Origin of the sequence: Caldalkalibacillus salinus (assembly GCF_016745835.1) — a bacterium.
In the GTDB taxonomy this organism is placed as follows: Bacteria; Bacillota; Bacilli; order Caldalkalibacillales; family JCM-10596; genus Caldalkalibacillus_A; species Caldalkalibacillus_A salinus.
Map to the genome: position 1 here is coordinate 1 of NZ_JAERVL010000018.1, position 57,671 is coordinate 57,671.

The 57,671-nt window shown below is 43.3% G+C and carries 52 protein-coding genes and 1 other RNA gene (1 of these 53 running past the window's edge); 14 read left to right on the forward strand and 39 right to left on the reverse strand.

Going from position 1 to position 57,671, the window contains the following annotated elements:
* Positions 1 to 166: 166 nt before the first annotated feature.
* From JKM87_RS11615 to JKM87_RS17925, 8 genes are all read right to left on the reverse strand, one after another.
* Positions 167 to 352, reverse strand: a complete 186-nt coding sequence (locus JKM87_RS11615; protein WP_202080540.1) for a hypothetical protein — start codon at positions 350 to 352, stop codon at positions 167 to 169.
* 29 nt (positions 353 to 381) lie between these two features.
* Positions 382 to 801, reverse strand: a complete 420-nt coding sequence (locus tag JKM87_RS11620) for a hypothetical protein (RefSeq protein ID WP_202080541.1) — start codon at positions 799 to 801, stop codon at positions 382 to 384.
* On the reverse strand, positions 794 to 1,480 hold the full coding sequence (locus JKM87_RS11625) for a hypothetical protein (RefSeq protein ID WP_202080542.1): 687 nt from the start codon (positions 1,478 to 1,480) through the stop codon (positions 794 to 796). The genes JKM87_RS11620 and JKM87_RS11625 overlap by 8 nt, the downstream gene beginning before the upstream one ends.
* A 312-nt stretch (positions 1,481 to 1,792) precedes the next feature.
* Positions 1,793 to 2,575, reverse strand: a complete 783-nt coding sequence (locus tag JKM87_RS11630; protein ID WP_202080543.1) for a hypothetical protein — start codon at positions 2,573 to 2,575, stop codon at positions 1,793 to 1,795.
* A 429-nt stretch (positions 2,576 to 3,004) separates the two neighbouring features.
* Positions 3,005 to 3,145, reverse strand: coding sequence for a hypothetical protein (locus JKM87_RS11635; RefSeq protein WP_202080544.1), 141 nt, complete (start codon positions 3,143 to 3,145; stop codon positions 3,005 to 3,007).
* Between the two features lie 45 nt (positions 3,146 to 3,190).
* Positions 3,191 to 3,790 carry a hypothetical protein gene (locus JKM87_RS11640; protein ID WP_202080545.1) on the reverse strand — a complete coding sequence of 200 codons (600 nt, stop codon included), beginning with the start codon at positions 3,788 to 3,790 and terminating at the stop codon, positions 3,191 to 3,193.
* Positions 3,790 to 7,980, reverse strand: coding sequence for a transglutaminase domain-containing protein (locus JKM87_RS11645; protein WP_202080546.1), 4,191 nt, complete (start codon positions 7,978 to 7,980; stop codon positions 3,790 to 3,792). Before JKM87_RS11645 ends, JKM87_RS11640 begins: the two co-directional genes overlap by 1 nt.
* Complete coding sequence (locus JKM87_RS17925) at positions 7,973 to 12,700, reverse strand: VWA domain-containing protein (protein ID WP_202080547.1); 4,728 nt, start codon at positions 12,698 to 12,700, stop codon at positions 7,973 to 7,975. Before JKM87_RS17925 ends, JKM87_RS11645 begins: the two co-directional genes overlap by 8 nt.
* Positions 12,701 to 13,056: 356 nt before the next feature.
* Here JKM87_RS17925 and JKM87_RS11655 point away from each other — a divergent pair, with 356 nt between their 5' ends.
* The 5 genes from JKM87_RS11655 (at position 13,057) to JKM87_RS11670 (ending at position 15,353) form a co-directional block, all read left to right on the forward strand.
* Positions 13,057 to 13,734, forward strand: coding sequence for an N-acetylmuramoyl-L-alanine amidase family protein (locus JKM87_RS11655; protein WP_202080548.1), 678 nt, complete (start codon positions 13,057 to 13,059; stop codon positions 13,732 to 13,734).
* A 111-nt stretch (positions 13,735 to 13,845) separates the two neighbouring features.
* Positions 13,846 to 13,968: a hypothetical protein gene (locus tag JKM87_RS18095; RefSeq protein ID WP_272899210.1), complete on the forward strand. Its 123-nt coding sequence runs from the start codon at positions 13,846 to 13,848 to the stop codon at positions 13,966 to 13,968.
* A 323-nt stretch (positions 13,969 to 14,291) separates the two neighbouring features.
* Complete coding sequence (locus tag JKM87_RS11660) at positions 14,292 to 14,909, forward strand: sigma-70 family RNA polymerase sigma factor (protein WP_202080549.1); 618 nt, start codon at positions 14,292 to 14,294, stop codon at positions 14,907 to 14,909.
* Positions 14,909 to 15,082, forward strand: a complete 174-nt coding sequence (locus JKM87_RS11665; RefSeq protein ID WP_202080550.1) for a YvrJ family protein — start codon at positions 14,909 to 14,911, stop codon at positions 15,080 to 15,082. Before JKM87_RS11660 ends, JKM87_RS11665 begins: the two co-directional genes overlap by 1 nt.
* Positions 15,054 to 15,353, forward strand: a complete 300-nt coding sequence (locus JKM87_RS11670; protein ID WP_202080551.1) for a helix-turn-helix domain-containing protein — start codon at positions 15,054 to 15,056, stop codon at positions 15,351 to 15,353. The genes JKM87_RS11665 and JKM87_RS11670 overlap by 29 nt, the downstream gene beginning before the upstream one ends.
* A gap of 8 nt (positions 15,354 to 15,361) precedes the next feature.
* On the opposite strand, the gene JKM87_RS11675 is transcribed toward JKM87_RS11670, so the two are convergent.
* The 12 genes from JKM87_RS11675 to JKM87_RS11730 all read right to left on the reverse strand — a co-directional run bounded on the left by JKM87_RS11675 (position 15,362) and on the right by JKM87_RS11730 (position 27,451).
* The gene (locus tag JKM87_RS11675; RefSeq protein ID WP_202080552.1) at positions 15,362 to 17,215 is read right to left on the reverse strand and encodes a PAS domain S-box protein; all 1,854 of its coding nucleotides are present in this window, start codon (positions 17,213 to 17,215) and stop codon (positions 15,362 to 15,364) included.
* A 185-nt stretch (positions 17,216 to 17,400) separates the two neighbouring features.
* Positions 17,401 to 19,056, reverse strand: a complete 1,656-nt coding sequence (locus JKM87_RS11680) for a coproporphyrinogen III oxidase (RefSeq protein ID WP_236838783.1) — start codon at positions 19,054 to 19,056, stop codon at positions 17,401 to 17,403.
* 210 nt (positions 19,057 to 19,266) lie between these two features.
* The gene (locus JKM87_RS11685; protein WP_202080553.1) at positions 19,267 to 19,701 is read right to left on the reverse strand and encodes a host-nuclease inhibitor Gam family protein; all 435 of its coding nucleotides are present in this window, start codon (positions 19,699 to 19,701) and stop codon (positions 19,267 to 19,269) included.
* Between the two features lie 224 nt (positions 19,702 to 19,925).
* Complete coding sequence (gene nadE, locus JKM87_RS11690; RefSeq protein ID WP_202080554.1) at positions 19,926 to 20,756, reverse strand: ammonia-dependent NAD(+) synthetase; 831 nt, start codon at positions 20,754 to 20,756, stop codon at positions 19,926 to 19,928.
* A gap of 64 nt (positions 20,757 to 20,820) precedes the next feature.
* On the reverse strand, positions 20,821 to 21,384 hold the full coding sequence (locus tag JKM87_RS11695; RefSeq protein ID WP_202080555.1) for a cysteine hydrolase family protein: 564 nt from the start codon (positions 21,382 to 21,384) through the stop codon (positions 20,821 to 20,823).
* Between the two features lie 109 nt (positions 21,385 to 21,493).
* Positions 21,494 to 22,102: a DUF3298 and DUF4163 domain-containing protein gene (locus tag JKM87_RS11700; protein WP_202080556.1), complete on the reverse strand. Its 609-nt coding sequence runs from the start codon at positions 22,100 to 22,102 to the stop codon at positions 21,494 to 21,496.
* Between the two features lie 112 nt (positions 22,103 to 22,214).
* Positions 22,215 to 23,003, reverse strand: coding sequence for an SDR family oxidoreductase (locus JKM87_RS11705; protein ID WP_202080557.1), 789 nt, complete (start codon positions 23,001 to 23,003; stop codon positions 22,215 to 22,217).
* Between the two features lie 27 nt (positions 23,004 to 23,030).
* The gene (locus JKM87_RS11710; RefSeq protein WP_202080558.1) at positions 23,031 to 23,606 is read right to left on the reverse strand and encodes a GNAT family N-acetyltransferase; all 576 of its coding nucleotides are present in this window, start codon (positions 23,604 to 23,606) and stop codon (positions 23,031 to 23,033) included.
* Positions 23,607 to 23,853: 247 nt separating this feature from the next.
* Positions 23,854 to 24,621: an NRDE family protein gene (locus JKM87_RS11715; protein WP_202080559.1), complete on the reverse strand. Its 768-nt coding sequence runs from the start codon at positions 24,619 to 24,621 to the stop codon at positions 23,854 to 23,856.
* A 265-nt stretch (positions 24,622 to 24,886) separates the two neighbouring features.
* Complete coding sequence (locus tag JKM87_RS11720) at positions 24,887 to 26,119, reverse strand: dicarboxylate/amino acid:cation symporter (RefSeq protein WP_202080560.1); 1,233 nt, start codon at positions 26,117 to 26,119, stop codon at positions 24,887 to 24,889.
* A 332-nt stretch (positions 26,120 to 26,451) separates the two neighbouring features.
* Positions 26,452 to 26,913 carry an ArsI/CadI family heavy metal resistance metalloenzyme gene (locus tag JKM87_RS11725; protein WP_202080561.1) on the reverse strand — a complete coding sequence of 154 codons (462 nt, stop codon included), beginning with the start codon at positions 26,911 to 26,913 and terminating at the stop codon, positions 26,452 to 26,454.
* A 175-nt stretch (positions 26,914 to 27,088) separates the two neighbouring features.
* Positions 27,089 to 27,451, reverse strand: a complete 363-nt coding sequence (locus tag JKM87_RS11730; RefSeq protein ID WP_202080562.1) for an ArsR/SmtB family transcription factor — start codon at positions 27,449 to 27,451, stop codon at positions 27,089 to 27,091.
* A 204-nt stretch (positions 27,452 to 27,655) separates the two neighbouring features.
* Between JKM87_RS11730 and ssrS the strand changes: the two genes are divergently transcribed.
* A non-coding RNA gene (gene ssrS / locus JKM87_RS11735) (6S RNA) lies at positions 27,656 to 27,834 on the forward strand.
* 234 nt (positions 27,835 to 28,068) lie between these two features.
* Here the strand turns inward: ssrS and JKM87_RS11740 are convergent.
* The 6 genes from JKM87_RS11740 to JKM87_RS11765 form a co-directional block, all read right to left on the reverse strand.
* Positions 28,069 to 30,036: an AMP-binding protein gene (locus tag JKM87_RS11740; protein ID WP_336885171.1), complete on the reverse strand. Its 1,968-nt coding sequence runs from the start codon at positions 30,034 to 30,036 to the stop codon at positions 28,069 to 28,071.
* Positions 30,037 to 30,130: 94 nt separating this feature from the next.
* Positions 30,131 to 30,886 carry a type I methionyl aminopeptidase gene (gene map / locus JKM87_RS11745; RefSeq protein WP_202080641.1) on the reverse strand — a complete coding sequence of 252 codons (756 nt, stop codon included), beginning with the start codon at positions 30,884 to 30,886 and terminating at the stop codon, positions 30,131 to 30,133.
* A gap of 151 nt (positions 30,887 to 31,037) precedes the next feature.
* Positions 31,038 to 31,322: a hypothetical protein gene (locus tag JKM87_RS11750; RefSeq protein ID WP_202080564.1), complete on the reverse strand. Its 285-nt coding sequence runs from the start codon at positions 31,320 to 31,322 to the stop codon at positions 31,038 to 31,040.
* Between the two features lie 119 nt (positions 31,323 to 31,441).
* Entirely contained in the window at positions 31,442 to 31,963 is a 522-nt protein-coding gene (mug, locus tag JKM87_RS11755; RefSeq protein WP_202080565.1) for a G/U mismatch-specific DNA glycosylase, read from the reverse strand.
* Between the two features lie 17 nt (positions 31,964 to 31,980).
* Complete coding sequence (locus tag JKM87_RS11760; RefSeq protein ID WP_202080642.1) at positions 31,981 to 32,832, reverse strand: DUF72 domain-containing protein; 852 nt, start codon at positions 32,830 to 32,832, stop codon at positions 31,981 to 31,983.
* Positions 32,833 to 32,950: 118 nt separating this feature from the next.
* Positions 32,951 to 33,355, reverse strand: coding sequence for a secondary thiamine-phosphate synthase enzyme YjbQ (locus tag JKM87_RS11765; protein WP_202080566.1), 405 nt, complete (start codon positions 33,353 to 33,355; stop codon positions 32,951 to 32,953).
* A gap of 101 nt (positions 33,356 to 33,456) precedes the next feature.
* Between JKM87_RS11765 and JKM87_RS11770 the strand changes: the two genes are divergently transcribed.
* Both JKM87_RS11770 and JKM87_RS11775 read left to right on the forward strand, forming a co-directional pair.
* The gene (locus tag JKM87_RS11770; protein WP_202080567.1) at positions 33,457 to 34,353 is read left to right on the forward strand and encodes an ATP-binding protein; all 897 of its coding nucleotides are present in this window, start codon (positions 33,457 to 33,459) and stop codon (positions 34,351 to 34,353) included.
* A gap of 4 nt (positions 34,354 to 34,357) precedes the next feature.
* On the forward strand, positions 34,358 to 36,283 hold the full coding sequence (locus JKM87_RS11775) for a nitric oxide reductase activation protein NorD (protein WP_202080568.1): 1,926 nt from the start codon (positions 34,358 to 34,360) through the stop codon (positions 36,281 to 36,283).
* A 268-nt stretch (positions 36,284 to 36,551) separates the two neighbouring features.
* Here the strand turns inward: JKM87_RS11775 and JKM87_RS11780 are convergent, their stop codons facing one another.
* The 4 genes from JKM87_RS11780 to deoD all read right to left on the reverse strand — a co-directional run bounded on the left by JKM87_RS11780 (position 36,552) and on the right by deoD (position 40,005).
* On the reverse strand, positions 36,552 to 36,968 hold the full coding sequence (locus JKM87_RS11780; RefSeq protein WP_236838786.1) for a DUF4870 domain-containing protein: 417 nt from the start codon (positions 36,966 to 36,968) through the stop codon (positions 36,552 to 36,554).
* A gap of 192 nt (positions 36,969 to 37,160) precedes the next feature.
* Positions 37,161 to 37,616: a FixH family protein gene (locus JKM87_RS11785; protein WP_202080569.1), complete on the reverse strand. Its 456-nt coding sequence runs from the start codon at positions 37,614 to 37,616 to the stop codon at positions 37,161 to 37,163.
* 21 nt (positions 37,617 to 37,637) lie between these two features.
* Positions 37,638 to 38,981: a PepSY-associated TM helix domain-containing protein gene (locus tag JKM87_RS11790; protein ID WP_202080570.1), complete on the reverse strand. Its 1,344-nt coding sequence runs from the start codon at positions 38,979 to 38,981 to the stop codon at positions 37,638 to 37,640.
* A gap of 319 nt (positions 38,982 to 39,300) precedes the next feature.
* Entirely contained in the window at positions 39,301 to 40,005 is a 705-nt protein-coding gene (gene deoD / locus JKM87_RS11795) for a purine-nucleoside phosphorylase (protein ID WP_202080571.1), read from the reverse strand.
* A 291-nt stretch (positions 40,006 to 40,296) separates the two neighbouring features.
* On the opposite strand from deoD, the gene JKM87_RS11800 reads away from it, so the two are divergent.
* Positions 40,297 to 40,836, forward strand: a complete 540-nt coding sequence (locus tag JKM87_RS11800) for a hypothetical protein (protein WP_202080572.1) — start codon at positions 40,297 to 40,299, stop codon at positions 40,834 to 40,836.
* Between the two features lie 221 nt (positions 40,837 to 41,057).
* Positions 41,058 to 42,632 carry an FAD-dependent oxidoreductase gene (locus tag JKM87_RS11805; protein ID WP_202080573.1) on the forward strand — a complete coding sequence of 525 codons (1,575 nt, stop codon included), beginning with the start codon at positions 41,058 to 41,060 and terminating at the stop codon, positions 42,630 to 42,632.
* A gap of 163 nt (positions 42,633 to 42,795) precedes the next feature.
* Here the strand turns inward: JKM87_RS11805 and arfA are convergent, their stop codons facing one another.
* From arfA to JKM87_RS11835, 6 genes are all read right to left on the reverse strand, one after another.
* Entirely contained in the window at positions 42,796 to 44,304 is a 1,509-nt protein-coding gene (arfA, locus tag JKM87_RS11810) for an arabinosylfuranosidase ArfA (RefSeq protein WP_202080574.1), read from the reverse strand.
* Between the two features lie 111 nt (positions 44,305 to 44,415).
* Positions 44,416 to 45,282 (reverse strand): carbohydrate ABC transporter permease, encoded by an 867-nt coding sequence (locus JKM87_RS11815; RefSeq protein ID WP_202080575.1) that lies wholly within the window; start codon positions 45,280 to 45,282, stop codon positions 44,416 to 44,418.
* 17 nt (positions 45,283 to 45,299) lie between these two features.
* Positions 45,300 to 46,232 (reverse strand): carbohydrate ABC transporter permease, encoded by a 933-nt coding sequence (locus tag JKM87_RS11820; RefSeq protein ID WP_202080576.1) that lies wholly within the window; start codon positions 46,230 to 46,232, stop codon positions 45,300 to 45,302.
* A gap of 93 nt (positions 46,233 to 46,325) precedes the next feature.
* Positions 46,326 to 47,696 carry an ABC transporter substrate-binding protein gene (locus JKM87_RS11825; RefSeq protein ID WP_202080577.1) on the reverse strand — a complete coding sequence of 457 codons (1,371 nt, stop codon included), beginning with the start codon at positions 47,694 to 47,696 and terminating at the stop codon, positions 46,326 to 46,328.
* A 130-nt stretch (positions 47,697 to 47,826) separates the two neighbouring features.
* Positions 47,827 to 49,314: an alpha-N-arabinofuranosidase gene (locus tag JKM87_RS11830; RefSeq protein WP_202080578.1), complete on the reverse strand. Its 1,488-nt coding sequence runs from the start codon at positions 49,312 to 49,314 to the stop codon at positions 47,827 to 47,829.
* A 330-nt stretch (positions 49,315 to 49,644) separates the two neighbouring features.
* Positions 49,645 to 50,412: a nuclease-related domain-containing protein gene (locus JKM87_RS11835; protein WP_202080579.1), complete on the reverse strand. Its 768-nt coding sequence runs from the start codon at positions 50,410 to 50,412 to the stop codon at positions 49,645 to 49,647.
* Positions 50,413 to 50,609: 197 nt separating this feature from the next.
* On the opposite strand from JKM87_RS11835, the gene JKM87_RS11840 reads away from it, so the two are divergent.
* Complete coding sequence (locus JKM87_RS11840; protein ID WP_336885172.1) at positions 50,610 to 51,125, forward strand: sigma-70 family RNA polymerase sigma factor; 516 nt, start codon at positions 50,610 to 50,612, stop codon at positions 51,123 to 51,125.
* Positions 51,118 to 52,464, forward strand: a complete 1,347-nt coding sequence (locus JKM87_RS11845; protein WP_202080581.1) for a DUF4179 domain-containing protein — start codon at positions 51,118 to 51,120, stop codon at positions 52,462 to 52,464. The genes JKM87_RS11840 and JKM87_RS11845 overlap by 8 nt, the downstream gene beginning before the upstream one ends.
* 149 nt (positions 52,465 to 52,613) lie before the next feature.
* Here the strand turns inward: JKM87_RS11845 and msrA are convergent, their stop codons facing one another.
* From msrA to JKM87_RS11860, 3 genes are all read right to left on the reverse strand, one after another.
* Positions 52,614 to 53,582 carry a peptide-methionine (S)-S-oxide reductase MsrA gene (gene msrA, locus JKM87_RS11850; protein WP_202080582.1) on the reverse strand — a complete coding sequence of 323 codons (969 nt, stop codon included), beginning with the start codon at positions 53,580 to 53,582 and terminating at the stop codon, positions 52,614 to 52,616.
* Between the two features lie 191 nt (positions 53,583 to 53,773).
* Positions 53,774 to 54,337, reverse strand: coding sequence for a bifunctional transcriptional activator/DNA repair enzyme AdaA (locus JKM87_RS11855; protein ID WP_202080583.1), 564 nt, complete (start codon positions 54,335 to 54,337; stop codon positions 53,774 to 53,776).
* On the reverse strand, positions 54,312 to 55,604 hold the full coding sequence (locus JKM87_RS11860; RefSeq protein WP_202080584.1) for an amino acid permease: 1,293 nt from the start codon (positions 55,602 to 55,604) through the stop codon (positions 54,312 to 54,314). Before JKM87_RS11860 ends, JKM87_RS11855 begins: the two co-directional genes overlap by 26 nt.
* Positions 55,605 to 55,970: 366 nt before the next feature.
* Between JKM87_RS11860 and JKM87_RS11865 the strand changes: the two genes are divergently transcribed.
* Both JKM87_RS11865 and JKM87_RS11870 read left to right on the forward strand, forming a co-directional pair.
* On the forward strand, positions 55,971 to 57,614 hold the full coding sequence (locus tag JKM87_RS11865) for a PhoX family protein (RefSeq protein ID WP_419761858.1): 1,644 nt from the start codon (positions 55,971 to 55,973) through the stop codon (positions 57,612 to 57,614).
* A 44-nt stretch (positions 57,615 to 57,658) separates the two neighbouring features.
* Positions 57,659 to 57,671, forward strand: partial view of a twin-arginine translocase TatA/TatE family subunit gene (locus tag JKM87_RS11870; RefSeq protein WP_202080586.1) — the 5' end (the start) only. It continues 191 nt past the right edge of the window; 13 of the gene's 204 nt are visible here — the first part of the coding sequence; the start codon lies at positions 57,659 to 57,661; the stop codon falls past the right edge of the window.

Sequence of the window (57,671 nt, forward strand, 5' to 3'; positions counted from 1 at the left end):
TGCTCGTAGCTGTATCCTGGCGCACTTACTCGGTCAATCACTCCTTGGTCATCACCTACCGTTCCATTTGGAAGTTCGCTTAATTCTGAAAAGAAATACACCTAAAGTGAACAACCTAACGTGTTCGCTTTAGGTGCATCATATAAGTTCTAAAGTGTAGCTCGTTTTAAAATCCCAATATACCACTTTTCTCGTGCCATACTTTTTCTAACTCATCTCCCTTTACCTCTTTTTGCCAGTATCCTCTATCAATGTATGTGAACCCATTCTCTTTACAGTAATCTCTATCACCATGAGAGATAATAATTTTATCTTTGAACTTATCGACTGCAACTTCTTTTCCTTTATACAAAGCTTTTGACCTTATTACATATACATCATCTAGCTCTTCAAGATCGACTCAAAAATATGACTTTTTTCTTTCCATATTTTTTCTAATTCTTCTTTTAAGACTTCTTTTTCCCAAACACCAGGCTCAATAAAAGAAAAATTATATTTTTTTCCAAATTGATTTTCTCCTTGAAAAATTACATATTTTCCATTCTCAGTTACTCTTGATACTCCAACCTCTTTTCCTTTGTAAACAGCTTTATAAAATAAATAATAAATCTTGTCTATTTCCTCAACTTTCACTGTTTTTAAATAGTACGTTTCCCCTAGATGCTTTTTTTCAATAAATCCAATATTAATATCTTGTGGATCAGATGAAAATAAATTTACTATCCCTTCTAAAACAGCATACGAGGATTTATAGATTTTATTTTTGTATATAGCGTATTCACCATTTCCTAATTCATACATGATTAATCCCCTTAAAAGTTTTTATTAATTTTTTTTCAGAGTTATAGAAGGCTACAAGCACTTTATGACCTGTTCTAGTAAATTCATATATCTCGGTACCTGCTACTAATTCTCTTTCAAAACCTTCTACATACATAAATTCTGGTACAACAAAATTGTCGCTTAAAGTTGTGCCATTACCAGTATATGGACGACCATCAACATGTAATAGAACTCTTTCTCTAGTCTTATCATTAAGCTTATTTAAAATATTTTCAATCCTTTGTTTATCAACTTGCTTGTTACCGCCAATTGGGATATTTATTTTTGAAATATCGACAGCAGGAAATCTTATAGCCCCTACTGAATAGTCACTGTAATTATAGGCTTTTTGCCCATACTCCTCTACAGTTTTATAATGTAAAGCTAAACCATCAATGATTTCTTCAGGTGTATCAAGGTGTTTTACATCTTGGGCTCTTGTAATAAAGCCCCGTATGTTATATGTTCCACTAAAATAATGTTCGAAGTCACTTGGCTTGATCACCTTTTGCATGATTGTAGTTGGTTCAGGAAACTCTGCATCCAATCTTATTCGAATAATCTTTTCTAGTTCTGTATCTGTAAGCTTGTCAATACTTGTTCTGCGTATTCGGTTAAAGTCTTCAAGAGAAATATTATGTTTTCTTAATATTATCAAGAGTTTCTTGAAATGATTCTTTGAGATGTGCTGAACGGTGTGCCCCTGCTTCCACCGCCTCTATAAAGTTGTCTACCTGACTTGGACCATTAACTCTTAATCTCTCAAGTTCAGATGGACTCTTCTATCAAACAGCTGGTGTATGTTTTCAGGACTGAAGCCTTTTTCTTGGATGTATCGTTTTACCCACGTTGCCTCTGTACGGTTAATGATACCATAACGAGCGTAGTCATTTGGGTCTATATGTCTGTTGGCAGCTCTTCTTTGGTTTACACTTAATGTCTATCTAAAGCCTTCGGCTTGGGCTTTAACTTATTCTTCCCACTCCTGCTCGTAGCTGTACCCTGGGGTACTTACTCGGTCAATCACACCTTGGACATCACCCACCACAATATTCGGATTGACCCATAACTGTCCTTGATGGAAATTGTAGGCAACCATATCTTCATGTATCTCAAACGCTGTTTTCACTCCCTCTGTTAAGTACACGAACCAGTGGTATTTTGGTGGAACAAGCGAATAAAGTAAATTATTTTCTAGCCCTTCTTTTGAATTAGATTTTACTTCGTCTAAGATATCGAGCCCTGATCTCTCAGAGATAAGGCACTTCGCTTCTGCTAGTTGGATCATTCGTAGCTGTTGGGCTAAGTATTTCTCTTGCGATTCTATAACTTCTTCCGTTTTAATAAACTCATCATCTGTTTCTAAATACGGTACGACATACTGGCCTTGTTCTGGCATGGTGTGTGTGTGAATTTTATTTTGATGTATGTTTATAAATAAAGTTTGGGGTCTAATGATTCCTTCAAATTTTTTTGCACAATTTCCTTCAATGACTACACAACGAAAATGCGAAGAATCGTATTGAAGTTGGAAGGAATCTACTGAAGTTATATCGTTATACGTGTATTTAGTGATTATACTAGGATACTCTTTCTGTTCTTTTTCTCTAAGATCTTTGTATTCATACAATTTATACTCGAAAAATTTCTCATCCTGTACCAACTCTTTAAAATCTACAGCCATTTGCAGACACTCTTGCACACGCTTTACGTCATAGTGACATACAGAACTAACAGCATATTTTTCTAGCATTTTGTAAGCCTCCTTACTTGATTTGCCAATGAATAATGTTGATTTGATAACCTTCCTTCTTAAATGCTTTGATTAGTTTATCTCCTAATCTCGGGTCGTAATAATCATCTGGGAAGATATACAATTTTCATCACTGTTTGATTCTCGCCCTGTTTACCTTTCCTATATGTACGCCATACTGTCCGTTTTCCCTGCTGAACGCACTCGCTTAGCTTCTCTTTCAGGTGATCTGCTCCGCATACGCTCATTCCTTCAGATTCGGGAAAGCTTTGCTGCAAGGTAAATGCGCTATCATCAAACAGTGGCTCAAACGATTCAGCCCTTCGAGCTATAATTGAGAAGTATATCATCCAAAAAAACAGCCAAAGAAGAACACTTGAACCAGGCTCTTCTTTGGCTTGATCTTTAGCTTAAGCCTTCGGCTTTAACTTACTCTTCCCACTCTTGCTCGTAGCTGTACCCTGGCGCACTTACTCGGTCAATCACACCTTGGACATCACCCACCACAATATTCGGGTTGACCCATAGCTGTCCTTGATGGAAATCGTAGGCAAACATATCTTCATGCATCTCAAATACTGTTTCCACACCCTCTGTTAAGTACACGAACCAGTGTTATTTTGGTGGGACAGCTGAGTATAGAAAACTACCTTCTAAATCATCTATTGTATCTGATGGTACTTCTTCTATAATATCTCCTACAGAACGCTGAGCAATATGACACTTCACTTCAGTTAATTGAATCATTCTGAGCTGTTGGGCTAGGAACTTTTCTTGTGATTCAATGACTTCTTCCGTTTTAACTTGCTTATTATTCGTTCCTAGGTTAGGAACGAAATATTCTCCTTCTTCCGGCATTGTGAAGGTTCGGATTCTATTATGAAAAATTCTGATAAATAATGTATTTAGGTTTAGTTTTTTTTCAATTTTTTTTACAAAGTTTCCTCCTATAGTTGCACAATAGAAATGCGAGGGATTATACTTCAATTGAAAAGAATCTACTGAACTTATGTCTTCATATTTGTACTTTGCCGTCATATCCGGATATTCATTTAGTTCTTTCTCTCTTAAATCACTGTATTCATACAGTTTGTACTCAAATAACATTTCGTCCTGTACCAACTCTTTAAAATCCACAGCTAATTGTAAGCATTCATCTACGCTTTTTTGTTTTTCGTAATAACAAATACTAGATACTGAATAGTCTTCTACCATTACTTATACCTCCAATGAATAATGTTGATTTGATAACCTTCCTTCTTAAATGCTTTGATTAGTTTATCTCCTAATCTCGGGTCGTAATAATCATCTGTGAAGATATAGGTGAAAACAACTTGTTTGTCTTTATATTTATCTACTGCAATACCTAATCTACGAATGTCTTTTAGAACACCCTCTTCAAAGTAAGCTGTGTCCTTCAAATGTCTATTAAATGACCCTTCGGCATAGTTTCTTGATTCAAATAATATTAGGTTCTGGTTGTCAACTCCTATCACGTCTAATTGAGCTGCTTTCCCATTTACAACGATATCAACGTCTCTTTTCACATCATCTAAGTTCAATACACGCTTGGCTATATTTTCAGTGAATGCTTCTCCGACTATCCCTTTTCTATTTCGGTAATCTCGCATGATGGCGGCATCTTGTAGTTGCTTTATTGTAAGGCTTCGATCCAGTAATTCTCTACTAATACGGTTAGCCATCTCCTCAGATAACAGGCCTGTTGGGCTTCCTTCTACTGTGACTTGATTTTTAACCGTAAATTTTTTACCCAAATCCTCAATGTTTCCAAGGGATTCTCTAACATACGGGTACCTTTTTGTCCCATCCGCTTTTGTAGTATTTTCAAGAGTCAGGAGATCATCTATGTTTTTCGTATCGATTAGGTACGCTCTTCTGATGTCCTTAAACGTATAGCTGTAATCAGTTATAAGTCTCTTCGCTGACGGCCATCCGTTTAGGTTCTGAACAAGATGCTTAAGCTGGCTAGGTGTCACCTCGTTATTGGCGAAGAAGCGAATATCGTCTAGTGCTACATGGCCTCTTATTAATTCTACTACAGATTTTGCTTGTTCACTATTCCTAATGCCATATTGTATAAACGCTTCAGGCTGGATGCCATGTCTTGTTATATAGAGGATATCCTCTGCACGAATCCCATCTGTTAGGAAGGATTCTATCTGATTCATATTGATACCGTCGTTAAGTAAAGACTTGAGGCTCTGTAAATCTTCTATACCATTTCTCGATACGATCTCGATAACATCGTGGTTTACATTCAAACTTCTAAGGTCTGATGCTAGTTCATATATGTTCTCTAATTCTTTTGTTCCGGAATTTTGAGCCAACATATAAATATGAGCATCACTGAATCCTTCTTCGGCAAACCGATGTACAATGCCAGGATTGGATTCGTCAATGAACCGTAACGTTTTGCTAATGAGTTGATCGATGTTGGCTTTAGCCGCTCGAAACAGTTTAGGGAGATACGGGATCATAAAGAAGGCGATCGCTAGCTTTGCTTCTGAGATGATGGCCTCTCCTGCTTCTTCATTGCCATACCTGTAGTAATCCTCTAGTATACTGTTGAGGTGAGCAGCATAAAAATACATTCCTAAGCCTAGTATTAAGCCAATAGCGGTAGCTGGACCACCACTTAAGATTAGAACCCCTGTGGTGAGAATTCCGATCATGGCATCCAAAATGGTGATGATCGTTGCTAGGTCAATGATGAAGGCTGTTGATCCACCATTGATGCCCCCACCGATACGGTACGCTGCCGCACCCGTTTCTGGATCAAGGACAATGTATGCTGTACCTTTCCAGTCGAAAAATTGAATGTCTTCACCTGGAATCGTCACGTGATGTCCTTTATCGATTGCGCTTAATATATCTTGTTTGACGATGGAGCTGACATTAAGTTTTGGGAGTACTCGATCGATATTCTCTTCGGTTACTGTATAGGTTGGGATGCCACGTTCGTTTGCAATCTGAAACAACTTGATCGTTGAGACGGATGGCACCCCGACCGTTTGTTCAAAGATATGGTGTTCCAAGGCTGAGCCCATCATCCCGCTTGCAACCATAAACGCTTTTTCATGCGCTTCGTTCCCATTAAAGCTATTCACAGTAAGGACATTGCGATTGACGTCTACAAATAATCCACCTTGTGACATCTGGACTGGACTCAGAAGGAAATATTTAACCTGGGGTTCATATCCAGTGGTTGTTTCACCTAATAAATGAGTGAAATGGATTTTATGTTGTCCACTTAAAAATGTCTGACTCATTTGAACTTGAGATAGATAGGTCTGAACGATGCCGTGCAAGACTTCCCCCATGATTCCTTCTGAATATGGATCAGAAGTTTCATTAGCCGTCTGAGACACCGCCTCCATCCGCTTCTGTAGCCCCTCTAGTTGATGACTGGAGACCGAGCCAAAGTCTAATCCTACTGCATAGTATCCACCTGTCGTAACTGTATTTTCTGCCTTCTCCGTTCCAATACCTGGGGCAGATAAGTGGATATTGAACGCTTGGCGGTATCCAGCCCCAACAGGTTCTCCTGATGCTACTGTCTGGCCGTCTATCTTCAGTTCAGGCGTTAATTTGATAAGGTATACAGGCGTTTCAAACAGACCACCATAAGCTTCAATGACTTGTTCATCATCTTCTGTCGCTGGTTCCCAGGATAACGTGATTTTTTTACCGTATAGTTCAGCCGCTCGATTGATATAATCGAAATCAAGGGCACCGTTCCAGTTTAGTTGAAAAGGACTGCCGCCTTGAATGGTAAATCTGACGGTTTCAGCAAGTTGGTCTGGTATTACTGAAAATGTCCCCTTTACCTGCGTCGTTGAGTAAGGTAAAGACAATGGCAAAAAGCCTAATCTCTCATCAACGGTCACCCATCCACCAGTAACATCAACGAAATTCCCTTGGTCATCTGGTAATGTGGCTTCTGCATAGTCTAGTAGTCTATCGTACTCCGTTTCAAAAGAGTCTAATAGGATTTGTCCAGGTACTCTGGATGTGGTCAAACCATCTCCAGATCTTTCACTTCCTAGATGAACCTGCTCAAACACAGCCTCAAAATCCACATCAAGCTGACGCTCTAAATCTAGCCCTTCCACATACTCTTTCTGGACAAAGGTCGGATCAAGAGGTACCCAGGTGCTTGAGCCGCTTCGCTCACCGATACCACGATATTCATCATAGGGCACGTACGCTTCAACCCACACGTGTTCCTTTTGGATGGCCGTTATTTCGCCACCAGAGATGATAGAGCGAACCGGTGTCCCTAGTGAGGCCAGGATTTTGGCTGCTGCCTCGGGGGTCTCTGCCCCCACCCAGTTCATCGCGCGCTCGATCGGAATCTCAACCGTGCCATGAGCGTAACGAGCAGGAATGTCGTGGTAACGCAAAAGAGAGATTAAGAGCGACGCTTGGTCTAAGTCGTTCCCGCTACGTTGTTCAAACGTCCCAAACGCTCCTTTACGTGAACCGTAGTACGGCTGGAAGTCGATCTCGTGACGAACGAATTCGTAGATGGCAAGTGGGTCGTTGCCCAGGTCATCAGCCAGAGATACGATCTCTTCTGTCCAGGTTGTTTCTATGGTTTCTTGTAAATCTGCATCCGTCGGCTCAGCTAACTCTGTATAGTCGATGTCAGTAGCACTAGCCTCAACCTGAGCTGTCTCCATGTCTTCCCCAAGGATCACAGTCTCAGGCTCTGCGTCGAACTGGCGATGAGGGAGCTCGTTGCCAAGTAACTCATGTGGCACTTCTGGCGCCAGTATGTCCTTTAAGGCGTTAAGCTTCTGCGCCCATTGTTCATCAGCTGACGCTTGTTCCGATGCGTCTTTTTGGGTTTGTTCTGCTTTGTTTTTATCCTCCGATTGCACCTCTTCCACATACGTGGCGACTTCTTCTAACGTCGCTTCTAGTGTGGCAAATTGATCATCGATTTCGGCTCTTTTCTCTTTTAAACGTCGTTTCCCTACGCTTGAGCCCGCTTGTTGTAAAACTTTTTCATGCTCTTTCCATTCTTGGACTAGGGCCTTCTTTGCTTCTTTGACCTCTTTTTGTATCGATTGGATGGATCGGCGTACGTCGGCATAATCACGTTGTTCCCACCCTCGCTCTAATGCGTTGTACTCGGTCGCAAGCTGTTCGGCGAGCTGACCAAGAACGGATAAATCAGCGGCGTTATGGCCCGATTGAGCCATAACGTGCTGTTCATTTTGCTGTGTATTGTGCTGTGCAAAATACGCTTGCTGTGCCATCGCATCTTGCATGTGATAAGAGGCAATCAGCTGATGACTTGGAAAGCCAAAGGTGAAAAAGAACGAGACTAGGATCGTTAAAATCAGAATTTTAACAGATGTGTGACGCGGGTTAATCATTGACCTCTACCTCCAGGAACCGTTTTTGCTGTAGATAGGCAAGAAGCTGCTCCAATCGTAGACGTGTCTCCTCCTGCCCGTCGTCCTTCGTTAGAAGTTCAAGTGATTTGACGATGGATGTGATGCGCTCATCTAATCCTTGAATCGTCTGGGCTGGTGACTGTTGTTCTGCTCTGAGCTGTTCGAGTGTACGATTGATCTGTCCTTGACCTTGTTTGATTTGTGCTTCATCTAACGCCGTAATGGCATGGTGTAATAGCGCATCACGCCCGACTTGAACATCAATAGAGATCGTGGTCGGATCTAAGGTGACCCACTCTTCTTCGTTTTCAAACGCCGGATAGATGGTGACTGGATACGTCCCTTTTTCCATCGGTTGTGTTGTCACGAAGGTTAATGTTTGGGGTTCTACAGGAACAGTGCCTGTCCACTGAAGCGTGTGATCCTGCTGGATGAAGTCCCCGCTGTCTAAGATCTGCACTTCTTCTGGTAAAGAAATCTCCACTTTTGTATGGAGTGCAGCGCCTTTTGCTTCTAGCTTAACAGCGTACGTTGTGTGTCCACCTGTCTCCTTGTTCACTTCCCTCGGTGACACGTGTTGTAGGACACGCTCTGCTTCTTTGTGGAAAGCTACGTCATCTTCGTCAGCCATGCGTAGCATGGATGCGTTGAGATAAGCGGCTTTTCCCCAGCCATACGTCGTAGGGTCCCAGTGATTATCATGCGTCGATTTGTCCTGCCCGGATTGAGATGGCTTTGGACGATCGAAGACGTCATAAACCCAAAAGTCTGCCAGGTTAAAGTCCTCTGTCGCCATAAGCCCTTGTCCCTTGTGCAGTTGAGCGAGCAGCTCTTGATCGTGTTGAGCGGTTAACGGACGCTTGCTGTCTTGTAAAACGTAGACGTTATAAGCACCTGAGCGTAAGGCTGTAAGGAAGGCTTCTTCGTCACGAACCACCTTCACTGTGGCGCCGAGTTCAGTGAACGTTGAGGCGAGTTTGTCCTCCCCACTTTCGGTCCATAAGAGCATGCGTGTCTCCGATGTGACCTTCAGATCCGCTTCTAAGCCTACTTCGAGTATAAATCCTGTGGTGGACAGATTTAGCCATTCCCCGTCTGGACGTTGAACCTGTAACGAAAGGAGATAGTCACCGGCGTCGAGCTGTGTGGTTGGGATTAGGGCCTCATGCTCCAACGTTTCACCCTGCTCTAAAGATACGGTACTGGTGATCTCTTCTCGCTTTTGTTCGGTATTTGGATCGAGTACATATAAATGCACGGGAATGTCCTCGATATCTGTATTACCGTTATTAGTGAGCGTGTAAGTCACTTCAGCTTCCTGTCCGATATAGTATTGACGTTCAGCCACTGACAGGTCACCTGCGAGTCCCACATACGTCTGATCCGTTTCTTCGATGACGACTGTCACGTCTTTCGTCGTGTGGCGGGTATCATCGATCCACACCTCAGTTTGAAGCGTGTATGTCCCGGGAGCTCTGTTCGTTTCCTCAAATGTAAAGGCGACCTCACGCCTATCCTCAGCTGATAAGGAGATGTCTCGTTCTTGTGCTGTGATTATCTCACCGTCTTCCGTCAGCCATCGCGTTTGGACCTTGATCTGATCATACGTGTCATTTTGATTCGTATTATTCAGGACATTGGTCACAGTGACAGGTTCACCTGGTGCATAGTGGGCTTGGTCAGTGTGTATGTCTAGATCAACGGTGCCATCTCCCTGAACTGTGATTGGGATGACGCGTTCGACAAACGTTCCGTCTGCTTCCTCGGCACGAACGACGAGTTCATACTGACCTGTGTAGGTTTGACCGACTGACCAGGTATACGCCTGTTCTATGTTGTGATGCCCCTCAATCGTGATGACTTCTGAGGTCAATGCCTCAACGCTCGTTCCCTCTTCATCCACGATGTCCACTTCCAAGGTGACATCCTTGGATTCTGTCGTATCGTTTTCTATTGTCACGTCGACTTGTAGTTCATCATCCGGGTAGAGTGTGGTCTCAGACGTTGTCACTCCGAGTCCTAGTGTTCCGGTTGTTTGAACCTTAAGGTCAGGTAAGGATTGTGTATGAGAATAGCCGTCCACATCAATATATGTGAGCGCCGTATCCTTGGTGGCGACCACTTCGGTGGATGGGTCGACATCCTTGGTTTGTAACGCTAGTGTGATAGACTCTAGCTGTTCAAATGTGATCACATCATAGGTCCACTCTACAGTGACTTCACCGTTGTCGTGTGTCTCAACGTTGGTTGGTGAAGGCGATGTTTGCTGCTCATCCAATGTGACATAGGATGGCAAGGTCGTTCTTAGGGTCACGTCTCGTCCAGACACGTTAAAAATCTGGTCTCCGATTTCGACCATCATCTCTTCCAACTCTTCCATCGTCGGGCTAAAGCGATAAGTCCCACCCGTGATATCTGCAATGCGCTGTAGTATCGTTTGATCCGCTCCACTTCCTAGTCCGATGGTGTGGACCGTTATGTCAGCGTTCGCTGCATAGCGTGCTTGATTAATCAGGTATGAATCTGATACGTAACTTTCGGCACCATCAGTCATAAGAAGGATGATTTTATCATGCTCTGGATCACCGTTTTTCAGCAATCTGCTTCTCGTATCACGCATGGCATAGCCGATCGGCGTGCCACCATAAGGTCGACGTAAATTTTCGAGCGCGCCTTTCAAGCGATCTTTGTCACTTGTCAGACTTTGACGGAAATACGTCCAGTAGGAATAGAATTGTGCCACAAGCGCCCGATCCTCGTTCTCTAATAAGTCCACGACATGCTTGGATGCCTCAATGGCATAATCGAAACGGCTCGGTGTCGCCCTGACATTATCCGTATCTCCCCAGGCCATGCTCCCCGAGCTGTCTAAAACTAAGGCGAGATCAACAGGGGCCCGTGTATTCTCTAGCGCTCGCCCTATGCCTTCAACCTCATACTGTACCTGAAGCTCGTCTTCCTCAGGGTGAATCGTTTTATCCTCTATTTCCTGTCGCGCTTCCACTTTTGCTGGAATTGGCTCTGGATGGACGTCGAATCGTTTGGTCTCAGCGAATATCTCCTGATCCTCATGAAGCAAGCGCGTTTCGATCGTATATGTTTGTGCCTCACTCACGTCCGGCTCAAACACGGGACCTGAGATGAGCACTGTATCTGAACTGATGCCATGCTCATACGTCGTCCGATCCTCAGTGACGGTTTCCCCATTTGCATCAAACACGTGTGTTTGTATCGTCAGTGTGCCCTCAATATTCGTCATTGGGTACAGATAAGAGGTGATCGTGACGTCGTCAACCTCCTCATTCACGACGGCTTGACGTGGAGATGTCACGGTGACGCTCTGCCACTTAAATGTAGGTTGGACGGTAAATGTTTTCGTCACTTTCTCGATAAGGACACCCGTCTCTTCATCTTTAAAAACGGCTGTCAACTCATATTCTCCAGGTTCAGCATTTAACACAGACCAATGGTAGCGGTCGCCTTCTTTTGGCAAGGGATACTGTTGACCTTCGTCATCCTGTACCCATAAACTGACCTGAACTGGCGACGTGCTATCGTAGAGAGCATCCGCGATGAGGGTATCATAGGCCTCGAATTGATCCGTTTCCACTAGTGAGGCTTCCTCAGCTGTAGGCTCTGGCTCCGATGCTCTCTCATCTTGAGAGTCTATAGCGGTCTCCTCTTCGGGTCTCTCCTCTGATTGATACAGTAAAAGGTCATGAACGACGAGGTCATTGTTGGGTTGCAAGAGTAAGAATTGTGTCGCCAAGGTGGTGATATATAGATCGTCATCCCAGCTCCCGTTCTCTTGCTGCTGTTCAAGGAGTTGTGCCACCACGGCTTCACGATCGTCAAGCCCGGTTGTCTTTAACAGAGCCGTTAGGACGAGTAAGGTTTCTCTTGGGTGTTCAAAGGTGTGAATGTGAGATTCAACATCACTCGAAGCTAAATAGGCGGCCGCGTCTAAGATAGCGGCTTGTAATTGGGTTTGATCTAAGGTTGTCGTTTCCGAAGGATGTAATGAATCCCACTGTCTATGCAGTCGGTCTAAGGTGAGGGTAAGTTGTGCTGTGAGGCGTATGGACGCTTCTCCCTGGCTGCGATAACGCCAAGCGCCATCTTGATCTTGTTGTGCTAGTAAGTATTCAGTGGCTTGAAACAAGGACGCTTGGTCCACATCCTCGGGTTGTACACTGAGATAATTGTTTACAATGAGTGCAGTATCCAAAACATTGCTTTCGTAATACGGAGCCATGCCCCAACCTCCGTCATTATTTTGTGAGGTTAACAGGGCTTCTGCCGCTGTGTATCTTTCTTCTGAAGCTAGAAAAGGCCACTGCCGAGCAAGATGGTCGTGATTTAACGGTTCTTGATTTTGCAACCATTCGACGGCTTTTTCTCCTATGCCTGTCTCCCACTCAGTGTGATTGCTAAGTTGCAATGTATGTAGGATCTCCGATGTATACCTGATGTCTAAGGGACTCCTGCCCCATTCTCCTGCTTCGCCTTGCTGGCTACTTAACCAGTCAAAGGCATTATTAATGGCACCCTGCACGTCCTCATTAGAGGCTTGCGTTTCTGCTGATGCAGATTGAACGAGTGCACCCGTTTGAAAAAATGATGACAAGAGCATCATACAGACCAGCATCGCACTGATAAGCTGTGGTCTGTTAAAACGAAAGTATGATACCTGACCCACATGGTCCCCTCCTCTATTCTATTATTTGGACTTCTAGCCACGTTCATGGCAAATACAAGTTTCTCATAGTGTGTCAACATCAAACGAACGTTCTTTCAGTCCAACGACCTACTATATTCTAAACTTTCTACAAAACTCCTGTTTCTTCAACATAAAAGTGACCAATAGCCTAGACATATGTTTGGAAAGTTGAAATAAATTGGGTCTATAGATATACCTCCGAAACCTAACAATGCCATTATATGGCAATATATTAGGATATTTTAGAAATTTTTTAAAACATGTTGTATTTTTGATCGCTAATCTCCTTTTATGAAGTAGAAGCGCTTCTAAAAAATGAAAAGGGGGATTTCTAGATGAAAATTATGATTGATCCTGGGCATGGTGGATCTGATCCAGGTGCAGTAGGAAACGGGTTACAAGAGAAGGATTTGACACTGACGATTGCGAGGCATATACGAGACTTCTTAGTCAACGAGTATACGGGGGTATCTGTCAACATGACAAGAGACTCTGACGTATACGTAGGACTGTCTCAGCGGGCGAATATGGCCAATTCCTGGGGAGCCGATTACTTCATGTCCGTCCATATTAACGCAGGTGGTGGAACAGGCTTCGAGTCATATATTCATACGACAAGAACAAGCGGATCTGTCCGTGCCCAAGATATTATTCACCCTGAGATTGTCCGTGCCATGAATGTACGCGACCGCGGTAAGAAAAGCGCAAACTTTGCGGTGTTGAGAGAAACTTATATGCCAGCTATCCTAACGGAAAACTTGTTTATTGATCATTCTAGTGATGCTGCGCTATTAAAAGATGCAAACTATCTCCGAACGATAGCGAGAGGCCATGTTAACGGGTTAGAGAAGGCCTTTAACCTACAGAAAAAGTCGGGGGACGGTGGCGATACATTACATCGTGTCATCGTAGATGGGACACAAGTAGGCGCCTATTCTGAAACGCAGAATATACTAAATCAAGTGGATAACCATTTAGGATCTGCTAACGACATTCTGGTTCAACGTGTCTAATTTAAAGCTACACCAGTGATAGGGGTCATATGAGTCGGTAGAATATGAGTAATTTAGTAGATTCATATATATCCAAAAAGAACCTAATATTATAGAGAGGAGGCAACGTTCATGCTATATCGTGTCATTGTGGACGGTGAACAAGTCGGTGCGTATTCTGAGAGGCAGAACATTTTAAACGAGGTGGAGCGCCACATCGGTTCTGCGTATGAAATCCTAGTACAGAAGGTCTAACCCCATGCATTGATTAACTTCAAAAGGTCCTTAGCCCTCAAAAGGTTAAGGGCCTTTCTTTTCAAACATTAAAGTTCACTTCTATTCAATTATTTAAGAGCACTTCTTTTCATGAGGCTGTAAGTTATACGTAGTGATTTAACTTGAACACACCTTGTACGATGCTAGACCCGTTTGCTAAGAATGGTGCCATAATAACAGCAAGACGACACATAAAGCCAAGATATCTAGTAGATCACGTGCGCTAATAGTATAGATGAAGAGAAGATAAAGCGTAGGTCGAGTGTTTCAATTCCTATTACACTGATAAGTGAGGTGATGCGATGTCCCATCAGAACAAGAGGAAGATGACGTCCACAACATTAGATGAAACATTAAAACAGCGTGTTCAACAGGCCATTGGCTCAGATCGTATTTTATACGCCTTTTTTCAGGAACCAAATCATCAAACGCGACTTGAGAACGTCCTCTCTGACCCTAACGAAGAGAACATGGCTGCTTTAGACAGGGCATTCAAAGAATTTTACACTGAAATTCGATTCATCAAATATATCTCAAAAATATTATATTACGAAGCGATACACTTTGATCAAAAGGAAAGGCTGACACAAAAACGTATGACACTTATCCTTGATCAGACGGGTGAGGATGATGAGGAAGCATGGCTAAGCAAACTTTCCAATAATCATGACGAAGCTGTTGGTGAAACTTTAGATGCCCAATCGGAGAATCTAGAAGATTTAATAACCAACGAAAGTGTATACCATGCCTTCCTTTCTCTGACCTCCAAACAGAGAGACATATTACAGCTCGCTTATCGAGATCAACTGCGGGATAAGGACATTGCCGAGCAGTTAGGGGTCTCTCAGCAAGCGATTTCACAATCGCGACGGTCTGCATTACAAAAATTAAAACGAGCGTTAGAAGGGAGCGCATGTTAATGACCACAATGGAAATGCCCATGCTGATTCATATCTTAGCTAATTTCGGCTTTCCTATTATGATCACATTATACTTATTAATTCGTTTTGAAACACGTATCAGGAAGTTGGAACAGGCCATCATTGAATTAAAGAATGTGATTCATGAATGGAGAATCAATCACCATGGGTAACTTATATCAATTATTGACACTTGCCCAAAAAAGGGACAAGGCGGCTCTAATCAGCCTTTTGCAGCAATTTGAACCAAAAGTACACCAATCTTTGCGCAGGACCACACGCCAAAATCGAGATGACCTGAAACAGGTGCTCCACCTTAAACTTCTAGAGGCTGTATCACAGTTCCAAACGGGAAATACACCAGGTTTTTTTGACTATATCCATCACGTTCATGACAGGCATACTGTAGGAGAGCCTCATAAAGAGAAAAGCGTGCTAGCTTAGCTAGCACGCTACATATTTGTGGTATGGCTTTGATCAAAAGGTAAATGGACACTGATCACAGTACCTTTATTAACCTCACTATTGATTTCAATCCACCCGCCGTGATCCTCAATGATTTTAAAGCTCACCATAAGGCCGAGCCCTGTCCCTTTTTCCTTTGTAGAGTAGAACGGCTGGCCTAATTTTTTAATTTCATTTTCGGGAATGCCCCGCCCTTCATCCTTCACGCTAACGATCACTTGGGGTGTGGGCTGTCGTTCTACTTCTACCTCGATATGTATACGACCGCCCTTAGGCATCGCTTCGATCGCATTTTTAATAAAATTGATAAAGACCTGTTTGAGATGGTTGTTATCCCCTTTTACATAAGGGATGTCCTCTGCTAGGTGAGTGATAATTTCTACGTTATGCATAATTGCCCTGGTCTCCATTAAGGGTATGACATTCAACAGCATTTGAGGAATGTTAACGGGCTTGTACTCAACTGATTGGGGCTTGGCTAACACTAAGAGTTCACTCGATATGTATTCAATCCGTTCCAATTCTGAATTCATAATCTGATAGTAATTGGTTTGGGCAAACTCTGTCTGATCCATTAATTGTAAAAAACCTTTTAATGACGTAAGTGGATTTCTGATTTCATGTGCAATACCTGCGGCTAACTGACCGACGACTGAACGTTTTTCTGAGTCCTGAAGGAGTTCTCTCGTTCTTTTCCTTTCGGTGATATCCCGAACGATCACGTGAAAAGCCGGTTCATCCTCAAAAATGGTCGGTATGGCCTTCACTTCTACGTCTATCAGGGTGCCGTCCTTTTTAACAAATACCTCCTCTAATAGTTCAACTGAGACGCCCGCTTCCATCCTCTTCAATCGTTCCTCGACAGCTTCATGATAGTCAGGGTGGATATAATCATAGATTGAAAGGTGAAGCAGTTCTTCTTTGGCATTGTAGCCCAAGAGGTTCACACCCGTTTGATTGATATACAAAACCTTTCTGTCTTTAATAATAATAACGGCATCTGGGGAGTGCTCGACGATTTTGCGATACACTTCTTCCCGCTTACGTAACTTTTCTTCACTCTGTTTACGCTCTGTGATATCGCGGATAATGGAGCTAAAATATTCCTTGTGCCCCATTCTCCACGAGTTAAGAGACAATTCTATTGGGAACTCTACCCCGTCTTTTCTCAGACCCGATAACTCAATGGTGCGACCTAGTACTTTCTTTTCACCCGTCTTAAGGTATCTTTCAATGCCTTTCTTGTGCGCTTCCCTATACTGATCAGGAATAATGATGTCTAATTTTTTGCCTAAGACCTCGTTGGCTTGATAGCCAAAGATCGTTTCAGCCCCTCTATTCCAATAGATCACTTCCATATGCTGATCCGCCAATATAATAGCATCCTGTGCCGTCTGCACGACAGATTCGAATCTATGATTAAGATAATCGAGACCTAGGTCAGCATCGCTAATATCAGAGGCGATACCGAGTATGTGTGTACACCGACCCGCTTTATTAAACATTGGTACTAAGAAAATATTCATTTTGATGAGTCCTTTTGGAAACTGGATATGCTCGTTATAATGGATCACTTTTTGTGTAGATATGGCTTTTGTATACTGTTGGATGACAAAAGTGGCGTACGGTTCATCCATTATCTCCTCAATTCTCTTCCCGATGATCTCATTTTTTGATAATCCGGTGACATGTTCATAAGTATCATTGATGTCAATACATCGGAACACACCAGCATTTTCATTCTCGACCTGGATAAGAAAAACCATGTCCGACACATGCCTTAGTAACATACCAATACTTTTCTCAATCTGTTCATGTGAGCGATATATTTCTTTTGACACGCTTAAACCATCCCCTATTTTTCCCATTTACCATTCAAAATATTTTGATCATTTAACTTGTATCAGTATCTAGACTTCTTGCCCCAATCTTAATCATACCATAACTTGTCTGTCATTTTCTTGTCCTTGTAAAAAAGACTGCAGTGCCACTTTGGCGCTACAGTCTGCTCTATTCTGGCTCGTAGTCATTTGATATCGACGGTGTGGTGCTTTGCATAAAGCGCTTCTAAGATTTCAAGCTTTTTCTGAGTGTAGTCCTGATAGCCTTCATTGTACGCTCGGGGTTCCTTGGGATTCGCAAATCGCGTGATCTTCCCTGTAACGGGGTGAACCCACTTACTAGACGCCCCACAGCCTAGTCCGATAATCGTTTGCTTTTCCTCCATAATCATGATGTTGTAAATACTGTCCTTGCCTTGGAGGGCATAGCCGACATTTTCAAGGTTCCCAAGGATATTCTTCTGACGATAGAGGTAGTACGGATGGTAGCCTTGGGCTTGTGTCCAATCGGAAGCCAGCTGCATCATCTGAACAATCTCATCTCGATTGGCCACTTGATACTTCTCCCGATTCTTGGTCATGGCTGACGCTCGTTTAAAAGATAGCGTATGAACGGTCAAGGATTCGGGTCTAAGTTTGGCCGTCTCCTCTAATGAGTGTTCCAATTCCTTGACACCTTCACCAGGCAGACCGATAATCAGGTCCATATTGATGTTATTAAGTCCGCGAGCCTTTGCCATCTTATACTTCTCAATCGTTTCCTCAACAGAATGATGACGCCCAATCGCTTGTAACGTATCCTCCGTGTAGGATTGCGGATTAATGCTAATGCGATCAATATGATGTTTCTTTAAGACGTCAATTTTTTCAGGTGTAATGGTGTCAGGACGTCCAGCTTCAACTGTTAGTTCACGTACCTGTTCCATGCCAGGAAGGGAGCGATACATCTCCTCATAGAGGGCATCCATTTGCTCCGCCTCTATACTCGTTGGTGTACCTCCTCCGAAATAAACGGTGGTAATACCTATCCCATGATCTCGGAGCCATTGACCCGTGTGCTTAATTTCATAATGCAGTCCTTCTAAGAAGGCACCAACGGACCCTTGTTGTCCTTGAATACTGTACGCCGGGAAAGTACAGTAGGCACATTTCGTTGGGCAAAAAGGGATGCCGATATATATACTGACCTCCCGATTGAGATCATGCAGATCGGGTACGACCTCGAGCTGCCGATCCACGATGTTTTGCATCAGATTGATCTTGTCATCCTGTATCCGATAACGTTGTCGGAGGCTGTCGTGTGCTTTCTCCAACGGTTGCCCTTCCTGTAGCATGTTGTGGAGCAGTTTCGTCGGTCGTATCCCTGTTAAGATGCCCCACGGCTGAATGACACCGGTAAAAGATTGTAAAACATCTAGCACATTATGATTGAGACAGTGCTTATACGCCCGTTTTTGATCCTTTTCAGTTGCAAACGATGGGAATGATGCTTCAAACGTGTTTTCAACATGCTGACCGGATTGGAGATCCTCTAACTTGACGTGGGAACGGACAGTGACACTATCGTTGTCTGGTTCCACTTCCCGTTCAAAATTCACTTCGATTTTTAGCGTGTTCTCAGTATCACCTTTTAGCGTGTGCTCACCGTCACTGTTATGTGGCTTTTGGTTATCGTGGTTATCGTTTTCTAAATCAACACGTTTCTCATGATGTGGATTGTCGTGTTGATCTCCACTCTCTGCTGTATAAAATTGCAACGTCGGTGACTCATAGAACAGCTGCGTCAGCAGTTCCATGGGTCGATGTAAATGTTCAGGTAGTCCGTATACTTCAATGTTCATCTCTCTAAGCCTCTTTCGTGCCACAGTTCGTGTCTTTTTTTCTGATACAAGTGTAACCAAATCTGTTCAGCCGGTCAATCCTGATCGAAAAGCACCCGTCCCTCACCATCCCGATTGAATAAAGACATCTATCTGTTTGGGAAATAAAAAAATGCCATACTCTTACACCCAGTTGTAGCGTAGGTTGAAGTGTATGGCCATCCAAAGTCCTTATACTTGTTTCACTTGTATCGCTTTGGTCTTTTTCTCACTGATACAATCTTTTATTTTATCAGCAGACATGAGCCCTAAAGAAATGGCGGCTTCTATTTTCTCTGCGTTCGGCTTACGTTCGACGTCTATACAATCCGTTAATTGCAGTTCTTCTAAACGGTTGACCGTCTTGGCTTTATCATACTGTTTGGAGACACGGATTTGTCTGGTGATTTTGTAGGAACCAATCTGTCTTTCTCCCCGGTGACCCTCTCCTTGCGTTTGATCAAAATAGTGATGGATCTCTTTCTTCAACTGTGATAGCTCACCTTCAAGACGTTTCATTTCCGCTTGTAAAGCGATATACCTAGAACACTTGTCTTCCGTTAAACTGAGAGATGCAGACGTAGTGTCTTGGCTAGATGTGGACTCTTTTTTCCTAGCGTGTGGCACAAGTCTCGCCCCCTTTCGATGGCATTCCTTTTATTGCCATATGTATGCTTAGGGGGGCGACTTATACCAGCCATTTTGATGCCTCTGGCTTACCATTAAAAAACCCCCCCTGTGACTAGGAGGGATTGTTTCATTTATTGATTGCTAAATTGAATGATTGATTGTTTGATTGTTTGTTTGTTTGCTTGTTTAATAAATTGATTGATTAGCCATCATTCACTTATTTATTCTTTCCACCATTGATCAAAGACTGTAACAGGATCCTGGCGCTTATGTCGCGTTTTTAAGAATAATGACTCTATTCTCTGAGCGCTTTCCTCTTTAATCTCTTTACCTTCTAGGTAATCATCTATTTCATCATAAGTGACACCGAGGGCCACTTCATCTGGCAGTTGTGGTTTATCATCTTCTAAGTCCGCTGTCGGTACTTTTTCATACAGCTTTTCAGGGCATCCTAAAGCTTTGAGCAGCATTTTTCCTTGGCGTTTATTCAACCGAAAGATGGGAACGAGATCCGCTGCTCCGTCTCCATATTTAGTGAAGAATCCCGTCACGGCCTCGGCTGAATGATCCGTTCCTAGTACAACACCCTGGCGCGCACCGGCGATACTGAACTGGACCTTCATGCGCTCTCTAGCCTTCTCATTACCCTTAAGAAAATTGTTTAACTCAATCCCTGCTGCTTCAAGGGCTTGCACACTGGCATCGACAGCCCCCTTAACATTAACGGTCACTAATTCATCAGGTTGTATAAAGTCCATAACAAGATCAGCATCTTCTTCGTCTTTTTGCTCACCGTACGGTAATCTTACCCCGATAAAGGTATACTTACTTTCACCTAACTCCTCATTTAACTCGTTAACGGCCATCTGGGCTAATCTCCCTGTTAAGGTAGAATCTTGTCCTAAAGATAAGCCTAGTACAAAGCTTCTTAGAAAGGGGTGCGCCTTCATGTAGTCTTTTAGGAAATCAACACTGCGGCGAATTTCTTCGTTCGGGTCGATCTGTGGTTTGACTTCTAATGCTTCTATAATCTGTTTTTGTAATGGTTTCAATATCTTCACCCTCCTACCATATAATACTACTTTATCAGTTTTTCGATGTAGAGGACAAGCGAGCTTAGCGAACGTCCGCACCTAAGCAGTTTTTAAAGTGTCCCAGAGCCCACTCATGTCCCTGCGTGTTAAAACTCGCCACAGCTTGCTGATGAATCACGAGCTTATAACCTAGGTTGTATGCATCGACAGCGGTATGTAAGACACAAATATCAGTACAAACGCCTACAAGATGGAGCTCTTGAATGCCTCGAGCACGGAGTTGAAGGTCGAGATCTGTCCCGGCAAAGGCACTGTATCGCGTCTTATCTGTGTAATAAACGTTTGGTTTCGCTTGATGCGTTAGATATACGTCTTCCAAGCGTCCGTAAAGCTGTCTCCCTTTCGTCCCTGCTACATTATGGGGTGGGAATAACGCTGTCTCAGGGTGGTAACGATCATCTTCGTGATGCAGATCTATAGCAAAAGCAACAAAGGCACCTTCATCTATAAATGCCTGAGTCAGTTCACAAATCTTTTCTTCAATGGCTTGGCCCGGTTCACCGCACGTCAATCGGCCATCCTCTGCAACGAAATCGTACGTATAATCAATGTTAATGAGTGCTTTAGTAACCGTTTGATTGACCATGTCTTTATCCTCCTTTTTGTTGGTTCCTTCGTGAATAATGTTGTGATTATGATAAATACTTTTACAAAAAAAGGCCGTGATATGGCCTTTTTCGTAAATGCGACACCCATTAGTACAACATCCGACCCAATGGTCCTTCTTCATCCAGTATATCCTGTATGTCGTATACGGAAATTGGGAAATACGGAAACCCATAAACGTAAGGCACTAACTCATAAAGCGGATAATATAGGACAAGAGCTTTATCTGCGATATAGTAAGGCTGATTGGGTTGAATGCCTTCAAACGGTGCCAGTATGGGGAGTTGCCTTGATTCTATTTGTTGCTGAACAAGTGTAGAGAGACGATTCACGTAATCTGCCCCGGGCTTAAATAGTTCCGCTAAGCTGTAAGTACGACCCGTATGTATGTCAAAGGTCAGGGCATACATTAAGGTCAAACCATGTGCAGCGCCAGGGGCGTACGCATAATTAGACAGAGTTAAACTTAAAATCCCTCTTTCATTTGTTTTAATTTCAAACGTCCCCGTCATCTCCATATGAGGCGTATGATAATATCCTTGATCGCGAATTAATTCGTGGACGGTTCGGTTTATGACCGCATTAATGCGTTCTTGAGCCATACGATGAGTACCTGATATTTCCGGATAGGTAATTTCGACATGGGGTGCCGATAATGTTCTAGGATGTACTAAGACGGGCAGTTGTACACCGTTCATGTTGACCAACTCCTTAGGCTACATTTCATTTACATTAGCCTATTCAGTCGCTTGCAAATCGGTGACACTAAACCGCCTCACAGTTCCTTGACTGCAAATGGCTGAAAGAACGCTAGATGGCCTTCACCATCCCGCCATCTACAAGAAAAGCACCACCCGTCATGTATGTGCAGGCGTCAGACGCAAAGAATGCCGCTACTTTAGCAAACTCCTCAGGATCGCCGTAACGCTCCAGTGGAATGGCTTTTTTAGATTGCTCGGCTACCTCTTCACGTGTCATACCGAGTGAATCGGCTTTCTTCTGGTCTAGTGAGGCCACTCGGTCCGTTGCGATACGACCAGGTCCTATCGTATGCACAAGGACACCGTGTGGAGCGAGTTCTTCGGCTAAGGATTTTGCCAATCCTAATATCCCTAAGCGAAAGGTATTCGATAAGATTAAACCGTGAATCGGTTGCTTGATTGAGGATGAGGCGATATTAATAATACGGCCAGACTGAGCTGCTTTCAGGTCAGGTAAGGCCTCTCGAATCAGACGTATATAGCTCAGTAAGTTCAGTTCAAACGCTTGTTGCCACTGTTCATCTTCAAAATCTTCAAACGTCCCTCCCGGAGGACCTCCTGCATTATTGACTAATATATCTATCCGCCCTAATTGATCTCTTGTAGCTTGGACAAGGGCTTGGATATCCTCTTTCTTAGTGATATCCGCTACTTGATAAGCCACTTTTCCTCCACCTAGCTGTTCAAACGATTGTTGTACGTCTTTTAATTTACGCTCATCTCGGCTTGTCAACATCACATGTGCGCCCTCTTGTACGAGCGCCTTCGCGACCGCTTTTCCTAACCCTTGACTAGAAGCAACAACGAGGGCCACTTTCCCCTGTAAATTTAAATCCATACACGCTCACTCCTTTTTTGATTATGCTTAGCTGGATACAAGCTCATCCCATTCCTCGCGTAACATGCCCATTTTAATAGAATCATAGTAAACACCATCATAGTAGCGGGCTTTGCGAATCCTAGCTTCTTCTATCATGCCGATTTTCTCAGCACAACGGACCATTCTAATATTACCTGACCAAGTGGTTAATCCCAATCTGACAAGCTGAAGGTCAGAGCTGAATAGAAGGTCTCGCCACATGGATAAGGCTTCTGAACCGTACCCGCCGTTCCAATACTGAGGTTTAAATATAACAATCCCGACTTCAAGCCATTTTGATGCCTCGTGCATCCAATAATAGCTGACGGTCCCAATAACGTGTTGGTCTGCTTCTATGACCAGTCTAGACGGCGTTGATACCGTTTCTATATGACGCTTAATGGAGGCAGAAAAATCTTCATAGCTTGTGGGATTCAAAGGGATATATGGCGCATCCCACTTTTTCCATTCAGGGTGTCTTTCACCATACATAAGATGATACAACGTTGGGATATCCTCTTTTTTGATACTCCTTAAAGTGACCTGTTGACCTGTGACTTTGATTTGGGTTGGCTGGATCAAGAGGCTCACTCCCTCCTCTCATTATGACCATATCTTGAATGCTGCCGGAGCTTAGGACACCTCACATCATGTGATGAAGCTTGTCTTGTCTATGCCTTGCAATATGATCATTGTATATGATCATTGTATATGATCATCAAATATAAGGGTCCTTATGTTGTTTGTTTTCTAAGTCTTTATGGACATATTCGACATCGGCACGTCACTTCCTGCTTGTGACGAGCTGCCTGTGGGATGAATCATTGAATCACCTCAACGGGACATGGAAGGTGCTTTCATTAACATCACCTGCTAACGAAAAAGCGCGTTCTGTAAAGTGAAGACGATCATTTGTCATCAGTAAGACCGTTGAACTGCGAGTCCCATACTCTTGCCCTTGGATAAATAGGGGCGAGAGGAATCGTTCCCAGTCAAGGGGGACGCCTGTATCAGGAAGCTGTGCATCTGGTGCCGGGTCCGTGCGCTCGAGAATATTGAACAGGTCATCGACGATTGCTCGTTCCTTTTTCACATGTTGTAACGTATGGGCCATAAGCGCTTTCCCGATATTAACCTTGGGCCAATCACTATCAAGTAAATGATTACTCAAACCGTAAATTCCAGCCTTAAGACGTCGGATATTATTTTCTCTATTTGAATAGTAAAACAGTGCTGACAAGTTACCCACCAACAGGTTATACCCTTGGTACACGTCACGTTGCTGAGCCACACTCCGTAGGTACCCTTCCGCTTCTTCTTGACGTATCAAATATTGACTCACTAAGTGTCCACGAGATTGTTTTCCAACCGCATTTTCTTTTGGATGTCGATAATTTGTAAGCGCAGCAAATCTTCCATCCGTTGTGACGCCCATCCATGTTCCCATGCTTTCTAAATCACGCCCCGCTAAGACATGCGCATGATCTTCCCAAAAATGTGCGTGTGCCGTCGGACGATTATAAAATTCATCCCGATTGGCTGCTACAACCAAAGGATACTGCGGGTGAACTTTGTAGGCAAATAGGATTAAACACACGAATCATCCCTCGTTTCTGCTCTAGTACGCTTATGATCCACTCACCACTTATCAGTCATACAGTTTGGCCCATTCTTCTGCTAACATGATAAGGATCGGCATTGTTTATGTCTCTCATAACCCCATATATTCCTTGTGGGACCTGCCTAGTATGATTTACTCATTTATACAGCTTGTGAGGCTATAGATTTGCAAGTTAAAAAAGAAGGCAGGCAACCTACTCGTTGCCTGCCTTTTATCTGTATCATCTGCGTATGTTATCACATTACACACTGACGGTGTCATCATGGTGTGTGGTCACGTGTTTTTCTTCTGACTTCGACACCACAACCGCACACGCGGCATCTCCTGTAATGTTTACGGCGGTACGAGTCATGTCTAGTAATCTGTCAACCCCTAAGACTAAGGCGATGGCTTCAACTGGAAGGTTGACTGATGTTAACACCATAGATAACATAATGATCCCCACACCTGGCACACCAGCCGTCCCAATACTAGCTAGCGTTGCCGTGAGTACGACAATGAGTATTTCAGATACACCTAAATTAGCACCGACCAACTGCGCGATGAATACTGTTGCAACCCCTTGCATAATCGCTGTTCCGTCCATATTAATAGTGGCGCCCAGAGGTTGAACAAAACCACTGACACTTTTAGGAACGTTTAATTCTTTCTGCGCTTTGTCCATAGACACTGGGAGTGTGGCCGAACTACTAGACGTACTAAAAGCAACGACCATAGCAGGTGAGAACTTTTTAATAAATGTGATAGGATTCATTTTACCAAGCGTTGCAACGGCAGTACCATAAGTGACAAACAAGTGTATCCCTAACGCCAGTAACACGAGTAGGAAGTACTTACCCATGGCCAATATAGCATCATATCCTTGCCCACCTATAGCAACGGCAATAAGACCAAACGCCCCGTATGGTGCAAGCTTCATAGCTAATCCAACTAGGAACATGAGAACATCATTGGCCTGTTCGACTAGTTTTTTAATACCTTCCGTCTTATCTCCTAATCGTGCTAAAGCATACCCAACGAGAATGGAGAAGAAAATGACCTGTAACATGTTTCCCTCTACCATCGCATTCAATGGGTTCGTTGGAATGATGTTAAGCAACGTATCTACGACTGGAGGGGCACTTTCTCCTTCAAACTCAGCCCCTTCTAGAGAGTAATCACCTATGCCAGGTTTAAAAACGGTAGCTAAACTAATGGCTATGATAAGAGCAACAGAAGTCGTCACAAGAAAATATCCGATGGTTTTACCCGTTAAGCGCCCGAGCTTTTTAGGATCACTGATACCGGCCGTCCCGAGTATGAGTGAGATGACGACAATAGGCACAACTAACATTTTAATGAAATTGATAAAAATGGTGCCTAATGGATTTAAGATATAAGCACTGATCGGCTCATAAATCGGCATCCCATTTAAGATTAATCCAACTAGGATACCTAGTCCCATACCGATTAAAATCTTTTTGGTTAACGACATAGTTGTTCCTCCTTTATTTTGTTATGATGGTCGACAATCCCTCCTATCCATGATGGGTGGTTTGATACCATTATACTGTGGTCTATACATGCTATCAATCATTGATTTGAGTCCTTTGATATGTGCCAAATGATTACCAAAAGAGAGGATATCCTCGCGTCTCTGTACGCCAAGGGAAACGGTATCGAACAGGGCAGTACATCAAAAGAGTAAAGTAAATACAAGTAAATCCAGGTGGATTGAAATACAATTGTAGGCGATGAGTTGAAAGAGATGCCTTGAACAAGACATCTCCCTCATATTTTTTCTATTTTATCGGGGCGACGAGACGCTTACCCGCAACAGGATGGACTTTGTTCTGTTGGCGTGCGACCTGTTTGAGTGGCGTCAGCCTCTTTGCTTCCATGAGCAACAGACACTTGCTCATTTTCTACATCCCCTTTGGTATAGAAAAATTCCCACTCATTACCGTCTGGATCTGTAATCCAAAATTTATCTTGTTGGGCATAACAGCAATGTGTATCCATTTCTTCACGTGCAAAGAAACCCATTGCTTCTAGGCGTTGTTGATGTTGTTTTAATTGATGGCCTGATGCCACTTGTATTCCAAAGTGCCCCACCTGGTTGCCAGAGACTTCCGGAGTTACATTCAAGGTAAAGTTTAGATTTAGGTCAGCTGGCAGAAATTTGGCGTAGTCTGCTTTTGTTTTAACAGGTCCCTCACCAAACAATTGAGTATAAAATTGGATAGACTCTTCTAACTTCGTCACATTTAGTCCTACATGCACATTCATTAACATTCTCCTTTCTTAAATCAATAATTTTTGATATTTAGATCAAAAAAAATTGATATTAAAGCCACAAACCATCCACATCCCATAACAATGTCTTTAACTTAGAATAGCATTCAATAATATGTGTATTTATGTACCATTCTCACCTGTGTCAAAAGCTATTTAACCCAGAAGCTCACTTGGAGCTTTGACGAAAAATACAGCACAATTCCTCCGATAGAAGATGATTAACTTCTACGTCATTAAGTGCGTAGTAATGCCATGTACCCCTCGTTTCTTTTGTAATGAGCTTGGCATCTAATAAAATTTTGAGATGGTAAGATATTTTTGACTGAGACATGTTGAATAATCCGGACAACTCGCACACGCAAATTTCGCCATGTTGACAGAGCTGGTACATGATTTCAAGTCTTTTTTTATCCGCTAGTGCTTTGAACTGTTTCTCATACTGATCAAAACCATTTTCTACTACAATGGGAGCGATGGATGGGCTATTGGTTTGGGTATGAGCTTGAGTCTTAGTATGGGTGTGGTTCATAGGATCACCTTCATCAATTTTTTTTGATCTAATGTTAGTATACCTTTTGTTTATTGTCATTTCAATGATTAAATTTACATCTTCCCTTCTTTTTAGTAAATCCTTAATGAAATGCCAGTGATTACCGTTGAGTCAAACAAGCAAACATGTTATATTCTTAATTGACCAACAAAAAACAGTTGATAATGAACCATATATAAATAAAGTATCCTACAATGATCGTGAGCTCCACTGTCTTAAACCGATGCTGTTAATAAGGGAATTCAATATTTCATGCCCAACAACAAGCCATCCGGCAAATGGAAGTTGGAAGGCATGATGCGAGTACCCACCTGCGTGAGCGGGTTTAAAGGCATGACGAGTAACGACTGCGTGGGGTACTTTTTTTATTTGTATACCTATGATCTGCTACACTAGATACATAACAAAAAAGGTTATATGTCAAATGTTAGGGTAAGAGCGCAAGAAAGAAGGCCTTCATAAAGGCGGTCATATATGTATAGCACAAAATACCCCACCCGAACGGATGAGGTATCAAAGGCTCATGTGTGGTGAGCGTTACTTACAGTCATTAAAGAAAGTATATCAGAGTTTACGACATTTGAAAATTCTTATGCTTATTTATTCACAGATTGGACACGATTGATCTCATCTAATACATCGGGGTTCTCTAGGGCAGATGTATCACCTAGATCTTCTCCTAAGTACGCTGCACGTATGACTCTACGCATGACTTTGGCATTCCTTGTCTTTGGTAAATCCGAGACGAAATGAACATCCTTTGGACGTAGGGCCTTACCTAGCTTTTCTCCTACAAGTGTTTTAAGCTCTTGTCTTAATTCATCTTTTTCTGGCGCGACCTGATCTTCAGACGTGAGTACCACAAAACACACGGCAACCTCCCCTTTGATCTCATCGGGTACACCGATGGTCCCGGCTTCTTTCACACTGTCGTGCTGAACAAGGATTGACTCCATTTCAGCGGGTCCCATTCGTTTACCCGCAATGTTAAGCGTGTCATCTGACCTGCCCGTAATGTACCAGTGTCCTTCACCATCTTGTTTGACCCAATCGCCATGCACCCATGTATCAGGCCAACGGCTCCAATATGTTCGTTCGTATCGCTCTGGCTCCTGCCAGAACCCATGAGCCATGCCGACCCAAGGCTTTTTAAGCACTAACTCACCGACCTCTTCGGGCAGACCAAGTACAGACTCCCCTTCTGGATTAAGTATATCCGCGTGCATACCAGGTAAAGCCACATTAAAAGCTGTCGGTACAATCGGTTTAAGCAACACATTCCCAAATATGCCGCCAGAAATCTCTGTTCCACCTGAGTAGTTATAGATTGGAATATTCTTTTTTCCTACTTCGTTAAACAACCATAGCCACGGTTCGGGATTCCAAGGTTCACCCGTGGAGCCAAACAGCTTTAATGAAGACAGATCGCAATCGCGATACCATTTTTCCCCTTGGGGCATTAAGGCTCTTATCAAGGTTGGAGAAATCCCAATATGCGTTAACTGATGCTTCTCAACCAAACGCCATAGTCGACCTGGGTCGGGATAATCGGGGGATCCGTCTAATAACACCATGGTCGCGCCATTTAACAAGGTACCGTAGACGAGAAAGGGGCCCATCATCCACCCCATATCCGTTACCCAGAGCATTTTATCCTCTTGGCACACATCCATTGTCATTCCCGCATCAAACGCTGCTTTAACCGGGAACCCACTATGGGTATGAATAATGCCTTTTGGTCGGCTTGTCGTGCCAGAGGTATATATGAGCATGAATGGATCATCGCTCTGCATTTGTTCACAGGGTACCGGGTCACCATCTTGAAGAACATTTTCCCATAACAGGTCACGCCCCTCATGCATGGGCACCTCTTCCTTTATATTTGAAACGACGAGAACATGTTGAACACTCTCGTTATCCTGTAACGCCTGATCCAAAGTCGGCTTCATCCGTATTTTCTTTTGTCTTCTTGTAAATCCATCGGCCGTGATCACGCATTTGGCTTGTGCTGCTTCAACCCGTTTACTGATCGCATCAGGTGCATATCCTGAGAACACGGGCGTGAATATGGCACCAATACGGGAAATAGCGAGCATAGCAACGACGGTTTCAGGTACCATGGGCATAAAGAGGACGACAGTATCGCCTTTTTGTAAACCTAGGGAACGTAACCCTCTAGCAAAGCGACTGACCTCTCGCTCTAAATCTTCATAAGTGATCGTCGTGACCGTCTCGGACTCATTTTCATAGATGATCGCTGGCTTTTTCTTCGTATCATTTCGAAAAATCCACTTGTCTAAAGCATTATGCGTCACATTTATTTTGCCATCGACGAACCATTTAGGCCATTGTACGCCTAAGGAAAGATCGAGTGGTTGAGAATAGGGTTGAAACCATTCAATCCCAATTTCTTTTATAGCTTCCTCCCAGAACCATTCTATATCCTCTATAGACTTGTGATAAAAATGGTCATAATCATCGTATCCGTGCTTTTGCATCCACCGATAAAGTCGAAGGTTTCGCATTTGCTCCTCTGAGGGTTTCCATACAGCTTGTTGGGACAAGAAATAACACCTCTTTCCATTTTGTATGCGCTTACAGTCGTGTTGCATCTATATTCTCTATGTGTGGTGCTATTCCCTTCTTTTTAATGCATTTTCACTCAATGTCCTGGGAGGTTAGTATAACGGGACCCTCATGCGTTATGGCAAGCGTGTGTTCATATTGCGCAGATAACTGACCATCAAGGGTACGTGCTGTCCAACCATCATCATCAATATACAGTTGATCAGTCCCCACATTCACCATCGGTTCGATCGTGAGCACCATCCCTTCCTCTAATTCAGGCCCTTGATGGGGTTCACCGAAATGAGGAACCTCAGGATCTTCATGCATTTCCTGCCCAATGCCATGGCCACAAAAATCTTTTACAACGGCATAACCCTGTCCCTCTACAAAAGTTTGAATCGCATGAGCTATATCACCGATGCGGTTCCCCACTTTTGCCAAGCCAATCCCTTGGTTTAGAGCTTCTTGGGTGACCTGCAACAATTGTTGCGCCTCAGGATTAATTTGTCCGACCGGATAAGACCATGCTGAATCGGCTAACCATCCGTCTAGGTTTACGACCATATCGATGGTCACGATATCACCATCTGTTAACTTGTTTGGTGTGGGCATGCCATGACAGATGACGTCGTTAACAGAGGCACACGTTGCATAAGGATATCCCATATAGCCCTTTTGTTCTGGGGTGGCGCCATACTTATTAAGAAATTGCTCAACAAAATCGTTCAATTCCATCGTACTGACTCCAGGCTTGATGCGTTGACGTAATTCACGATGACAAGCGGCCAAAAGCTTACCCGCTTGATGCATCTTGTCAATTTCACTGGCTGACTTTAATTTCATGATGTAACCCCTCTTCCTGACCGACCGATCTCGTGTCAGTCTTGATGTATGATTAACGCGTGTATACGTGTCACGATGCGCTTTTTATCTATATTTTACGCTGCCTCCCACGTCGATGTGCTTCATTTCAATTAGCGATTCTCTAAGTGACTCTCTAGCGACGCTTAGATTGGATATACGCTATAAACCCTTCTCTCGTGCCCTCATGTTCGAGTAATTTTTTGACATACTCAGGATTGGTGAGGATGCCATTATCTTTCATATTAACTATATGTGGTTTTACATGTTCGTCCGTTAAAAGGACTTGGAACCAAGCTTCTTTTTCTAATGCCTGCCACAACTCGTGTATGTCATCCTCTTCTACACGTAGAATATATTTCCGTATGAGTTCTATGATAAAGGCGATGGATAGTGCGACTAATAATAGACCGATGATCACGGTGTCAACTCCTTGCTGCCTTGACGTTCATTTCACATCTTTCCGATGCTAGAAGCGTACAAAATAATGAATCGAATGTTTTCATTCACAAAAAATAAACACCCCGGTAAGCTAAAAGCCTACTTGGGTGTTATGACCTGGTGTAGCTGGCGATAAATGGCTACAATGTCTTCCGTTTTCATACGTACGAGGCCACTTGATGAAGGCGCAACGAAATCTATGACATTCGGAACAGTAGAATCGGCTTGCTGCCCCCATGGGATATTTTGACGTTTGCGACTGTAAGCCTGATATACCCCTTTGCCCACAAAGCAAACCACTCTGGGACGATAGGTCGTTATCTTTTCTTTTAAAATGTGTCGTCCTTCGGCATACTCTTCCTTAAGAATATCCGCAGCCCCTTTTGTTGGCCGGGCGACGATATTGGTCAATCCATAGCCTAGAGTGAGTAATTCTCCATCTTCTTCAGGCCTGTAGTGACGTGAGGTGAGCCCTGCTTGATATAATATTTTCCAGAAACGGTTATGAGGGTTGGCGTAATGATGTCCTGTTTCACTTGAGCGAATACTGGGGTTAAAACCCACGAACAATACGTTTAACCCGTGGTTAATATGGTCCGGTATCGGTTTGGCTTGTGACATTTACTCCCCCTCCCCTGCTATAAATCGAATAGATCAAGTTGTCTTGGAGATAGACCTGTATACTCGATCCCCAGCATCTGTTGAAGTTGCTTGGCGTTATCTGCTGCATCTCCGCCAGAGTTATTGTTAAAGAGAGCGATAACCTGTTTACTCTCCTGCGCTAGCGTCTCAATATACCCCTGCCATTCCTGTAATTCAGCTTGATTATAACGATAAAGATACCTGACTTCACGCCAATTCGGTTGCCCGCGGTTTACCCAACCATGCACGTTACGCCCATGGAAACGGACGATGGTCAGTGCGGGATGTGTGGCTTCTAGTACCGTTGGAATGGAACCCTCTCCAACCTGTGGCTCATCACAAACACTGTGTATCCATTCTTCTTCCTTCATAAAGGCTAGCGTTTTTCCCCTCATATTCCCGCGGAACCATGATTGATGGCGAAACTCCAAAGCCAGTGGTAAGTTTTGCATTCGTTGTTTGACAAAGCGTAAATACTGTACGTGTTCCTTGGTACAGTGAAACCAGGGAGGAAATTGAAACAACACGGCCGCAAGCTTGTCATGTTCAACCATAGGACCCATAGCGGTCAAGAATGCCTCGAACATGTCGCTGACAGAATCATAAGGGATCTCCCCCCGTTGATGTCCTGTCATACCCTGATACGCTTTCACAACGAATTGAAAACGACTCGGTGTCTCTTCTATCCATTTACGTATATTCCTCTCAGGTGGTATGGCGTAAAATGACGAATCAATCTCCACGACAGGAAAATGACTGCTGTACACTTCCAGCTTCTTCCCAGGGTTCGTGCCTTCAGGGTACAACGTTTGGTGATCGCCCCAACCTGTTAGACCTATCGATATCATCTGTTCATCCTTCACTTTCGTAGATATATAAGTGACCATCATACTTTTTGAATGTCACACTTGGCTTAAAAACGAGCCAACCCGCAGCTCAAATTGTATATGCAAAAGACTTTCACTATTATGATGTGCTAACCACTTTTATGTAGTAAGAACGGGTCCGAGGGCCATCGAAGTCACAAAAGTACACCCCTTGCCACGTGCCTAGTAATAAATGACCATGGTCGACGAGAATGGTTTGTGAGCTTCCGACGGTACTTGCTTTGAGGTGAGCAGCCGTATTCCCCTCTGCATGTCGATCATCAGCGTGGTTCCAAGGATATACTTCATCTAAGCGCATAACCATATCTCTGACAACATCAGGATCTGCGTTCTCGTTAACGGTAATGCCCGCTGTCGTATGAGGACAGTATACGATGACGTAACCGTCACTCAAGCGCTCATGCTGTATCACCTGTTGGATCTCACGGGTAATGTCCACCCAATCATCACGCTTTGTCGTCCTTAATGATTTTTCGTAGATCATTCTCATTTCCCCCTTAACCGCTCATCATTGCTTATGCTTTCTTTCCTTATGTTAGCATGTTATCATGCTTATTTAGAGAATAAAAGAGTTGAGGTGTTCTTATGCAACAGCAAACATCGCTTCCACAAGCGATTATCGATAAAATAGGTGCTATTAAAACGAAACAACGTGAGGAGCTCACACCCGAGGACAGAGCATTGATAGGCTCATCTGGATATACACCGCCCTCGCAAGCGTTATTCGATGATGCCGTGATCAGTGTTGCACTAGGGAAAAACGTCCTCATTCAAGGGCCTACAGGTGCAGGTAAGACGAAACTTGCTGAGTCGCTCTCTGCCCTCTTTGAAAAGCCGATGCATATGATCAATTGCTCTGTTGACCTAGATGCAGAAGCGATGATCGGTTATAAAACGTTAGTTCACGATAACGGTCAGCCCGAAATTACGTTCGTACCCGGTCCCGTGATCAAAGCGATGACACAAGGTCATCTGCTCTATATTGATGAAATTAACATGGCCAAACCTGAAACCTTACCTATTCTTAATGGCATATTAGATTATCGGAGGCGTATCACCAACCCGTTTACGGGTGACGTGGTGCAAGCCAAGGAAGGATTCGGTGTCATCGCTGCCATTAACGTCGGTTATGTCGGGACGGTGCCATTGAACGAAGCCTTGAAAAATCGTTTTGTGATTGTTGATGTCCCTTATCTCCAAGGGGATAAACTCAAAGACTTGCTTCAGGAACATTCAGCATTAGAGGACGACTCATTGTTAAGCCTGTTCGTGCAGCTATCGGAAGACCTTATTTTTCAAACCAAGTCTGGTCAGTTATCGGAGGATGCGGCTTCCATTCGAGCCTTACTTGACGCTGCGGACTTAGCCGTTTACCTTCCCCCAGAACGAGCGATACAACGCGCGATCTCAGACAAATTAGAAGATGAACGAGAGCGTGCGATTGTGACCAACATTGTCGATACCCTCTTTACTCGGAGTTGATGATATGAAGTTTTTATCTTTTGTAGAAAGAGAAGTCGATTCTTTTCTACAAATGCAACTAATTGATTTAGCAACAGGACTATCTAAAAATGAACAAATGAGTGTCGAGTATGATTTACTCGCCCATTATGATCCGTATGAAGAGACGATTTTTTTAAGCCGTTTTTGGGATAATGAACCGGAGGAAGCGCAAGTGGCGGGACTGAAAAGCGATGTCTTTCTGTACGCTTTTGGCCACTACTATTATACTCAGCTTCCTAGCGTTTTCCAGGCGATTCGTACATTTAACAAACACAGCCGACCTTCCTTCGCCAAACAGTGGTTCGCGATGTGCGAACAACTCCGAGTGATGGATCATGCTGTAGCCGCAAGGCCTGGTATGAAGCGTATCTTCGACCGTCGCAAAGCACGCTATCGTAAGCATTTCCAGGAAAAATATAAGCAGTACGCGAGCCGTCAGAAGTATGCAGATGCTCTCCTATGTCTCATCTACCTCTATTTGACGGCTGAAAATGAACTTCCGAGTGCACCCACGGATGATAAACTAAACGAGCTCATACAACCTATGACGGATGATCTATTCGCATTATATGAGACGTCTACTACGGCTGAACGATTCGCCTTTTGCCAGCGCCGTCTATACAAGATTGAGGCATTGTTAGAAACGGATTGCTCAGAAGAATGGTTTAAATTGATACGAGAGGATATACTCGATTACCTTCAAGATGACATCGATGCACTCCAAAGAAAAGATGACCTTACACGAGAAGCGATCCTAGATGAAAAGCAAGAAGAGACACAGGAAGGGGAAGAGGACGCATTACCTTCCTGGCACGGTGAAACGTCTGAACCGACTCAGAGCTTTCTACAATTTGATCTCGATCAAGGGACGAACATGAACGTGGCCAACGGAGATGCAGCAAGAGAGGCTGAGTCAGGTGATCAGGTATACGGTGAAGTTCAGGGGCAATCCAAGCGTTCAAAAAACAAGCAATATGATGACGTCGAGCTGCTAGCGGATGCTCAGGCAGAAGCTACAGGTCATGGCCCCACACACAAGGCACCGTACGGGGAAGCCAATCGTTATGCCCGCTACATTCAAAAACAAGCGGCATCCCCTACAACAGAGGAACAAACAGCGTACCGTGAGATCGTGCAACAGATTAAACCATTACAGCAAAGGTTGAAGCAAACGATGGAAAAAACGATCGAGCATAAACGTCACGCTCCTCGTTCTTCGCTCCACTGGGGCCGCTTAGACCGGAAGCTCCTACGAGTCGTCACAGACGATCTTCCACGTGTCTTTTACAAAAAGGAAGAGGATCAACAAACATTCGATGCGTGTTTCTCACTCCTTGTCGATTGCTCTTCTTCCATGATGAACAAAATGGCAGAAACAAAGCAAGGCATCGCGTTATTTCATGAGACATTAAAATCGATCCGTGTACCTCATTCCGTGACAGGATTTTGGGAGGATGCCAATCGCGTCAAAAAAGAGGATCAACCGAACATGTTCCATGACGTCATCCCCTTTGATCGTTCGACTCATCCATTGACAGGACCGGAAATTTTACAACTGGAACCACAAGAGGATAATCGTGATGGTTTTGCTATTCGGGTCACATCGGAACAGCTGCTCAAACGTTCCGAACAGCAACGTTTCTTACTCATTTTCTCTGACGGTGAGCCCGCGGCGGCTGACTACGATGAGAACGGCATTATGGATACGTACCAGGCGGTGCTTGAAGCGAGAAAGATGGGGATCTATGTGATCGGTGTGTTTTTAGCTGACGGTCAGATCAGTGAACACGAAGAACAGGCCATGCAAGCGATCTATGGTAAGCATCACCTTCTCGTACATGACGTATCTCAACTCACGGAGCAGCTTGGCCCTCTGCTTAAAAAGTTACTCATCAGACGTATGGTGTAGGAGGATGAAGATTCATAAATAATGGCGAAAGATAAGCCTTTTTAGCACATGATCTGCTGATCATATAAATCGATTCATATAAAACGATTCATATAAAACGATTCATATACTCAAATGAATATGAAAACCTCTTCCAAAACCACCTGATAATATGGTTTAGAAGAGGTTTTTTATGCTGAACTCAACTAGAGGCAAAGTGCAAAGTCTCCGTTAAGTTTGTCATCGATATCCTTTTTAACATGACGCTGAGCATGCGCCATTACGAACCTTACTTGATAAATCTGATCGTCAGTGGATAACGGTAAGAGACACCGTCGTTTGCTTTAATTGAGGCTACGATAACCATGATAATGGCAAATATCGATAAGATACCCATGAGTATGAATCCAATAACGATAATCGCTAAGATAGCTGAAATAATAAAGTAAATGAACATACTAATTTGGAAATTGAGTGATTCTTTACCTTGGTCAGCGACAAAAGGATAATCTTCTTTCTTAATGAGATAAACGACGAGCGGGCCAACAATACTGCCAAAAGGAATGACTAAACCGACTAGAGCGGCGAGGTGGGCTAGCATGCCCCATGTACGTTCATCCTTAGACAGGTGTCTTTCCCCATTATGCTGGTCGATTCCATTGTTTGGGTCTTGCTCATAGGATTGATTATGGTCTTGATTATCCAAAGTGTGGTACCTCCTTTCACTTGCGAAATAATGGATGCTTCTAACAATTTTGGTGTTCCCATCTATCATAACGCACACCCGACACCTGATGCCAACATTTTCTATATGTTTAGGAGAAAATGAGCTTAAGCCTAATCAATAGAGAGATCATCAGCCTAAGTTCCTCATTTTATCATCATTCAGCTCATATTATCAATGATGTCCTTCATGGTCCATGTCCTGCTGCTGAGTCGGTAATGAGTTCATATCTTCTTCTGAAATATCGCCTACAACCAATCGTTTGGTCGGCATCACCCGAGAATCCTCTGTACTGGCTGTGACCTTTACGAAGTATAATCCCTCTTCTTCAAAGCTCGTATGAATGGTATAAACCCCTTGTCCCTCATCCTCTGAAAGGATACGTTCTTCACTCTCCTCTCCATTTTTCCATAAGGTGAATGTTACTTCTTCAATATCCGGTACCTCACGCTCTCGTTCCGTGAAGTTGGCCTGTAATTCATATTGTTGACCCACATTTAGGTCTGGCGGCACCACAATGTCCACTTGAAGAACATTCTCTTGTTTGTAGAGTTTTTCAGTTCCTTCGTTTAATGAGCAACCTGATAGAACCAAAGCCATCGTAATAAAACATAGACTGATTACCTTCATCTAGACCACCTTCTCTCACTTCTATGAATTAAAAAACGTCTTTATTTTTGTTACTTTACGAATTACAAACCAATCTAATAGGAAAATGATGATGAGTGATAGTCCCACTAAGGGAAACACAATCCCCATGATCAACATCAATACGATAAAACCTTTTGCTGTCTTCCCTTGCGGAATCTTCGGCGCCCCGATATGATGGTCTGGTTTTCTATTCCACCAAAGGACAATCCCAAAAATAATGGCAGCGATGACGCCTAAACAAAGGATAAAGAGAACAATCTGGTTGGCCAGCCCATACTCCAATCCCTTATGCACCGTTATCCCCCAAGCCATGAGTTTTCCAATTGGTTCATAATGGTCATAACGATAATCTGCTAAGATTGCCCCAGTATATTGGTCTATATGGATGGTCGCTTCGTCTTTAGCTTTAGGAGGAAAAGCAGATAGTGTATACACCCCATCTGTTGAGGTCGGTAAAATCACTTCATACGTTGGATGGACACCTATATCATTCGCAGTTTCAACAATGTCATCGATAGAAACAGGAATGTAGCCTTGTATGTCAGACGTTGGGACAGGTAAATTCTGAGCAGCCCAACGTACATCGGCAATGTCCTTTGTTTGAACTGTCGTCGACGGGGCATTCCCCACCCATACTGAAGGTGGATAGCCTGTACCACTGTTCGTCGCGATGCTTTGTACATTCGCCCCCCAAAAGCCTGTCCATAATAAACCGGTGATAATTAAAAAGGTTAACCCGGCCGATACCCAAACGCCAGGAACCACATGTAAATCTCTCATTAATATATTTTTATTTTTCTTTAATCTAGGAATGAGGACTCCGAATATCTTATTCTTCTGGCCTCTGGGATACCATAGATATAAACCGGTCAGGATCAGGACCAACGTCCAACAAGCTGTTAATTCAACCAATCGATCACCGAAGGTCCCGAGCATAAATTCACTATGAAAACTGCTCACGTACTCAAACAAACGGTCACTCTGAGGCAGTTCACCGATGATGTCTCCGTTATAGGGGTTAACAAAAACTGTTGTTGCTTCATGATCTCGCATGACCTGAACCTCGGCTGACCGCGTAGATTCCTCACCCGGACGATATCCTGTAACGGTTGCGTCTGGATAACGATCTAGCACGGTATCTATTTGTTCTGAAGGCGGTATTCTATCACCTGTGTCTTCTACTTGATAGAATTGATCATACATATAGTTTTCTATTTGTGGTTTGAATAAATAGAAAGCCCCGGATAAGGTGAGTAAAAATATAAACGGGGCGATCAATAACCCGGCGTAAAAATGCCATCTCCATATCGTGGCATAAAGTGTGCCTGATTGTGTTTTACTCATGATTGCTATACCCACTTTCCATCTAGATCCTAAATTGTCTTTATTCTCATTATTCATTTAATAGCGTATAACCGAAGCGATATGTTAAACGACTGCCACTTTTTAGTCCTAAAGAGAGGACCGTGCTATGCAAGTCAATTTTTCAATATTTCAATATAAAGAAATTGATTATAGCTCTGAACGGGGACACCGATAAATATTATTCTTATACACGAAAAGTGACCTAGTAAAAAGCACCCTTTTATAGGTGCCTTTTACCTTGTATTTATAACCATGTATAGACCTGCACTCACGTAGATTGATCAAAAACTTGGTCTGATTAAAACTTAAGGCTCGTGTCCAACGCGACTTCAATCATTTCATTAAACGTCTTTTGACGCTCTTCAGAACTTGTTTGTTCACCGGTAATAAGATGGTCGCTTACCGTTAAAACGGAAAGTGCTTTGCGATTAAATCTTGCAGCCAAGGTATACAACGCTGACGTTTCCATTTCTACTGCAAGAACTTGGTGATCAGCGTATCTTTGTGTCGCTTCTTCATCATCATTGTAAAAGACGTCACTCGTGAATACGTTACCGACTTTAACTGAAAGGCCTCTGTCTGTACCTCGATCATACGCTTCTTTCAAGAGATCGAAGTTAGCCGTTGGCGCGTAATCAATACCAAAGTAGTTTTGGTTCACCCCAGAATCTGTTGAGGCACTCATCGCAAGGATCACGTCTCTCACTTTAATATCTTTCTGCATGGCACCACAGGTACCCACACGGATGAGATTTTGCACACCATACTCATTAATGAGCTCATGCACATAAATTGAGATCGAAGGAACTCCCATTCCAGTCCCTTGCACCGATACTTTTTTGCCTTGGTAAGTGCCTGTAAATCCTAACATCCCACGCACTTCATTATAGCACTCAACGTCCTCTAGAAAGTTTTCAGCAATAAATTTAGCACGTAACGGGTCTCCTGGTAATAGTATCGTATCTGCGATATCACCTTTTTTTGCTCCAATATGTACACTCATTTCCATAACCTCCTAAAAAATCTTCACTATTAACAACCATTATCTTACCCTAATCGAAGTAAGTTTAGCAAAATAACACACAGAAAATCAACTGCACTGGCTTAAATCATCCCATCAGACATGATAAGATTAACGCATAATTCATAAGACTGTCACAAGCGCTTTTTTCAACTAAAGCTTTACCTATCCCCCAGCAGTCCCTCTAGTCCTTGCTATGAAGCGATCATAACCAATGACCTCAGCAGTATTACAAAAACAACACACAAAGAAGCGTGATTAAGGAGCGGTAAAATGTTTAAGAGGCTGACACGTTTGATGCCACAATTATATACGTTGACTGTCAAACAATCCATGCTGGTCCTAGGTTTAGGGATGTTACCTGTCATGGCATTTATCATAGCTGGAGCGACTAAAACACCATCGACATTGTCCATTACAATGGGGAGAATGGCTGCAGTACTTTTTTTGTTGGCCTTTATCCTCTATGGATTTCTGGTTGCCATCCGCTGGCTCCCACGTTCACGTTTTAGATACAGACTGGTGCTCTTTACGAGGCTGTTCATTCGCTTTCATATCAGCTGCGCGATCTTTGGCCTGAGCTTTCTCATCCTACATATTAGTCTTATTCACCATCACTATGACCTCCATGCCTTCTCAGTATGGAAGGACCCTAAGCTGACCTCGGGCTTCATGGCAATCCTGACCCTCATCCCCTTACTCGTCACGGGGTACCTCAGAAAGCAAAAAGCGTCGGGTGCACGTAGACGATCACATCGTTATACGGGGATTGTGTTTGTTGTAGCGGCAAGCATACATGTGTTTTTAATCTAATGAAAGCTATAAGAGCATAGCTGACTAATCCAACAACATCGTAGATGGAAAGGGGTTCTGCTTCCCGTACTCAAAAACCTCCCTGCCTATGGGTCAAATAAAACATGGTTCAAGGGGTTCTGTTGAAAAAGATTTTGACATGTGCATATTTTGCCATATGCTGGTTAAGTTAACAGTAAACATCATTTTAAGACGCTACCAGTCTTGTAGGAGGCTATCTGATGGAACAAATAGATCAAAATCAGCTACCACCCTTTCCAGAGCCATATTGGCGAGACCATATCAATTTTCCAGAATTCAATTCTCTAAAAGAGGATTTAGACGTTGACGTTGTGATCGTGGGTGGGGGGATAACGGGGATCACCGCTGCCTATCTGCTCACGAACGAAGGAAAAAAGGTTGCGCTACTTGAAGCTGATCAGCTCCTAAATGGCACCACGGGTCATACAACAGCGAAAATCACCGCCCAGCACGGCCTGATTTATGATGAACTGATCTCGCATATGGGTCAAACGAAAGCGAGACTCTATTATGAGGCGGCCACTGAAGCTAAGGGGTTTATACAGAATATCGTTGAAGAATATAACATCGAATGCGACTTTAAACAGCAGGATGCCATCATGTATGCCACTTCAGAACAGTATGCCGATAAGCTAGAAAAAGAGTATGAGGCTTATCAGAAGCTTAATATAGAAGGTGAGCTATTAGATGACATCCCTTTTAACATTCCTGTGACTAAAGCGTTGGCGATGGGGAATCAAGCCCAGTTCCATCCCTTACAATATCTCTTGAAGCTTGTTAGTCACATTCAAGAAAAAGGCGGAAAAATATTTGAAAAAACCGTCGCTGTTAACGTTGAAACCCAGGGAGACAACAGAATAGTCCATACCCGTGATGGGCATCGTGTCAACGCAAATCATGTGTTAGCTTGTACTCATATCCCTTTTTATGAAGGAAAAGGGTTGTTCTCGACTCGGATGTATGTCGAACGCTCCTACCTACTGGCTATCAAGCCAAAGACAGAATATCCGGGTGGCATGTACCTGAACGTCGATACCCCTTCTCGCACGATGCGTTCGGTCACCATTCAAGGTGAGGACATGGTCATTGTCGGTGGGGAGAATCATAAGACAGGACAAGGTAAGGATACACTGTCGTACTATGAGTCATGTCGAGATTTTGCTGATCAAACATTAGGGATTGAAAAAATCTTGTATCGCTGGTCAGCTCAAGACTTTACCACTCTGGATAAAGTGCCTTACATCGGTAAAGTGAGTGCTGACGAACCTCAAGTGCTTGTGGCGACGGGCTATAGGAAATGGGGTATGACAAATGGCACGATTGCCGGAATCATCCTCAGTGACCTTGTCTTAGGGAAGTCCAACCGGTTTGAAGAATTGTATTCACCACAACGACTCTACGCCGATCCAAGCATTAAGGAGTTCCTGTCTATCAATGCAGACGTAGCGGGTCACCTCATCAGTGGGAAATTCCAATCTCCACCTGGGAGCGTGGAAGATTTGGCTCGCGATGAAGGGGCTGTTGTCTCCATTAATGGTAAACGTAAGGGCGCTTATAGGGACCAAGAAGGAACCGTGCATGTCGTTGACACCACCTGTACACATTTAGGTTGTGAAGTGGAATGGAATCATGGAGATCGAACATGGGATTGTCCTTGTCATGGGTCTAGATTCTCTTATGAGGGCGGGGTCATTGACGGCCCTGCAGAAAAGCCATTGCAAAAAGAGGACTATGATTTCTTAGATACCTTTACATCAGATAAGTCTGGTTATTAATATCATCCACTGTGTCACAGTCACAAAGAGGGTTAAGCACATGTCATATGTCTCCATGAAAACAACATAGTTCTGGTGACATATAATCCCCTAATTAAAATAATAGCCTTAGAAGTCACATAGACTCCTAAGGCTTGGCTTTTTTTATCTTTGTATAAGGTGCTTAGGCATGCTTCGCCAAACGGATCACATGCCATGAAGCTTGAGGAAGGACAGCTTCAATGACACCATCACGTATTGTAGACTTCCCTTTTGTATGGGGTTGAACCCTTTGCTCCTGTGCTGTGTTAACCGCTTTTAAGTCCTCATGCTCTAAAACGATATGCTCACGGATACCGTACCCTTCAAAACTGCGTACGTCACACTGCAAGGACAAATCTTCGCTTAGGTGACGGTTTAAGGCGAAAATGGTCACTTCCTCTTTTTCCTCATCATAAACAACTGCCGTGTCTAAATAAGGGACATCGGTAAACGCTTTACTATCGTACTTTGGTGAGGATACAACAGGTTGAAGTGACGTGCCTCTACCGTACGCGGATACGTGTGCATATGGATAGAATATCGTTTGTTTCCACGCTGCCCCGCCGTTTTCTGTCATGATCGGAGCAATGACATTAACAAGTTGGGCCATACAAGCCATTTTCACTCTGTCTGCATGTCGTAAGAAGGTCATGAGTATAGAGCCTACTAAAAGCGCATCCTCGAAATTGTACACATCCTCTAATTGTGGGGGTGCCACAGACCAAGGTTCAATACGACGATCTGCTTCGTTGGAATGGTACCACACGTTCCACTCATCAAAGCTGAGATTGATCGTTTTCTTGCTTCTTTTCTTCGCTTTAATATAGTCGCACGTCGAAATAACAGTGTGTATAAAGTGATCTAAGTCCATCGTTCTAGCTAGATAATTGGCCGTGTCATCGTCTCGGTTCCCATAGTATTGATGTAATGAAATATAATCTACTGCATCATACGTATGTTCAAGTGTCGTCGCTTCCCACTGCGGGAAAGTGGGCATATCGGTATTAGAGCTCCCGCAAGCAACGAGTTCAATGCGATCATCTACCAGTTTCATCGCCTTTGCTGTTTCTAATGCTAAACGACCATACTCTTCCGCTGTTTTATGGCCGACTTGCCATGGGCCATCCATCTCATTACCGAGACACCATGTTTTAATGTTATGAGGTTGTTCATACCCATGCTGTCTCCTCAAATCACTCCAGTAGGTCCCACCTGGATGATTACAGTACTCGATAAAGTTACGGGCCGCATCAATCCCTCGCGTGCCTAGGTTAACGGCCATCATCACCTCGGCATTGACCTTTTTGCTCCAATCGACAAATTCATTCGTCCCTACTTGATTCGTTTCTATCGTTCGCCATGCTAGCTCCAATCTTTTCGGACGTTCTGATTTTGGGCCCACACCGTCCTCCCAATTATAGGCTGAAACCATATTACCACCGGGATACCTTATGATCGGTACATTGATTTCTTTGACCAGTTCCATGACATCCTGCCGGAACCCATTTTCGTCCGCTTGTGGATGGTCGGGTTCATATACACCACCATAGACTGCTCTTCCTAAATGTTCGATAAAGGAACCGTAGATACGCTCATCTACATCAGCAATTTTAAAGTCTTTGTCTACTATCATTTTCGCTTTCAAAGCCATGTTATCCAACCTTTCTGTCTGCTAAGTTTGTCTGCTGCTAGGTCTTTCCACTGCTTAATTACTATTAACATCTAATTCTATTAGCTATTTAAGATTATATATTACTCATACTCACCCCTTTAGTCCCGTCATCGTAATCCCTTCTATCAGTTGCTTCTGAGCAAAGAAGAAGGCTAATAATGTTGGGATTAAGGCTAACACTGAACCGGCCATAATCAACGTCCACTCCGATGTGTAGTAACCTCTGAATGAAGCGAGTACGAGCTGTAAAGTGAAATTCTCAGGTGAGTTCAAGTAAATGAGCGGTCCCATGAAGTCGTTATATCCAGCTAGTAGGCCGAGAATCCCCTGTGTCACGATGGCTGGTTTTGCTAGGGGCGCCATAATCTTGAGAAATATACCGAAGTAGCTCAAGCCGTCTATTTTAGCGGCGTCTATTAAATCACTTGGTATAGTCATAAAAAATTGCCGTAAAAAGAAGACAGCCATCGCTGCACCAAACATCCCTGGAATCATAAGGGGTTTGAACGTGTCCAACCAGCCTAAGTCTCTAAAAATAATAAATTGAGGGACTAAAGTCACGATACCGGGCAGCATCATCGTGGCAATCAGAGCGAAGAACAACATGTCCCGACCCGGAAACCTCATCTTGGCAAAGGCAAAGGCAGCTAGTGAACTCGTAAACAGACCAACGATCGTCGTGGGGATGATAATCATGAGCGTGTTCTTAAAGCCCAATAATAAATCCGCATCCGTAAAAACGCGTACGTAATTATCCCAGCGCCACTCTCGGGGTATAAACTCGGGTGGAATTGTAAATATGGCCCCTGGAGATTTTAAAGACGTTGACACCATCCATAAAAAGGGTAGTGCCATAATAGCCGCGCCTATGGTAAGAAATATATAGGAAAAAACTCTTTTTATGACGGCTCGTTTCTGGCGATTCTGATACCATGTCACTTCTACTTTTTGAGCCAACTCATACCCCTCCCTTTTTAGTAATGAACCCAACGTTTACTCAGTTTGAAATTAATGATCGTGATCACTAATATGATGAGACCTAACACCCATGCCATGGCTGATGCGTATCCCATCTCCATGTAGCGGAACGCATTGAGGAACAGATAATAGACAACGGTGGTGGTCGCATAGTTTGGTCCCCCTTCAGTCATGATCATGAAACGTTGAAAATCTTGTAGGGCTGTAATCGTTGAAGTAATGAGCAAAAAGAAGGTCGTGGGTGAAATAGATGGAATTGTAATGTATCTGAATTTATTCCAACCATTCGCGCCATCAATATCGGCGGCCTCATACAACGCAGGGTTAACAGATTGCAACGCCGCTAAGTATAGAATCATCCCCATACCTAAACCGCTCCAAACCCCTTGTATAATCATGGCAGGCATCGCCCAGGTTTCACTACTTAACCACGCCGGCCCATCAATCCCGATGGAGCCAAGCATGATATTCAATAAACCGAAATCAGAGTTAAATATCCATCTCCATAAAAGTGTTAAGGCCACAATTGAACAAACTGTGGGAAGAAAAAATGCTGTTCTAAAAAAAGACAGTCCTTTGATCTTCTGATTCAAAGCCATAGCAATAATGAGCGAAAGGACGATACTCAGAGGAATCCCAAGTGCTGCGTAAAACGTGTTGATGATGGTCTTACGGAATAAATCATCTTCGAATAATAGACGTTTATAATTATCTAAACCGTTAAATACAGCAGGGTTATACAAGTCGAACGCAGTGAAACTGACATAGATTGAAAAAAGCATGGGTAAAAAGGCGAACAACATAAATCCAAGAATAGGTGGAAGAACAAATAAATAGCCCCATAGATACTCCTCTTTTATGTTGAACCTCTTTCTTAAAGGCTTTTTTGGAGACTGTACTTTTGTCTCCGTCGATATCTCAGGTTTCATTTTCACCTCTCCTTTTACCTACTGGGTCGTAGTGTAACGGAATCTGGGTGTTCAGGGAATCCGCCTGCAGCGCAGATTCCCCATGCTCTTGGATTATTCCTCTTCAAATATTTCTGGATTGCCTTCTCTGAGTGCTTTATCAATCTCAGGTTTAATGTCATTCAAGAGATCCTCAGCGGTGCGCTCTCCATCCCATAATTCACTTAAATATTGGTTAAGGTCATCCAGCCACTTATTGTTGGGGGTCAGTGCCCAAGGACCGGCCCTTTGGGTTTCAGCCGCCTGTATGAATACATGTGCATGCTCTGGTTTCTGACCCGGTTGTAGAAAGTCGTCCGTTTCTGCTAAAGACCTGTACGTCGGGATGGCAAAGCCTAATTCGGTTTGGATGCGTTGTCCTTCTTCTCCCGCGAGGTACTCAATTAATTGGAAAGCTTCATCAGCGTAGCGGGTGTCTTTATTAATCGCGTAGCCGACAGACCCTGACCAGCCCGAAGGCTCCCCCGTCTGCCCCACAGGGTAAGGCGCCACGTCCCAGTCAAAATCCAGCTTTCTATACGTTGGAACCATCCAGCGCCCGTTAAACACCATAGCCACTCTACCGGTCTCAAACATTTGATCAGCGTCCATAGCATCTAAGCTTCTCGTACTTGGAGACACTTCATATTCATTCGTCAAATCTGCAACAAACTGCATCGCTTCTACCGCCTCAGGGGCGTTTAAGGTAAATTCCGTTTTGTCTTCACTCAGGATGTGACCCCCATTTGTCCAGACTAAACCTTCCCACCAAGCGGGACCTATACCGTATTGATCAACCTTACCATCTCCATTGGTATCTAACGTGAGCGCCTGTGCTACCTCGAGAAACTCATCGAACGTCATGGGCTCATCCGGATCAGGGTAAGGAACACCAGACTCATCAAATAGATCCTTGTTGTAAAATAAAACAGAAGGTCCTATGTCTTTGGGTAAGGCGTAGAGATCCCCCTCCCCAAGCACTCGATCGTTAAATCTGTAGCGATCTAAAGCGGAATCCCACATATCGTCTTGGTTTATTCCACTTTGATCTACTCGGTCTTGGATATTAAGAAACAGACCCGCTTTAACCCAGCGTCCAAAATCACCGTCAGTGGCAAAAACAACGTCTGGTGCTGTTCCTCCCGCTAACATCGTGTTCATTTTTCCAGCATAATCATCGGGGATATGCACAATATTCACTGCCATATCAGGATTGTCTTCTTCAAAATTCTGTATTAACGCATTAAACACCTCAAGTTCATCTGGAGAGCCCCAAGTGGATATGCTTATCTCCGTTACGCCATCTTCGTTCACACCACTGTCTTGCACCCCTCCACTCGTATCCTCACCACCACCAGAAAAAACAGAACAACCTGTCAAACCTCCAACCACCATGAGCGCTACAATGAGCGGTAAAGCTCTGAGCCACGACACAGACCTCAGCATGTTAACACCCTCCTTTTGATTTCATGTCACACCACATTTTTACTGCATATCGACCTTTATTGCAGACAAAATTTTAATTTTTCAAAATATTTTTTGCAAACCGATGACCTTGGCCTATGTGTTAACTGTATTACCTTAAAGTTAGCATGGCCACAGACATCGGAGGTAGTTTGACTGTTAACTTATGACCAGATAAACGAACGTCCTCAAAATTCTGTGGTGCTACATGGTCGGGTTTCTCGAACGTGTTGTGGGCGTTAGACTCATTCGCCGTTAATATCCGTCCTGCTACGTCCGATACTTTTTCAATCCCTCTTAAGTCAAGTGTCACTTCGCTTTCATCATGAGGATGAACATGACAGAGACTAATATTAACTGTACCGTCCTGATTTTTTGAAGCGTTTACATTTACAGCCGGTATACTTTCTCCGTTGTATTCATAAGCCTGACTTGAAACGGTATCAACGGATAATCTAGTTGCACCTTGATGAACCTTAAACATTTCAAATACATGATAAGTAGGGGTTAAAATCATTTTATCTTTATCCGTTAAAATCATCGCTTGCAAAACATTCACCATTTGAGCGATATTAGCCATCTGTACTCGATCATTATGGTTATGAAATATATGGAAGTGCAATCCAGCGACAAGTGCGTCACGTATCGTATTCTGCTGATATAAGAAGCCAGGATTCGTACCAGGTTCAACGTCAAACCATGTTCCCCATTCATCAATGATGAGACTTACCCTTTTTTGAGGATCGTATTGGTCCATAATCGTACTATGCTTGGTGATCAGTTCGTCGATATGTAAAGCTTTTTTCAAAGTGATAAACCACTGATCTTCACTTGGATCTGTAGCTGATCCTTTACCTTTCCAGAAATCTCCCGGAATCGTGTAGTAATGAAGGCTTAGACCGTCCATGAGGTGAGCAGCTTCACGCATCAATACCTCTGTCCACCGATAGTCATCTACGTTGGCACCACCTGCAATTTTATAGATTTTATTTTCTCCATAGTTGCGGACGTAAGTTTGGTAACGGCGGTATAAATCAGCATAATACTCCGGGCGCATGTGCCCTCCACAGCCCCAGTTTTCGTTCCCCACTCCGAAATATGTTAAGGACCATGGTTCCTCTCTGCCATTTTGCTTGCGCCAATTGGCCATGGGAGACTCCCCGTCAAATGTCATATACTCTACCCATTCTTGCATTTCTTGTACCGTTCCACTACCCACATTCCCACAGATGTACGGTTCACATTGTAATAGTTCACATAAAAGCATAAATTCGTGCGTACCAAAATGATTGTTCTCAACCACGCCACCCCAGTGCGTATTGACCATCCTTTTTCGCTCTGAACGTGGTCCAACCCCATCCTTCCAATGGTATTCATCGGCAAAACAACCACCAGGCCAGCGAAGGACAGGGATATCAAGGTTCCTCAGAGCTTCCAACACATCGTTTCTAATCCCTTTTGTATTGGGGATATCCGAATCTTCACCAACCCAAATGCCTTCATAAATGCAACGTCCAAGATGTTCTGAAAAATGTCCGTAAATGTTAGGGTTAATCTCACCCTTCTCTACGTCAAGATGAATAATCGCTTCATTTGACAAGTGTAACCCTCCTTATTTTACTAGATTGACTAAATGCAACTACAAAGCATGACACTCGATACTCTGTAGTTTAAAATTGTACGTACATTTTACCACTGATGCATTGCGTTGTAAATGCTTACATGTCTACTTTCACAGGATTATTTACGGTTCTAATTGTTATATAGAGAGGAAATTGTGATTTTATCTATAATTTGTCCGTATAACTATTGGAGGAGGGTTTTGTTGAGGAGGATGAGGGGGTAAAAGAGGAGGCATATAAAAAGAGCCCTTCTACAGGCGACATCCTCAATGTTGGATGATCCTGTCGAAGAACCATAAATAGAGGTATCAATGAGATGTTTTTGTAGGTGAAGCAGGGCGACTTGTCCGACTTTGCGATGCTCTGTTGACGTGAGCTTGGCGTAATTTTGGATCGGTCACGTTGGACGCTTTTAAGGCCTCATGTACTTTCATGATGTCCGTTTCGCTTAGTGTCGGACCATTTTCTCTTTGTAGACTTATGACCTTTCTCTTAACAAACTCTGTCAATTCTGTATCATAGATCACCAATTCATGAGAGGTGATCTTTCTCAGAGATGGATCGATTTTGAATCTCGCACGCATCGTAAAGGTCACGATTGAAATAATAGAAACATTTTCACTCGTAGGTAGGGTTTTGCTCACGATACGTTCAACCGCTTTAATATGTCCATAATTCTGTCTTATCGGGTTATACAGGCTTCTTTTACCATTGACCGTCCAATATTTGTCCTTTTTCTGGCCTGCAATGTCACCAGCATAGTTTTTGGTTTCAATAACAAACACACCCGCTGGTGTCACAAGGACATGATCGGCTTGAGAGTAACCCGTTTTGGATTTTGAGTTTTCAAACATAGCATCATGTAGCATCTTATATGATTGGGGCATTTGTTCTAGTTGAATATTAATTTTATATTCTCCTAATTCTCCTTTTCTCTTAGATTGGTAGGGTTTACCCGAAGATTGGCGCCGTTTCCTTCCTTGCGCTGAAGTTCCTTTAGCTTTTCCCGATTGTGATACCTGCCTTTTGTCTTTTGGCTTTTGTCCAAATAACCATGCTAGTATTTTGTTTAACATCCTATTCTCCTTCCCCACACTTCAATGACACTGTGAATGATCCCATATTATAAATACAAACATGTGCCTTATTATTTTTATCGGATATGGCTCACTTTTTTAAAACGTTTTAACCTTCTTTTCAGTCTAATGATTAGAAAAGATATAAAAACATCTTAGAGATAGCCATGATTGCCGTTGTACAAGGGGGGAAGTGTGTGGATATCGAAGAAAAAGTTCTTTTAGCCAAAAAGGGCAACGACGAGGCCTTATATGAACTTATTATCACTTACAAGGTTCAGCTATATTACATCGCTTATGCTTATTTGAAAAATGAGACCGATGCCCTGGAGGCTATACAGGAGACCACATATCTGGCTTTTAAAAATATCAAAAAATTAAAAGAGCCCAGGTTCTTCAAAACTTGGTTAATTCGAATCCTATTAAATTACTGTCACGATGAACTGAAGCGTCGAAAACGGATGATCATACGAACGCCCGAGAAAGAAGATCAGGGCAAAGATCCGCATCACACTAGCCTTGAGTTAGAAGAAGAAATCCAAAAACTTCGTCCTCATTTTCAGGATGTGATTATCCTACGTTTTTATCGTGATTTACCTATTGCTGACATAGCTCATGTTCTCGATCGACCAGAAGGTACGGTGAAAACCTGGATACATCAGGCATTAAAGCAGTTAAAAAAACAAATGAAAGGAGGTTCAACACATGGATGACTTCAAGAACGTGACGGATCGCTTACAAGAAGATTCAAAAACACCCCAACTTCCGGATCAGTTAGATTGCTACATTGCTAAAGGAATGACGAAGGCGCGTACACACAAAGGACGCATAACAAAACGTCGCTGGTTTGCTACAGCCATCGCATGTATGCTTATCATGGCCATGGTGACATCCGTACGTGTGTCACCTGCGTTTGCCCAGTTCATTAGTCAGTTACCCGGGGGCCAAACTATTGTTGATTTGGTTCATTATGATAAAGGATTACAAGACGCCCTTGATCATGATTATGCGATCCCTGTTGGTGTATCAGATGAGCATTTTGGGCTCCGTTTGACGATCGAAGGAATGACGATTGATGAGTCTCGCATCGTTCTATTTTACTCTGTGACTAATAAAAGAGATTTTGAAACGGTCACTTTGAGTGCGCTTTCGTTCGGGGACACACTTAAGAAATACAGCCTTGGATTAGGCACCACTCACGATTTCACAGAAGAAAATACAGTCTATGGTAAGGTGGATATTCACCTATCTGAACAAGCTGAGCTCCCGGACGTTTTAGCTGTAGAGGCTAAACTTCGTGCAGAAAATGAGGCTCGTTACGTGGACACAAGTGATGTGTCATGGCGAATGGCGATCCCTATTGACCGTGCATCATTCGAAGGTTTACAGGAACACTTCGAACTTGACAAAACGGTTGAATTTGCTGGCCAAAAAGTGACATTCAAGGAAGTAACCATCTACCCTACACGCACGCTCCTTCGTGTCACCTATGATGAAGAGAATGAGTATCAAATCTTTAGTCTTGAAGGGTTATCGATGACAAACGAAAAAGGCCAGCGTTGGGAAATGACTTCTGAGGGTGTAACAGGTACACAGTATAGCGATGATGATCGAACCTATCACCTCGATAGCAGCTTCTTTCACGAGTCCGAGCATTTGTACCTTGAGGTCCCTCGAGTCAGAGCCCTACCCAAAAGTGAAACAGAGATGATCATTGACACACACAAGGATGAGATCGTAAAAGCACCTAGAGGCTTGAACTTAGAGGTAACTTCCGAAGACTTGTCCGGCGTAAAGTGGTACGAATTTGAAGTTCCTCTCGACCCAACTTTTGACCGCACGGATATCACTTACCAATATATCGATCGTTCCGTTAAAAACAAGATGGGAGAAGAGGTGGCATATGTGAATGCTATCTCTGGCGGTTACAATGATGGAGAGGGACAATCCTTTGGGATAAAAAAACCTAACACAGCCGAAGAGCACATCGTCCTCAAAATCATTGACTACCCCAACAGACTCCATGGTGACGTCCAGATTCAAATTAAATGAAAAAAAATCATACTAAAACGCGCAAAAGGCATTACATCCCTTTGCGCGTTTTTTGTTTCTCAAAGCCACTTTTTTTTCAATAAAACAAGGCAGTGCCTTTGACAATTAAGCAACGTCTTTTAACGCTTCACTTTTCTTCATTTTTATTTCTAATTTCTAAATAGAATCAGGAAGTCACCATAACCTTCTTTTTCTAGGTCTTCCTTAGGTATGAAACGTAAGGCCGCAGAGTTAATACAATAACGTAGGCCCTCAGGTCCAGGTCCGTCATCGAAGACATGTCCAAGATGAGAATCTGCATCTTTACTTCTTACTTCTGTACGCGTCATGTTATGGCTCAAATCCATGTTTTCCTTAATGACAGCATCAAGTATGGGTCGCGTAAAACTTGGCCATCCACAGCCAGCATCATATTGATCTTTAGAGCTAAATAGAGGTTCACCGGACACAATGTCAACATAAATCCCTTCTCCAGTGTTATTCCAATATTCATTTCGGAAGGGCGGTTCTGTCCCGTTCTCCTGTGTAACATAGTATTGCATGTCTGTCAGTTTTTCTTTGAGATGGGAACGATCTTTGGACCAATGCTTTTTCAGAAACTCTTCTCGACCTGATCCTTTACGATACAACGCATAACGAAATGCGTTCTTTTTATGAAAATCCTGATGGTAATCCTCTGCTGCATAGAATGTACTCGCTGGTAGGATTTTGGTCACAATCGGCTTTTTGAATTTGCCACTCTCTTCGAGTGCTTTTTTAGACGCTTCCGCTTTCTCTTTTTGCTCTTCTGTGTGACAAAAAATAACGGTTTGGTACGACTGACCCCTGTCAGCAAACTGTCCACCTGGGTCTGTCGGGTCGATTTGTTGCCAATAAATATCTAATAGGTCTTCGTAGGGGAATCGTTTAGGATCGAACGTGATCTGTACTGCTTCGTAATGTCCCGTTGTTTCAGAACATACCTCTTGATACGTAGGATTCTCGGTATGTCCGCCTGTATAACCTGAAACCACACTGATAATACCGTCCATTTCTTCAAAAGGAGACACCATACACCAGAAGCATCCTCCGGCAAAAGTGGCTAGCTCCGTTTGTTGCTGAGACGTCTCTTCGCTCATATCATCACCTCAAAACACATTTGTGTGTACGTTTTATTTATCTATAAGACTTTCCCTTACTAGATTCTACAATACCTTTACCTTTTACGTCATCTATGAGGTCTTCTACATGAAGACCCTTAAAGCCTTAATTAATTTAATCAATAAGAATAAGACGACAAACGGAAGGTGTGTGTCTCTCTGGTTGTCTGTTAATACTTTTTGCGATACTGGCGAGGCGTGAAGCCGGTATAGCGCTTAAACTTATGATAGAAACTAGACAAACTGAGGTACCCCACTTGATAACAAATCTGTGTATTATTAAATGATGTTGTTGAGAGAAGCGTTTTCGCTTTTTCAATCCTGAGAGCTTCAAGATATAAACGCGGGGTCCGTCCAGTTTTGTGCTTAAATACACGATTAAGATAAGACGGACTGGCCCCGACTACGTGAGCAAGATCTGCTAACGTTATGTCATCCTGGTAGTGTTGTTCGAGCATTTCTCTCACTTCAGTGACGAGTTCATGATGAGGGTCATATTGCTCACCATGCTTTTGGGGCTGACACCTTTTACAGGGACGAAATCCTGCTTTTATGGCCTCGTTAGCTTCATCAAAAAAACATACGTTTTCAAAATGCGGGGTTTTAGACTGACATGACGGTCGACAGAAGATTTGCGTCGTTTTCACCGCATAGAGAAAACGTCCGTCAAACGTGTCATCACAAGCCACTACTGCTTCCCACATCACATTAGTTGATAGTTGAGCGTTTTTCATGACGTCCTCTCCTTTTCTTTAACGCTGTTCGATTATGGCACTTAATATATATGACATAACCCATGAAAACGAACACTGGTACAAGAATGTAAAGTTCAAAGAACGGAAGGACTGAGAAACAAAATATAGCGGATATGAGTGAACACCACCAAGGACGTGTACGTTTTACAAAAAGCTTGACGCCTGCCGCCATACAAAATATATAGACGAATAGGCCTAAGGATGTCGGTATGAATAAGATATCACTAAAAGTAAGAGAAAGTAGTTCGGTCATCATTAAACCACTGATGGCAAAGATGACGACAAATATAACCATACGTCTAGGAACATGATTTGTAGGTTCTCTAACAGATAGGAATCTAGGAAATGCACCATCCTTACTTAAAGAGTAGCCTAGTTGCGTTAAACTGGCAACATACGCGTTGGTGGTACCTAAAGCAATAATAAGAGCAATAATAGCCGTCCCTTTTTTAGCGCCAACACCTAACGTTTGTTCTAAGATCACACCTAAGGGTGAGAGATTGCTTTCAGCCTCACCGTATGTCTCTGTCCCAATCGTCACCACACTTAGTGCTAAGAACAACGCACCTATAAGGATAACGCTGATCATAGTGCTCCTTGGGATGGTTATCTTTGGTGATTTAAAATGAGGAGCCAGATTACAGATGGCTTCCCATCCGAAAAAAGACCAAAATATTAAAGTAACGGCTGTCCCTATAGCAAACATACCTTCTGACACAAATGGTGTAAAGTTGTTCCACTTCATATGTGGGAGTGATATAAGTACGACGATTAAAAGTAAGATCAGTAGTAGTGCGCTGATATATAGAGCTACTTTTCCACTCACTTTCACTCCGTAATAATTAGTCACACCCGCTAACATTAATACACATACTGCTGTTATTATCCGCCCCATGTCTGACAGATCGAAGGCATGAGTAAGATAAAACGCACCGGTGAGAGATACGATCGTTTGTCCTACTGCTGCGGTCAGAAAATAAAACCATCCGACAATATGACCCATGTGAAATCCGAATGCATTCCGAACAAAGGTCGCTACCCCTCCGGCGTCTGGGTAATCACGTGATAAGCAAGCAAAAGTATAAGCAAGAGGAAAGCTAAACATTATGACGATAAGCCAAGATAAAATTGACGCTGGTCCTGCTACATTGGCCGTCACTCCCGATATGAACAGAACACCAGAACCTAAAATTGACGCAACGTAAAGCGCAATCCCTTGGTACAATCCAATAGTCCTATTAACCACTCACCTCACCCTTTCTTACATTAAATGTAACAGGCAAGCAGGGACCAATTCATCTTCATTTTTGCTTTCTCATTTTTCTGTCCTCCCTATTTCAGTTCTGAATTGTGTCACGGTAGGCTTCTCCCAACCATTTAAATGCTGCATAGCGTTCATGGTAGGTGTCTCCCAACATCCCAACATGGAAAACAACGCTATAGCACCACACTGTTGCCAAAGGAATGTAATATGTTGGGCCATGATATGTGCGCAAAAGCTTTTTAAAAAGATTTTAACTATAGCTCAACAAAGATTAAGGTTGTCTCAATGGTAGCTTAATAGTCTTGCATTAAGATCTATAGTGTAGTTCAAATTCAATCATAAGATGAGGTGTTAATATTGTCTGAATTAAGTCGAAGAAAGTTTCTTACTTATATGGGAAGCAGTACAGCAGCCCTTGTGGCAGCTTCTTCTGGTCTTAATGCTTTAACAGGTTCGGCAAGCGCCTTAACGGCTGACCACCTTATGGATGGACAAGCTAAGGGGAAAGGTAAACCTCTGACAGCCCCATTTAACCCCATTCAACGGACATGGGAAAATGAACTGGTCTTACCTAAGGGATATACATACAACATCATCGCATCCTATGGGGATGAGATAAACGCTAAAGGCGAATTATTTGGCGATTCAGCCGATTTGACCGTCTATTTCCCTATCGATACTTTAGAGGGGGGACATAACGCCGAAGAAGGCTTAATCTGGGTGAATCACGAGTTTCCTGAGCCAGAAAACTACATGACACTGCTCGGCATCGACCCTTCTAATTATGACAAAAACAACTTAGCCAATTATCCCGAATTATTACGCATGCAAAAGGAAGCTGTCGGTGGCTCAGTTATCCGTGTGAAAAAAGCGCAAGATGGGACATGGTCACTCGTGAAGGATGATGAATATAATCGCCGTTACGATGGTCGCACACCTATCGAATTGGCAGGACCGGTGCGCGGAAGTTCAGCGGTCAATGGTGCCACTGAAGTAGAAGGCACGCTCGGTAACTGTAGTGGGGGACGAACACTGTGGAATACCGCCTTATCTTGTGAGGAGAACACCACGTATGGTGATTCGTATGGATGGCCTGATTTTACAGATGAACATTACGGTTGGGTAGTTGAAGTCGATCCGTTCAACCCTTCAAAACCAGCTAAGAAACAAACCGCCTTAGGACGTTTCGCTCATGAGAATACAGCGATGGGCATGACAGAGGATGGTAGAGTGGTTGTCTATATGGGTGATGACAAACGGGGGGAATGCTTCTACAAATTCATTAGTGACAAGACATTCAACCCTAATAATCGTGAGGCTAACTTTGATATTTTAGAAAACGGGACCCTCTATGTTGCAAATCTAGCTCAGCAACAATGGCTCTCACTTGATTATGATGCTAACCCTGATTTACAAGAAGCTTTTACTGATCAGGCAGACGTTCTCACCCATGCGCGTGAGGCTGCTCGTATTGTTGGAGGGACGCTGCTAGATCGACCGGAAGATGTTGAAATCAATCCCAACGACGGGACTGTATTCTTATCCTTAACGAATAATTCAAACCACGGGAATTTCCACGGCCAGATCGTAAGGTTTATACCGGCCGATGGGGATCATGGCAGTGATGCCTTTACATTTGAAGTGTTTGTAGCGGGGGGAAAACAGAGTGGAATAACCTGTCCCGATAACCTTCATTTTGATAGTAACGGTAACTTATGGGTCGTTGAGGATTTTGGTGCCACAGAGGACAATGTGTACGCAGCTTATAAAAACTGTGGTGTCTTTATCGTACCGACGGATGGTAAAGACTACGGAGAACCTTTCCAGTTTGCCTCAGGTCCTCTAGGATGTGAACTGACAGGACCATGGCTAACACCAGATGAAAAAACGTTGTTCATTGATGTCCAACATCCTGACACATGGAACCCCTATCCGGGACAAACGTTTGGAAGGTCATGCTTGGTCGCCATTCAAGGGGGCCACTTAAAATAAAAAGGGCGACTTGCCGCCCTTGATAGCGTAAGGAGGTTAATGGCTTGCAGAATATCG

Coding starts and splice junctions, on each gene's coding strand:
- JKM87_RS11620 (WP_202080541.1), bottom strand. CDS start 801: ATGTATGAATTAGGAAATGGTGAATACGCTATATACAAAAATAAAATC.
- JKM87_RS11630 (WP_202080543.1), bottom strand. CDS start 2,575: ATGCTAGAAAAATATGCTGTTAGTTCTGTATGTCACTATGACGTAAAG.
- JKM87_RS11635 (WP_202080544.1), bottom strand. CDS start 3,145: ATGCATGAAGATATGTTTGCCTACGATTTCCATCAAGGACAGCTATGG.
- JKM87_RS11640 (WP_202080545.1), bottom strand. CDS start 3,790: ATGGTAGAAGACTATTCAGTATCTAGTATTTGTTATTACGAAAAACAA.
- JKM87_RS11645 (WP_202080546.1), bottom strand. CDS start 7,980: ATGATTAACCCGCGTCACACATCTGTTAAAATTCTGATTTTAACGATC.
- JKM87_RS11655 (WP_202080548.1), top strand. CDS start 13,057: ATGAAAATTATGATTGATCCTGGGCATGGTGGATCTGATCCAGGTGCA.
- JKM87_RS18095 (WP_272899210.1), top strand. CDS start 13,846: ATGCTATATCGTGTCATTGTGGACGGTGAACAAGTCGGTGCGTATTCT.
- JKM87_RS11660 (WP_202080549.1), top strand. CDS start 14,292: ATGTCCCATCAGAACAAGAGGAAGATGACGTCCACAACATTAGATGAA.
- JKM87_RS11665 (WP_202080550.1), top strand. CDS start 14,909: ATGACCACAATGGAAATGCCCATGCTGATTCATATCTTAGCTAATTTC.
- JKM87_RS11670 (WP_202080551.1), top strand. CDS start 15,054: ATGAATGGAGAATCAATCACCATGGGTAACTTATATCAATTATTGACA.
- JKM87_RS11680 (WP_236838783.1), bottom strand. CDS start 19,056: ATGAACATTGAAGTATACGGACTACCTGAACATTTACATCGACCCATG.
- JKM87_RS11695 (WP_202080555.1), bottom strand. CDS start 21,384: ATGGTCAATCAAACGGTTACTAAAGCACTCATTAACATTGATTATACG.
- JKM87_RS11700 (WP_202080556.1), bottom strand. CDS start 22,102: ATGAACGGTGTACAACTGCCCGTCTTAGTACATCCTAGAACATTATCG.
- JKM87_RS11705 (WP_202080557.1), bottom strand. CDS start 23,003: ATGGATTTAAATTTACAGGGGAAAGTGGCCCTCGTTGTTGCTTCTAGT.
- JKM87_RS11720 (WP_202080560.1), bottom strand. CDS start 26,119: ATGTCGTTAACCAAAAAGATTTTAATCGGTATGGGACTAGGTATCCTA.
- JKM87_RS11725 (WP_202080561.1), bottom strand. CDS start 26,913: ATGAATGTGCATGTAGGACTAAATGTGACGAAGTTAGAAGAGTCTATC.
- JKM87_RS11730 (WP_202080562.1), bottom strand. CDS start 27,451: ATGAACCACACCCATACTAAGACTCAAGCTCATACCCAAACCAATAGC.
- mug (WP_202080565.1), bottom strand. CDS start 31,963: ATGTCACAAGCCAAACCGATACCGGACCATATTAACCACGGGTTAAAC.
- JKM87_RS11760 (WP_202080642.1), bottom strand. CDS start 32,832: ATGATATCGATAGGTCTAACAGGTTGGGGCGATCACCAAACGTTGTAC.
- JKM87_RS11765 (WP_202080566.1), bottom strand. CDS start 33,355: ATGATCTACGAAAAATCATTAAGGACGACAAAGCGTGATGATTGGGTG.
- JKM87_RS11770 (WP_202080567.1), top strand. CDS start 33,457: ATGCAACAGCAAACATCGCTTCCACAAGCGATTATCGATAAAATAGGT.
- JKM87_RS11775 (WP_202080568.1), top strand. CDS start 34,358: ATGAAGTTTTTATCTTTTGTAGAAAGAGAAGTCGATTCTTTTCTACAA.
- JKM87_RS11785 (WP_202080569.1), bottom strand. CDS start 37,616: ATGAAGGTAATCAGTCTATGTTTTATTACGATGGCTTTGGTTCTATCA.
- JKM87_RS11790 (WP_202080570.1), bottom strand. CDS start 38,981: ATGAGTAAAACACAATCAGGCACACTTTATGCCACGATATGGAGATGG.
- deoD (WP_202080571.1), bottom strand. CDS start 40,005: ATGAGTGTACATATTGGAGCAAAAAAAGGTGATATCGCAGATACGATA.
- JKM87_RS11800 (WP_202080572.1), top strand. CDS start 40,297: ATGTTTAAGAGGCTGACACGTTTGATGCCACAATTATATACGTTGACT.
- JKM87_RS11805 (WP_202080573.1), top strand. CDS start 41,058: ATGGAACAAATAGATCAAAATCAGCTACCACCCTTTCCAGAGCCATAT.
- arfA (WP_202080574.1), bottom strand. CDS start 44,304: ATGGCTTTGAAAGCGAAAATGATAGTAGACAAAGACTTTAAAATTGCT.
- JKM87_RS11820 (WP_202080576.1), bottom strand. CDS start 46,232: ATGAAACCTGAGATATCGACGGAGACAAAAGTACAGTCTCCAAAAAAG.
- JKM87_RS11825 (WP_202080577.1), bottom strand. CDS start 47,696: ATGCTGAGGTCTGTGTCGTGGCTCAGAGCTTTACCGCTCATTGTAGCG.
- JKM87_RS11835 (WP_202080579.1), bottom strand. CDS start 50,412: ATGTTAAACAAAATACTAGCATGGTTATTTGGACAAAAGCCAAAAGAC.
- JKM87_RS11845 (WP_202080581.1), top strand. CDS start 51,118: ATGGATGACTTCAAGAACGTGACGGATCGCTTACAAGAAGATTCAAAA.
- msrA (WP_202080582.1), bottom strand. CDS start 53,582: ATGAGCGAAGAGACGTCTCAGCAACAAACGGAGCTAGCCACTTTTGCC.
- JKM87_RS11855 (WP_202080583.1), bottom strand. CDS start 54,337: ATGAAAAACGCTCAACTATCAACTAATGTGATGTGGGAAGCAGTAGTG.